The sequence below is a fragment of the Spirosoma flavus genome, assembly GCF_054778555.1.
In genome coordinates this window covers 922743-980413 of the sequence record NZ_BAAGZL010000003.1, presented here as the reverse complement: position 1 = coordinate 980413, position 57671 = coordinate 922743, and the positions used below count along the sequence as shown (strand labels likewise).

Here is a 57671-nt window from a genome sequence, read left to right as displayed (position 1 = left end):
GATGGATTCGTTCATGGAGTAACAGCCGCGCTGAAAAAAGAGAATATCGCGCTTATGTACATGCAGTTCCTGCTTGGGTGAACTGAATTTCTTCTCACCTTCGAGCACTACGATAACGGCGTGTTCTTCAAAAAAAACTTCGTTACGTTCGGGATATACGTCACTACGGTAGGCTACAAACGTCATCTCCGAGCCATCGCCCCGCTGAATATTTAGCGACTGAAACTGATTATCCTGAATGGAAGATGGGACACGTAGCATCGAAGATAAAAAGCCATTGATTAAACCAAAAACTGAAACAAATCAGGTTGGTCGTTGAGGTATTCGAAGACGATGTTCTGATCCTGCATACGCTGAATGAGTGGTTCAAAATCCTCACGATTCTTTAGTTCGATACCTACGACAGCCGGGCCGGTTTCGCGATTGGTTTTCTTTACGTATTCGAAACGGGCAATGTCGTCGTTAGGGCCTAGTACGTTCAGGAAGTCGCGGAAGGCACCGGCTCGCTGCGGAAACCGGATGATGAAGTAGTGTTTTAGCCCTTCATACAATAGGGAACGCTCTTTGATTTCTTCGGTGCGCGTAATGTCGTTATTGCCGCCACTGACCAGACATACTACGTTCTTGCCACGAATTTTAGCGCCCAGGAAATCGAGGGCAGCAATGGTTAGGGCGCCAGCCGGTTCAGCCACGATGGCGTCTTCGTTGTATAGCTGGAGAATGGTGGTGCAGACTTTTCCTTCAGGGATTAATAGTACGTCGTCGAGGTTTTGGCGGCATACCTCAAACGTTACGTCGCCGGGGCGTTTCACGGCTGCACCGTCCACGAATTTGTCAATCTTATCGAGAGCTACTACGTGGCCTTCGTCAATGGATATCTTCATGGATGGCGAGCCAAGCGGCTCTACACCAATGAGTTTGGTTCTTGGGCTGAGTTGCTTGAAAACCGTCGATACGCCAGCGGCTAGTCCACCTCCGCCAATAGCTAACAGCAGGTAATCAATTTGAACGTTCGAATCTCTGAAGATTTCTAACCCAACCGTTCCCTGACCTTCCATCACCTGCAAATCATCGAACGGATGAACGAACGTGCAGTCGTGCGTTTGCACAAATTCCATGGCTGCATAGAATGCATCGTCATACGTATCACCGACCAAAACGACCTCTACATAATCCTTTCCAAAAAGTTTTACCTGTTTTATTTTCTGATTGGGCGTCGTGGTGGGCATGAAAATAGTGCCACGTACCGCCATTTTTCGACAGGCATAAGCCAGCCCCTGCGCGTGATTTCCGGCACTGGCACATACGACACCTTTGGCCAGGGCCTCGGGGGAAAGGTTCGCCATTTTGTTGTAGGCTCCCCGAATTTTGTATGAGCGAACTACCTGTAAATCTTCGCGTTTAAGGAAAATTGTAGCCCCGTATCGGTCCGATAGATTGAGGTTTTCCTGTAACGGCGTATGCGTAGCGATGCCCTGCAACCTTTTAGCCGCCAGATAGATGTTGTCGAGGGTGGGGATATTCGTGTCGGGCGCTACCATTTATTAGTACACAGCGGTTTACGGACATAACGCAGAGATCCACAAAGAAAATTTCTCTGCGGATCTCTTTCCTCACTAGATCTCTGCGTAATAATTATTTTTAGCTCCGCTCTGGACGTAGTGAACGAACGGCTGCACCAGCCTGCCACATCTCTGACTCGCGAAGTTCGGACAGTTCGACTTCCAGCTTCTCGCGGTAATCAGGCTGCGAGTTACGCGTGATGCTGATTTCGGCCTGCTCCTGGTCTTTCACCGAGTTATAAAGTTTTTCAAACACGGGCTTGGTTGCGTCGCGGAAAGGCTTCCACCAATCCAGAGCACCGCGCTGAGCTGTAGTCGAACAGTTCGCGTACATCCAGTCCATACCGTTTTCAGCTACCAGCGGCATCAGCGACTGGGTCAGCTCTTCAACCGTCTCGTTGAAGGCCTCCGAAGGGCTGTGGCCGTTGGCACGTAGCACTTCATATTGAGCGGCAAAAATACCCTGGATAGCGCCCATCAACGTACCACGTTCGCCGGTGAGGTCAGACGTTACTTCTTTGTAAAAATCTGTCTCGAACAAGTAACCAGAACCAACGCCGATACCCATAGCAATGGCTTTGGTACGTGCATTACCCGACGCGTCCTGATACACCGCAAATGACGAGTTCAGACCCTTGCCTTCTACAAAAAGGCGACGTAGCGACGTACCAGAACCTTTTGGAGCAACCAGGAATACATCAACATCAGCTGGGGGAACGATACCCGTTTTTTCTTTATACGTAACACCGAATCCGTGCGAGAAATACAGCGATTTACCTGGTTTCAAAGCAGCTTTTACGGTTGGCCAGAGTTCAATCTGAGCAGCATCGGAGAGCAGGAAGCAGATAATCGTGCCTTTTTCCAGTGCTTCTTCAATTTCAAATAGCGTTTCGCCCGGAACCCAGCCGTCAGCGACAGCTTTATCGTAAGTTTTGCCTTTACGTTGTCCGACGATTACATTGAAACCATTGTCGCGCATGTTCAGCGACTGACCGGGGCCCTGTACGCCATAGCCAATCACGGCGATGGTTTCGTTGGCCAGCACCTCACGGGCTTTTTCCAGCGGGAATTCTTCCCGAGTTACGACTTGCTCTTCTACTCCTCCGAAATTAATCGTTGCCATTGTTAAATTGGTTTGGTACTCTTTATGTGGGGTTACTAATTGGTACTTATTAGGGTAATTGCTACAAATAATACGCCCATTCGGCTTCGGGCAGGTACTCGACTAAGCCCTTTTCTGTCTTACCGACAGCTACCCGGCCTGAGCGAACAAATTCCAGAATCTCGTACTGTTTGAGGTAATTGAAAAAGTCGAAAATCTCCGTGTCATTGCCTGTTTTCTCAATTACTACGTAGTCAAGCCCCCAGTATACAACCCAGGCTTTATACTGCTGGTTGATGGTTTCAACATCCAGCGACTTGCTTTTCAGGGGCGTAGAAATCTTAAAAAGAGCGATTTCATTAAATACAATCTCGTCGTTGAGATAACCAAAAACAGCCAGAACTTCCACGATTTTACGTATCTGACGGACGAGTTTCTCCACTTCATCCCGAGACTCATGCTTAATGACAATCGTGAAACGGGATACACCTTTACGTTCGGTTTCCGATACAGTCAAACTCTCGATGTTGATACGTCGGCGCGTGAAAATAATCGTGATGCGATTGAGCAATCCGATGGTATTTTCAGTGAATATGCAGATAGTGTAGGTGGTCATAACTTTGCTGTCTTCTGCTGGTTTTGTTGAGAGGTACTACGTTTAGCTAAAGTATTTTAGCTTAATCTGATTTGTGATACGCTGGTACCGGCGGGTACCATTGGGAACACATTTTCTTCTTTCTCAACAACCACTTCAAGCAGGTAAGGACCATCATGATTGAGCATAGTATCGAGCGCTTCGGATAATTTCTCACGTTCGTCACAGGTCTGTCCATCCATTCCAAAGCCTCTGGCAATAGTAATGAAGTCTGGGTTTTGTAACTCAACAAATGAGTACCGGCGCTGGTGAAACAGTTGCTGCCACTGACGTACCATTCCTAAGAAGTTGTTATTCAGAATGATCGCTTTAACGGGCTGCTTATTTTGCACAATAGTTCCCAATTCCTGCAACGTCATCTGGAAACACCCATCACCAATAATTGCTACTACCTGCCGATCAGGCGCCCCCACTTGGGCTCCAAAAGCTGCCGGTAATGCAAAACCCATCGTGCCCATCCCCCCTGACGTAACAAGGCTGTTTGGGCGACGGAACTGGTAATAGCGAGATGCCATCATCTGATGCTGCCCTACGTCGGTAACCAGAACTGCTTCGCCGTTTGTTTTCTTCGACAGCATGTCGATAACTTCCGGCATTCTGATTTTACCTTCTGGATTATTTAGAGCAGGTTCCGTAATGACTTCGTTTTCAACGGCATCGTACTTGCGGAATTCGTTGCGCCAGACGGTATGGTCATTTTTATTAACCAGCGGCAAAAGCGCGGAAAGTGCTTCTTTCGCATCGCCTACAACCGGCGCATCGGCCCGAATAATTTTATCAATTTCCGATGGGTCAATTTCGATGTGGACGACCTTTGCCTGCGTGATAAATTTGCTGGCATCACCCGTTACGCGGTCGTCGAAACGCATACCAATAGCAATGATTACGTCAGCATGGTCGGTCATTACGTTAGGCCCGTAGTTACCATGCATACCTAACCAGCCAACGTAAAGCGGATGGCTCGTTGAGATGGTTGACTGTCCCAGCAACGTAGTAGCAACCGGTATACCTGTTTTTTCAGCGAACGCCTGAAGTTCATCTTCCGCTTTGGCAATCTGAACACCGTGCCCAACCAAAATGTAGGGTTTCTTGGCTGAATTAATTAATTGAGCAGCTAGTTCGAGCTGATCTTGCTTTGGTACCAGGCGCGGGCGGTAACTAACGATGGTCTGGCACTTCTCATACGCAAACGGTTTCGTCATCAACTCTAACTGTGCACTCTTGGTAATATCAATCAAAACCGGCCCAGGCCGACCAGACTGGGCGATGTAGAAGGCTTTCGAAATAACGTCGGCTACTTCATCGGCGTTAGTAATCTGATAGTTCCATTTTGTAATCGGCATGGTAACGCCCATTACGTCGGCTTCCTGAAATGCATCGGTGCCCAACAGCTTTTTAGCAACCTGCCCCACGATGCAAACCATTGGGGTAGAATCGATGAGGGCATCGGCAATGGACGTAACGAGGTTTGTAGCGCCTGGTCCCGACGTAACGAGGCACACGCCAGCTCGTCCCTGCATGCGGGCGTATCCTTGCGCGGCATGACCAGCCCCCTGTTCGTGACGTACCAGAATGTGGTTGATTTGCTCCTGATAATCGTATAGCGCGTCATAGACGGGCATAATGGCCCCGCCGGGATAGCCAAAAATCGTGTCGACCCCCTCGGCTAGAAGCGACATCATGAGAGCTTGTGAACCATTGATGTAAGTAGGAGCCGGTTTGGTTTCGATCGCTTCCGGCATGATGCTGGCAATTGCTTCCATGACACGTATACAGTTTAAAGATTGTATTCAGTTTGTTGTATTAGGACTTAGTAAGGCTTAGTCTTCATCTGTAACGCAGCCTTCGCTCGCCGACTTCACGCTGCGAATGTATTTGCCCAGAACGCCTTTGGTAAAGAGCGGAGCCGGTTGCTGCCACTCGCTTTTGCGGTATGCCAGTTCTTCGTCTGATACGTGTAAAGTCAGTTCACGAGTAGTCGCGTCGATTGTAATGCGGTCGCCGTTTTTAACGAGGGCAATCGGGCCGCCTTCGAAAGCTTCGGGTGTTACGTGTCCGACGACGAATCCATGGGTACCACCCGAAAAACGTCCGTCAGTAATCAGCGCAACTTTATCACCAAAGCCAGCGCCCATAATAGCTGAGGTTGGTTTCAGCATCTCACTCATCCCAGGACCGCCTTTTGGCCCAGCGTTACGTATCACAATGACTTGTCCTGGCAAAATCTCACCTTTTGACAAGGCATCAATAATCTCGCTTTCGTGTTCGCACACCTTAGCAACTCCCTCAAATTTCAGGCCTTCCTTTCCTGTGATCTTGGCAACTGATCCCGTTGGGGCGAGATTACCGCGTAGAATCTGAATATGACCGGTCGGTTTGATCGGCTTATCAAGCGGGAAAACAATTTTCTGCGTCTCGAAATTGAGGTCAGATGCTTCTTCCAGATTTTCAGCTACTGTTTTGCCAGTTACGGTCAGGCAGTCACCGTGGATAAAGCCGTTTTGATACAGATATTTTGTCACGGCAGGAACACCGCCAATGGCCAACATATCCTCCATGTAATATTTACCACTCGGTTTTAAATCGGCGAGTAGTGGAGTTCTGTCGCTGATTTCCTGAATGTCATCAATAGTCAATTGGATACCGGCTGCCCGGGCAATGGCCAGATAATGCAAAACCGCATTGGTCGAACCACCGAGCGCCATTACAATAGTTAGCGCATTTTCGAGCGATTTCCGCGTAATAATCTCTTTAGGTGTAATGTTACGTTCCAATAGCAACCGCATAGCGGCACCAATTTTCTTGCATTCTTCCTGCTTGCCTTCGTGCGTAGCTGGATACGTACTGCTAAAGGGTAGGCTTAATCCCATCGCTTCAATACTACTAGCCATGGTATTGGCGGTATACATACCACCGCAAGCACCGGCACCTGGAATCGCATTTTGAACGACGCCTTTAAAATCTTCGTCAGAAATATTGTTGGCGTATTTTTTGCCCAGCGCTTCGAAAGCCGAAACGATATCTAACTTCTGACCTTTATAATGTCCCGAACGTATCGTTCCGCCATACACCATAATGCCCGGACGTTCGAGTCGAGCCATTGCCATCACGGCACCCGGCATATTTTTGTCGCAACCAACAACTGTCACTACACCGTCGTACCATTGCGCGGCAACTACCGATTCAATAGAGTCAGCAATGAGGTCACGGCTGGGGAGCGAATAGCGCATACCGTCGTTGCCGTTGGTCATGCCGTCGGAAACGCCGATTGTATTAAAAATCAGCCCAACCAATCCACTCGCCTGAATACCCTGTTTTACATAAACTGACAAGCCGTTAAGATGCATATTGCACGTATTGCCCTCATAACCCGTACTGGCAATACCGATTTGAGGCTTTTGCATGTCCTCTTCCGTAAGCCCGACGCCATATAGCATGGCTTGAGCAGCAGGATTACTAACTTCTTGAGTTAAGACGCGACTAAAACGGTTCAGGGCAATTGTTGATTGGTCGGTAGTCATGTTTTGCAATTAGCGAAATTTCGCTGATGGTGTAATAACGCTGTAAATAAACAGTGAGTTTTTGGGAAAGGCAAGAAAATTTCAATTATTTATTCACTAAAACAGGCACATACCTACTTTTGAGGCATGACTACAGAAACCGCATCCCATTATGACCATCTAGAGCAAATGTCAGTCCATGATTTGCTCGTAAATATTAACAAGGAAGATAAGACTGTACCACTAGCCGTTGAGCGGGCTATTCCGCAAATCGAAGCACTGGTCACGGAAATAGTTAAGCGTATGAAACAGGGCGGGCGTCTTATATATATAGGTGCCGGAACTAGTGGGCGACTTGGCGTAGTCGATGCATCGGAGTGTCCGCCAACTTATGGCGTTCCGCACGATCTGGTAATTGGTTTAATGGCTGGTGGCGATGGCGCCATTCGGAAAGCTGTCGAATTTGCGGAGGATGATGCCGAACAAGCCTGGAAAGATATTGCACCTTATCAACCGGACGAACACGATACCGTAATTGGAATCGCTGCTTCTGGTCGAACGCCTTACGTAATAGGGGGCTTGGAAGAGGCTCGAAAAGCGGGTTTGCTAACAGGTTGTATTGTTTGTAATGAAGGTTCGGCGGTGGCAAAAGCGGCTGAATTTCCGGTGGAAGTTGTAGTTGGTCCCGAATTCGTAACGGGTAGCACGCGTATGAAAGCCGGAACCGCTCAGAAACTGGTTCTGAATATGGTTTCGACCTCGGTTATGATTCAGCTAGGTCGCGTAAAAGGCAATAAAATGGTTGATATGCAACTGACAAACATCAAATTGCAGGACCGGGCGGCTAAAATGGTTATGAGTGAAATTGGCGTTGGCCGGGAAGAAGCTGAAGCATTACTCAAGCAATTTGGCAACGTACGTGGAGCCATCGAGGGCTACAAAAAACAATAGCTGTAAAGTATTTTATCTGAGATACGCGTCTACTACGTATCAACCATTCCTTATAGCCTCCTGAAGTTTGTTACGTTCGGGAGGCTATCACATAGAAATATGAGCAGTAACGTATTACTTATCGGACGCAACCCTAACGTATTAACTAACCTATCTTCAGCACTTACCGAAGCAGGATTTAACATAACGACTACAAACTTTGTCGAGCAAGCTGATCAAGATTTTGACGGAGCCAACTTTGACTTAGTCGCTTTTGGTCGTGGCATTGATGAGGCCACCAATCATCGACTCAGAACCAATCTTGGAACCCAGAATCCAAACCTGATTTTTGTCGACGGGCTGGCTCCAGTAATTCCGCTATTGGTGAAGCAGATTAAGCTAGCCATATCTGGTGAACAAGCTGGGAAAATTTTGACGGAGTTCGTCCGTGTAACGGAACAAAGAGCCCGCGTTAACGTACTGGCTTCCTGCGAATTAACTATAGATCTGTATGAGTTAGACGCTATTCACCAAACAACACAGAAAAGGCTTGTTTCTGAATCCGTTTCGGCGGGAGTGCACGAGTATTCGCTGATGATGGATCAAAACGCTACGCCAACTATTAGGTTTTTAGCCGCTGAGGTTTACGACCGGGATTTGCTGGTTTTGCCATTATAAGTAACGCTGCCGGATTAACGTTTTATTGGAAAGCCGTACTTAGAGTTACTATTGCGGCTTTCCAACTACCTTACTTGCCAAAGATGCTCTAGTTTGCCCTAACCGGGATGGTCTTGGTGATTGAAATTCCTCGCATTTGGGCAACAATTGGATGACTTCAGTCAAGCAGCGGATAAGTGAAAAACAACCCACGGTTGGAATCGCTTTAGCATGTACAAGCGGTTGGCCGTACGAATCTATAGCCAGATGCCAGCCTGAATGTTCATCGTCAGGAAAGTACTGAAACGTATAATCGTGAATCCGCTTAAACCACTTCAGGCATTCGGGATGACGAGTAAGAACGTAGCATTTTAACAGAACAGCACAAGCTTCTACGTGTATCCAAGCCCATTTCTGCTGCCATTCAGGAAAAATAAATGGCTGGCCTTTCATATCAATGTATTGATTCAGCCCCACTTTAGACTCACTTGTAGGTTCGTCATCCCAGGCTTGTTCGCAGGTTTTTAGGCACCAGTCAACGGCCTGAGTCACCAATTTGCGATTGACCACTGATGAGTTGCCTTTCTGCTGCAAACTTTCTGTGTATAGATCCAGCGATAAACTGGCGGTTTGAAACGTTAGGCCAACGTTCAACCGGCGACCTTCGGGCGTATTCACAAAACCCCCGTCAGGCAATACGTACTCACGCAAGGTATCGCTACGTCGGTCGACAAACTCAGCCAGAATTTCTGTTAAAATCTCATCAGTATGTTGTTTCCAGACAGCCTCATCGAACAGCTGGCGCATATCTAGCAGGGATTTTAAGAGTGCTACGGGTTCGCTGAGGTGCTTTGTTTGTCGAAACAGACCTGGCTCATTGGCAGCGGATAAGCGTTTCTTTTCCCGGCGCTGTACCGCATTTGAAATGGTTTGCTTGGCTAACATCGCCCATTCGTCCTCACCAGTGGCCTGATTAAATTGCGTATAGGCCATCGCTGAAAAACTAGCTGAAACAAGGTTGCCAGAGTAAGCCACCGGTCTACCTCGACGGTCGATTTGGACGTAGCAGTTCAGGCGTTCGTCGTGGGCGAACTGGCTAAGGAACGTAACACCGTGCCGGGCGTGCTCGAGCCAGTCGGCTTGCTTATCATACGTATTATAAAGCCAGGAAAAAGCCCAAGCCTGCTGGGCCTGCATAGCTACGTACTTATCGCCCTCAATTGCTTCGCCGGTATCTGTTAGCATATCAAAATACCCTCCACACAACGTATCTTGGCTATTTTTAAGCCAAAACGGTATCACCTGACGTAGCAACGCCTGCTGATACTGGCTGGAAAGTTTTTGAAAATCAAGCAACGTAGCTTAAGCTTTAAATTTGAAAGCGTGAATGATAGAACAGGCTAACAGCTCATTCTATCATTCACGCTTTCAAATTTAAAGCTTAACTCAATATACTTTTTCTACTTCGCGATGTTCTTTTTCTTCGGGTAGAATAAACTTCATTGGTTTACCCACCTGGCCGGGTAATAAAGCAATTGATAATACCTGATCAACTGTATCGACGTAATGGAACGTTAGATCTTTGATGTACGTCTGGTTGATTTCTTCGATGTCTTTCCGGTTTTTGGAGCAAAGAATGATTTCTTTAACGCCTGCCCGGTTAGCCGCCAGAATTTTTTCCTTAATACCACCCACGGGCAGCACTTTACCACGTAGCGTTATCTCGCCAGTCATAGCTACGTACGGTTTCACTTTCCGTTGGGTATAAATCGACGTCATCGACGTCAACATGGTAATACCCGCCGATGGACCATCTTTAGGAACAGCACCCGCCGGAATATGAATGTGCAAATCGTAGTGATTGAATATCCGGTAATCAATGCCTAACTCATCGGAATGGGCTTTCAGGTACGACAAAGCGGTAATAGCCGATTCTTTCATTACATCGCCCAACTGCCCGGATAGCGTCAGCACACCTTTACCACGACTTAAACTGGATTCAATAAGCAGAATTTCACCGCCCACCTGCGTCCAGGCCAGACCCGTCACTACACCGGCAATATCATCGTCGGCGTAGAGTTCTTTGTCGAAGACCTCAGCACCAAGCAGTTTCGGAATATCTGTCGCTTTAATCGTGTGATTGTATTCCTCTTCCATCGCAATGGATTTGGCGATCTTACGTACCAATGCCCCGATTTTCTGTTCCAAGTTCCGAACCCCCGATTCGCGAGTATAGCCCTCAATGATACGTAGGATAGCCTTGTCCTCAATAACCAAATCTTTGGGTTTGAGTCCGTGGTCCTTACGTTGCTTCGGAATCAGGTATTTCTTGGCAATCTGGACTTTTTCTTCAACCGTATAACCCGCAATGTCGATGATTTCCATCCGGTCGCGCAGGGCAGGATGAATGGTATCGAGTGAGTTGGCTGTGGCAATAAACAACACCCGCGAGAGGTCGAACTCGGTTTCGAGGTAGTTGTCCATGAACGTTGAATTCTGTTCAGGATCAAGTACTTCAAGTAAAGCCGACGACGGATCTCCGCGGAAATCAGAGCTTACTTTATCTATCTCGTCCAGAATGAACACTGGGTTCGCGGTGCCGCATTTGCGAATATTCTGGATAATTTTGCCGGGCATGGCACCAATATACGTCTTCCGGTGACCGCGAATTTCGGCTTCGTCATGTACGCCACCTAAAGCCATCCGACTGTATTTCCGTCCCAACGCTTTTGCTACCGATTTTCCCAGCGAGGTTTTACCTACACCCGGAGGACCGTATAGGCACAGAATCGGAGCCTTCATGTCGTTTTTAAGTTTCAGAACGGCCAGGTACTCAATAATCCGCTCTTTCACTTTTTCGAGCCCAAAATGGTCAGAATCAAGGATTTTCTGCGCCCGTTTCAGGTCGAAATTGTCTTTCGTATACTCACTCCAGGGAAGATCGACCATCAACTCAACGTAGTTCATCGTGACCGGGTACTCCGGAGCCATCGGGTTGATACGTTGTAGTTTGTTGAGTTCTTTGTCGAAATGCGAACGTACTTCGGTCGGCCATTTTTTGCGGTCGGCCTTCATACGAATTTCGTCAATTTCGCGGTCGGGGTTGTCCATGCCCAGCTCGTCCTGCAACACTTTCATTTGCTGCCGCAGGTAGTAGTCGCGCTGTTGCTGGTCAAGATCTGACGAAGCTTTCGACTGAATTTCGCGTTTCAGCTCCAGCAACTGTACTTCCCGAAGCATAAATTCGAGCAGCATATTAGCTTGCTGACTGCCTTCAAGGCTTTCCAGCAGTCGTTGCTTATCTGCTACGTCGGCGTTGACGTTCGATGATAAAAAGTGCAGCAAAAACGTCGGACTTTCAATATTATCAAGGGCGATACGTGCCTCCTGCGGAATCTCAGGATTCAGACGTAGCATCTTATACGCTGTATCTTTCAAGGATTGCAGCATAGCCTTCCCTTCCTTTTTATTGACGCTCATGAACGTATCGTCTATCTGACGTACCTGAGCGGTCATGAAAGGTTCTTCCTGGGTAATCTGCTGAATTTCAAAACGTTTCTTGCCCTGAATGATAATGGTAATATTACCATCGGGCAGCGTAATCATTTTGATAATATAGGCAACCGTACCAAACCGATACAGATCATCGGCCGTCGGTTCGTCTTTTTGCTGATTGAGTTGAGCTACTACGCCAATGATGCGATTGCCTTTATAGGCGCGTTTAACCAGGCGGATTGACTTGGCACGGCCAACCGTTACGGGAATAACCATGCCCGGAAACAAAACCGTATTGCGGACTGGTAAAATGGGTAAGTTAGCGGGTAATTCGTAATCGTCATCTAACCCTTCTGGCGATCCGAGCGGAACAATTTCCAGATTATCCGAATCGAAATCGGATAATAATAAACGGGTAGCTAATTCTTTTTCTGAAATCATGGGTACACTGCCAAGCTGACAGCTTTCATTACGTGGTACTTGACCGAATCTGCCGAAAGATAAGGGTATGAAGTAGTTGCAAGGGACGTGCCATTCTTTAGAGTTATGACCAGATGGCAGGTCACCATGTAATCTGCAAAATTAACTAAATAGACGGGTGAGTGTCCTAATAAATTTATTATTCGAGTGAAAGTGCTTGAACGGGCTGATTTTTGCGGAAGACAAACGTTTTTTTCTGGCCCTGATATTGAAGATTTACCATGTTAACCTGATCATCAAACATCTCCATCAATACGTTTTGTTTTAACAAACCTCCTCGAAAAGGTTCATTATAAGGCATTTCCAGATAAAGCCAGTTGGCATCAGCTTCGGTCTCGTGCCCAACGTACTTGATCGGCTTAGGTTGCTTTTGCGAAGTAACGTAACCAAAATGCGCCAGGATGTACTTTTCAATGAGTTCATCATTTTTATTATCCGGTCCCAGATTGACTTTCGTTTTCGATACTTCTGAAAGAGCTTTCTCAAAATCGTCGGTAAATATCCGAATGCTGATTTCAAATGTGTGCTCTTTGGGATTAAACTGCATTTGGGTTACGCTTGCGTGGAAGTCATGCGCCGGACGGCTGCTATTGAACAGCAACGTAACGCTTAGCCCGCACAGCAACAACGAACCGAACCGAAACGTCACGTTCCAGTTCGGTAATGCTACGTTACTACGTTCGATTATTTTAGAAAAAAGCCTTGAAAACATCGTTGAAAATAGCGAAGGCCATCAGACCCAGCAAAACAACCATACCAACCCGTTGCGCACCTTCCAGAAATTTATCAGAAGGTTTACGCCCAGAAATAATTTCGTAACCCAAAATGGTGGCATGACCTCCGTCTAGAGCTGGAATTGGCAATATGTTAAAGAAGGCGAGTGCCATTGAAAGAAGGCCCGTTACAGTCCAGAAGCGATCCCAGCGCCAGATACCACCAAATAAATTCTGGGCAATACCAATCGGGCCGCTGATCGCTTTCGAAGCCGAAACCTCGCCCCGGAAAATTTTACCAAATCCTTTAATGTTGTCATACACCACCTGAAACGCCCGTTGCGTACCAACCGACAACGCTTCTCCAAAGGTATATTCCTGTGTGGTCATCGGCAGTAGCATTTCAGGGTAAAAGCCAATAGTTCCGTCTGACGTAGTGGTCATCTTCAACGTATCAACTTTACCGTTTCGGTTCACTGAAAGCGTTAATGGCTTGCTTTTGAGGGGCTTTACGGCCTGAGTAAATTCGTGGTAAAACTGAATCGGCTTACCATTGGCACTAGTGATCACGTCGCCAGCCTTTAAGCCTGCTTTTGCCGCCGGCTGTCCGGGTGCCAGCTCACCAACCTTAAACGGCTCGATTGGCTCAATGAATTGTGCAGCCGATTTTTTATCGGCAATCTTATCGATGAAATTATTCGGGATTTCAATGTCCAGGACCTGTCCATTACGTTCTACTGTATAATAGCTATTGTCGCCCAGAAATACGTCTGAACTACGAACATCACTGAAATCGACAAGGGGTTTGCCATTCACTTTCAGGATTTTATCGCCTGTTTTCAGGCCAATACCCTGAGCAAGTTCATAAGCGACGATGCCATATTTAGCATCTTTAGCGGCCAAGTACGTATTGCCATTTTTGTAAGCCAGCACCACGAAAATCAGGATGCCGACTATTACGTTGACAATAATACCACCGAGCATTACGATCAATCGTTGCCAGGCTGGTTTCGATCTGAATTCGTAAGGTTGAGGTTCAGTTTCGGTATGGGTTGTATCGAGTGATTCATCGATCATACCCGAAATTTTAACGAATCCACCGAGTGGAATCGCGCCCACACCATATTCGGTTTCACCCCGTTTGATGCTCCAGATTTTAGGTGGGAATCCAATAAAATATTGCTCTACCCGCATGCCAAAGGCTTTGGCTGCCAGCAAGTGGCCCAACTCGTGTAATCCAACTAAAATAGACAGACCCAGAATGAGCTGTCCAACCATCACTAAAATTTCCATGTATTCAGAACAGGGGTAAACTCAAATTTAAGATTAATTAACGAAAGCATCTCCGCGCAAACGTACCATTTAAGCCAGATTTTACTTTAAGGCCGATTGCATTTTTAGGCATTTTGATGCTAAAAACGCTACGTTAGGGTTATATAATGCAAACAGCTAAACAAAACTTTTAATTCGTTCGGTAGCCAGCTGACGAGTGGTCTCATCGGTACGTACGTAATCATCGTAGGTTGGATGCTGAACGAAAGCCGTTTTTGACAGGCAGGCTTCAATAATTTCCGAGATCTCCAGGAACGTAATGCGGTCGTGCAGGAAGGCATCGACGGCAACTTCATTGGCCGCGTTGATGATGCAAGGCGCATTGCCGCCACGCTCCAGCGCATCGAACGCCAGTTGCAGGTTGCGGAACGTATCAAGGTCAGGCTTCTCAAACGTAAGCGACGGATAATCCATGAAGTTGAATCGCGGGAAATCCGATTTCAGCCGGTTTGGATAGCCAAGTGCAAATTGAATCGGCAGCCGCATATCGGGCAAACCCATCTGCGCTTTCAAACTGCCGTCTTCAAACTGAACTAAAGAGTGGATAATGCTCTGCGGATGAACCACTACGTCGATCTGGTCGGGACGAAGGCCGAATAACCACTTGGCTTCGATAACTTCCAGCCCTTTATTCATCAACGTAGCAGAATCAATTGTGATTTTTGCGCCCATCGTCCAGTTGGGGTGTTTGAGCGCCTGCGCTTTCGTTACGTTCGCCAAAAACTCCCGCGATTTCCCCCGGAAAGGCCCACCCGACGCCGTGAGAATAATTTTCTCAATCGGGTTATGAAACTCACCAACCAGACACTGAAAAATGGCAGAGTGTTCAGAATCAACCGGATAAATGTTGACACCTTTCTGAGCGGCCAGTTGTGTAATCAGCTCACCCGCCACAACCAGCGTTTCTTTGTTAGCCAGCGCAATGGATTTCCCGGCTTCGATGGCTTTGATGGTAGGTAGCAGACCGGCATAACCAACCATAGCAGTCAAGACCATATCAATCGTATCCATCTGTACGACGGAAGCTATAGCTTTTGCGCCTGCATACACTTTAATGCCGAGTGGGTCGAGGGCCGAGAAAACCTGAACGTAGCGGTCTTCATTGCAGATAACCACTACGTTCGGTTTGAGATCAACAGCCTGCTGAATAAGTAATTCAGCATTGTTGTTGGTTGTAAGCACTTCGACCTGAAACTGGTCGGGATGCGCCTTCACCACCTCAACGGCCTGCGTACCAATGGAGCCCGTAGAGCCAAGAATGGCGATATGGCGTTTTTTATGTTCTGTCATTTAATTTTTTGCGGAGGTACTGAATGTGTTTATAATAAGGAGAATTTAGAGCTCTAATTAACATCTCACTAACATAAACTATTCTATCAATCATCGAAATAAGGACATCTTTCAAACCAGGAAGTCCATCTTTGATCACTTCCCATACTTAGCTCATGATCGATTCCACGATAATCATGAGCTAAGTAATTTCTCATGCCTGCTATATTATGCCAAGGAATCTGCGAAAATTCTTTCTTTAGATCCGCTTCTATTTTTTTAGATTCTTCACCAATGACCAGTAAAAGTGCCCATATGGTATTAAAATCTCTTTGGTCTGCTCCCCAATTTAATTCTTCTGCATTTGGATAGTCTTGTGCATAGATAAAAATCTTCTCAGTGCATTCCAGCATAGTGAAAATATATACTAAGTTATTGTCACTATACATAGATTACATCCTTTTCCATTTTATACTCAATGAACGGATTCATAAACCGACTGTCTACTAAATCCATTCTCCTGTGGAGTTTCCGTCGAAGAATGCGATATAGGCGTTCTTTCTCGGCCCAGGGTAACTTAAAGTCTGGTTTTAATTCATATACCAAATCAATATCACTTTTCTCCGTCTGTTCATTTCGGGCGAAGCTACCGTAAAGGCCGATACGTTCGATACCGAATTCGCTACGTAAACGCTCCCGGCTCGCTCTCAGTGTTTCCAGAATAAACTCCTGAGTGACAGCTACTGCTTCCATACCCTAAACCGTTTTATCTCCTTGCAATAACCCCTCGGCAATCTTCCGATCATTACTTAATCGGGGCACTTTATTCTGACCGCCCAACTTCCCTTGAGACTTCATGTACCGCTGAAAGGCACCACGTGGCAAACTCGTCAGACGTAGCGGTTGCAGGATGGAGCCGGTAATGAGGTCGTCGTAATAAACGTTCAACTCGGTCAGTCGCGCATCTACGTCGTGGGCGAAGGCTGCTACGTTGTGCGGGGGCGTAGCGAACTCAACGAGCCACTCGTGATACGGCAAGCCTTCTTTGGGGCTCACCATCGGCGCTACGGTAAATTCAACCACTTCGGTTTCGGGGTGTTTCTGCATAGCATCTTTGAGCGCCTTTTCCACTTCTTCGCCAATAACGTGTTCGCCGAAAGCCGAAATGAAGTGTTTGATACGTCCCGTTACCAGCAGCCGATATGGTTCGCGAGATACGAATTTGACCGTATCACCTAGAGAATAGCCCCACAACCCCGCGTTGTTGTTGATGATCACAGCATAGTTTTTGCCTAACTCAACTTCGCCAATGGTCAATCGTCGTGGGTTTTCGGTGAAAAATTCATCGGCGGGAATGAATTCGTAAAATATGCCGCTATTTAAGAGTAACAACAAACCTTCTTCCGTCTGCGAATCTTGGAACGCGATGAAGCCTTCCGAAGCCGGATACGTTTCGATGGAGTCGATACGTTTGCCGATGGTTTCGTAGAGTTTGGCGCGGTACGGCTCGAAGTTGACACCGCCGTAGACAAACAGCGAAAAATCGGGGAATACGTCTTTGATGAGCTTTCCAGTACGTTCCTTAATCCGGTCGAAATACATCTGCACCCAGGGCGGAATTCCCGAAATCAGCGACATCGGTTGCGGCAACGTTTCGTCGATGATACGTTCCAGTTTTGCTTCCCAGTCTTCTATCGTATTCGTTTCGTAACTGGGTAACTGATTGGTACGTAGGTAAGCCGGTACGTGGTGATTGACAATGCCCGACAGTCGACCGATGTTGATTCCTGCTTTTTGCGTGAGTTCGGGGCTGCCCGACAGAAAAATCAGCTTCTTGTCTAGAAAGTCGCTCTTGCCCGTTTCGTTGACGTAGTTCAGTAAGGCGTCGCGGGCTGAGTTGATATGATTAGGAATCGACTCCTGCGAAATCGGAATGTATTTCGTACCCGACGTAGTGCCCGACGTTTTGGCAAAATATAGCGGCTTTCCTTTCCACAACACGTCGGTTCCGCCGTTCAGAATTTGTTCGACATACGGTTTCAGATCTTCGTAATCACGTACCGGAACAGCCTGACGGAATTCTTCGATAGTTTGCACATCGTTCAGCCGATGGTCGCGCCCGAAAACCGTATTACGTCCTCCTTCGAGCAACTTCTGAAAACAGCGTTGCTGCGCCTGAGTCGGCTGGTACATCCACTCTTTCTGGCGTTCTACAACCCATTTGGCCAAAGGCTTACTCACAACCGAACGAATTCCCATAGTTATACAAAGGTAATGGAGAATACACTTTGTATACTACGTTCTTAACTGGATCAGGCCGACGGGCTTCTTAAACGGTTTGTCTGATTTGGCTACGTACTACTGTTAAATAGAGTTCTTTTTGCAGAAGGAAACGGCAATTACCAGCGTTATGAGCTCTGCTTTCGCCGAGCTGACGGGAGAATTTCTACTGTTGTTGCAACAGGATTGTCGGGAGTTTGTGAAGTTGTTTGATAAGCTTCGCACCGAAATGAAGAAAGCACAATCGCCGTTAGTCCTCCGTATAACTTATTTAATGGGCTGATGTAAAAACTATTTACTTAGACGTACGACTGAAACGGGAATTTTATCAGATTCTCCCTATTTTTGCACACTTTTTAAAAAATCAGTACTCGTAATAAGGCGTTCTGCGTCAACCTATAATGGGACTTTTTAATTTTCTAACCAGCGACATTGCGATTGACCTGGGCACAGCGAATACCTTGATTATTCACAAGGACAGGATTGTGGTGGATGAGCCTTCGATTATTGCAATGGACAAGGTCAGCGGAAAAGTGCTGGCTATTGGTCATAAGGCCATGCAGATGCATGAAAAGACCAACGAAAATATCAAGACCATTCGCCCCCTGAAAGACGGTGTAATTGCCGACTTTACGGCCGCCGAACTCATGATTCGGGGCATGATAAAAATGATTGATACAGGCAGCAAGCTCTTTTCTCCCTCGCACCGGATGGTTATTTGTATTCCATCGGGTATTACAGAGGTGGAAAAGCGGGCCGTTAAAGACTCGGCCGAACACGCTGGCGCTAAAGAAGTATACATGGTACACGAGCCGATTGCTGCTGCGATTGGTATTGGTATCGATATTACCCAACCTAACGGGACCATGATCGTCGATATCGGTGGCGGAACTACCGAAATTGCCGTAATTGCCCTGTCGGGGATCGTTTGCGAACAGTCGATACGTATCGCTGGTGATGTATTTACCCGCGACATTGTGGATTACATGCGTCGCGAACACAACCTGCTCATCGGCGAACGGTCGGCGGAGCAGATCAAAATGGAAGTTGGCTCGGCTCTGCCTGAACTCGACAACCCACCAGCCGATTACGAAATCCGGGGTCGTGACTTGATGACGGGTATTCCGAAAGAAATTAAAGTGACCTATAGCGAAATCGCCTACTCGCTCGACAAGTCGATTTCGAAGATTGAAGAAGCCACGATGAAGGCGCTCGAAATTTCGCCACCAGAGTTGTCGGCGGATATTTATACAAATGGTATTCACCTGACAGGCGGTGGCGCGTTGCTGCACGGTCTCGACAAGCGGCTGGGCGCAAAAACCAAACTGCCAATTCACGTAGCAGACGACCCGCTCAAGGCCGTTGTGAAAGGAACGGGCGAGGTGATTAAGAATCTGGATTTATACAAATCTGTTCTGATTAGCTAGGTTTTGTAGCCTGGACGCTACGTTCGGGTGTCTGTTTTGAAGTAACATCGAACGGATACCCGGACGTAGCGTCCAGGCTACTTCTTTACTCACCATGAGTGAATTAGTTGATTTTTTTCTTCGAAGTCGGAACTTCATTTTGTTTGTGTTGCTGGAAGTACTTTGCTTTTACTTCATCATCAACACCAGCAATTATTGGGGCGTAACGTACTTCAATACGTCGAATCGGTACGCGGCTCAATTGCTGGCGTGGTCGAATGCGGCAAATCAGTATGCAAGCCTACGTCAGGTAAACGCTGATTTAGCTCTGGAAAACCAACGACTTCACCAGCGACTCACCCAACTCATCCAAAGTAAGCCAGCCTCCCCAGTCGAATATCAGGCCGATTCTGCTTTTGCGGATCGATTTAAGTTCACGGTTGCGAAAGTGGTCAATAACACGACCCAGTTCGCCAACAATTACATTACCATCGATAAAGGCTCCGATGATGGCATCCGGCCGGGGATGGGCGTGATTTCGCCAACAGGAGTTGTAGGGAAAGTGAAAGTTTGTAATCAGCATTTCTCAGTTATTACGTCTATTCTGCACTCTGAATTTCTTGTGTCCTCAAAATTGGTGAAAGCCGGTGAAATTGGTTCGGCGAAGTGGGATGGGGTAGACCCTCACGTGATCGAACTGGATGCCATTCCTCGTTACAAACCGGTTAGCAAAGGCGATTCAGTAGTGACGTCGGAATTTAACTCAACGTTTCCCCCTGGTATACTGGTCGGACGAGTGCGCACGGTGGGTGTTCAACCTAACCAGACATTCCACGCCCTTACACTGGATCTGGCTACCAACTTCAGTAACCTGTCATTCGTCTATGTTGTTGAAAACCAATTGCGCGAATCTCAGGATCAGTTAGAAAAACAAATTGAAACGGAAAAATAAGTGGTCAGTCGCTAGTCATCAGTCATTAGATTAAAGTAATTTATTCAGACTACTGACCAGTGACTGACGACTGATAATTATATAAAATGACCCTTCGCGAAATCGTAACGACTTCACTATTGTTTTTGCTGTACCTCGTGCTGCAAATTCTGCTCATGCGGAATATAGTCCTGTTCGATTACGCCTTCTGTTTTGTTTACATTGCCTGCATCCTGCTGCTGCCTAACGAAACCAGTCTGACCTGGTTGTTGCTTATCGCTTTTGTGACGGGAATCATCATCGATACGTTCTATAATACGTTGGGAATGCATGCAGCCGCTACGGTGCTGATGGCGTATGTTAGGCCGTTGGTGGTACGTTCGCAAATTGACGTACCAGGTCTGGAAACACGTATTGAATTCTCTTTGAGTGAATTAGGGACAGGCGCTTTTTTTAGATACGTATTGATTTTGGCGCTCATCCATCATCTTACGTTGTTTTTCATCGAAGCCAGCAGTCTGACGCTCATCATCCCAACGCTCATCCGAGTCGGTGCCAGCACGCTTTTTACCACAGTGAGCATTGTTTTGATTCAATTCTTCACTAGAAACTGAATTAATGTATAAAGTATGATGTATGATAGGTGTCTAATGCTGGCAACATATCATACTTTATACATCATACTTCATACATTACAAACGTGGCAGAAACGCTCATTCTTCCCCAAACATCAGATCGTCAGACGGTTTATGAAAGTCTGATTCCTCAAATTGCTGCTCTAATTGAGGGAGAGTCTGATTTAGTGGCCAATCTGGCGAACGTAGCAGCAGCGCTGAAAGAAGCATTCGGATTTTTTTGGATTGGCTTTTACATCAGGAAAGGAGATCAACTCGTACTTGGACCGTTTCAGGGACCTATTGCCTGCACACGTATTGCTTTCAACAAGGGCGTTTGTGGTGCTGCTTATTCGCGTCGGGAAACCATTTTGGTGCCTGACGTAGAGCAGTTTCCGGGGCATATTGCCTGTAGCTCAGCGTCAAAATCGGAAGTCGTTGTCCCTGTGTTTGATCAGGATGGTAACGTAACGATGGTGCTTGATGTAGACAGCGATAAACTGGACGATTTTAGTGAAATTGACGTAGCAGGGATTGAGAAAATCGCCCAATTGATTACGAATTTGCCTGTTTCGTAGGCGGCTGACGCTACTTTGGGAAATTAAGTAACGATTAATTGTCGCGTGAACTATTAAACCATTGGCTGTTTAGGCCGTCTTAGGACCGAATTAAACAACCAATGAACCATGTTAAAGAAATTCATCGTCGGCGGATTTTTTCTTTCGCTGCTCTCTCTACCGCTGTTCAATCAGCGGGCAAATGCACAGGATGCTACTACTCAGAACCGTACGGAGCGTAGAGGACGTACCATGCAGAACGTTGACCCGGCTACCCGCGCGCAACGCATGACCGACCGGATGACCAAAGAGTTGGCATTGGACGACGCTACGTCAAAAAAAGTATACGGATTAGTGCTGGCCCGTGCCGAAAAAATGGACGCTATCCAGAAAAGTTCAGACGACCGGCAAACGAAAATGCAGGCAATGAAAGCGGGTACTGAATCATTCAGAAGTGATATGAAAAAAGTATTGACAGCCGACCAGTTTGCCAAATTTGAGTCGATGCGAAGCAAAATGGGGCGAGGTCGTGGTGGATTTAACCGCGAAAAATCCGACGATAACGGATCGAAATAAGTTTGCTTACTACATAAAAAAGTCAGCCCGAACAGTTCGACAACTGTTCGGGCTGACTTTTTTATGTAGTAACCACCTGTGAGGTCACATGCAGTAAAGTTTGTTGACTTAAGCCTTTTCCCCAAAACAGTCAAAACGCTATGTCATCATTCTTATCGCGCCGGTCGTTTGTGCGGCAGGCTTCTCTTGCGACGGCGGCCGGTATGGCAGCACCAACCATATTATCTGCAAAGTCGCACAATCGCCATGCCGAGCAAGTGATGCTGGGCCACAATGGCTTCCGGTATCGTGTGGTGCCAGGTTGGGGTGTTTTGGATGCGTCGAAAAATCCTGTGAACGACTGTCACGAAATGGTACAGGACGCTAAAGGACGCATTTTGCTGCTGACCAACGAGACTAAAAATAACGTATTGATTTACGATAAATCGGGTAAACTGCTGGAATCCTGGGGGCATGATTATCCCGGCGCTCACGGCTTCTCTATTGGTGGAGAGGGTAACGATCAGTACCTTCTCATTGCCGATACGGATCGCCATCAGGTTATCAAAACCGATCTGAAAGGGCAGGAGTTGATGAAAATCGAATATCCCAGAGAAACGGGTAAATACGCTTACCCAACGCAGTTTAAACCAACCGAAACCGCCATTAACCCGGCCAACGGCGATATCTACGTAGTAGATGGCTATGGTCTGAACTACGTCATGCAATACGATAAAAGTGGCAAACTCATTCGGTATTGGGGCGGCAAAGGCGAAACCAACGATACGTTCGACTGCTGCCACGGTATTGCTGTAGACCGACGTAACGCAGCAAATCCAACCCTGCTGATTACCGACCGTAGACATAATGCTCTGAAACGCTTTTCGTTAGACGGTAAATACGTATCAACAATCTCATTGCCAGGTTCTTATATTTGCCGTCCGGTTATTCATAAGGATAATATTTACGGGGCCGTTTTCCGCAGTACGTCCGACTCCTATCCTGATTCTGGCTACGTTCAGATTCTGGATAAAAACGACCGAGTTATTTCAACGCCGGGCGGAACAACGCCAACGTATCAGGACGGTAAACTGGGCGAGCAACGTAAAGATTTTACTCAAAGTGCATTTCTTCACCCACACGACGTACTGGTTGATGAGGACGACAGTATCTACGTAGCGCAGTGGGCTTCAAAAAAAACATATCCGGTTAAGCTGGAACGGATAGCCTGAGTTTAATCCCTGATTATGATAAGTTTAATTCTATTGCAGGCGGCCACTTCGCCAGCGGATTGGGTGTTATTCTGGGGGCATTTTCACCCGTTAATCGTACACCTGCCGATTGGCTTTTTATTAATTGCCGGTCTTCTCGAAATTGACCGGTTAACCCGACGAAATTCGGTTAGTCAGCATACCATTACGCTTATTTTATTCTGGTCAGCGGTCAGTGCTACGATGGCTTGTGTGTTCGGCTATATGCTGTCGCTGGGCGGTGGGTATGAAGCTGATACGTTGAATTCGCACATGTGGCAGGGCATTGGCGTTGCCGTTTTTGCCTGGATTGCCTGGGGAGTTAAATCGGAGAATCTTGGTCGAATTTTACCGGCCGCTTCTGTCTTATATCTTCCGGTTTTAGGAATAGCACTAATTCTGATTTTGTCGGCTGGCCATTTGGGTGGAAATCTTACCCATGGTTCGGATTATCTGACGCAATACATGCCCGGACCAATGCGGTCAGTGGCAGGATTGCCACCAAAACTTCCTGCTTTGAAAGTTGAACCGATCACCGACGTAAATCAGGCGATGGTCTACCAGCAGATTGTCAATCCAATTCTGCATACCCGTTGTATTCAGTGCCATAACGCCGACAAATCGAAGGGCGGACTTCGTCTTGACACGCCCGATTTGATCAAAAAAGGCTCTAAGGAAGGGCCAGTGCTGGTGGCTGGCAAGGGCGTACAAAGTAAGTTAGTAAAAGTATGCCTGCTGCCCGAAGAAGATGACCACCATATGCCCCCAAAAGGCAAACCACAGCTTGAGGAAAGTCAGATTGCGCTACTGACCTGGTGGATTGATCAAGGGGCGCCGTTCAACAAAAAAGTATCGGAATTGGCCGTTAACGACGCGATACGTCCCGTGTTGGCATCTTTAGGCGGTGGCGGACCCGTTGAAGCAGGTGGAAATGCTGTTGCAACCAAAGGGCCAGCGCCTGAATCGCCTGTGTTGACAATGAAAGTGCCAGCCGCCGATCCGAAAGTTATGGAGGAAGTAAAGAAAACCGGACTGCTGGTGCTTCCTATTTCGAAGGAGCAGAATCAATTGGAAGTGAGCGCTGTCAATGCCCGTTCGTTCAGCGACGCACAGGCTGCCGTTTTGCCCAAGTTGAGTAATCAGATTGTTTGGCTAAAGCTTAGCGATACGCAAATCTCCGACGCTACGTTGGCGCAGATTGCTAAGTTGAAAAACCTTCAGAAACTTCATCTGGAACAAACAAAAATTACAGATGCCGGCCTTAAGCAACTAAAAGGTTTATCAAATCTGGAATATTTAAATCTCTACGGTACGTCTGTATCTGACGCTGGACTTGCTGAATTGGCAAGCATGAAAAGCCTGAAAACCGTATATCTCTGGCAGACGAAAGTGACCGAAAGTGGCCTGGCTATGCTTAAAAAAGCGCTACCAAATCTGGAGATTGTAGGTGGTGTTACAGAACAGGCCGTAGCCGAATTTGCCAAAGCCGGTCAGGAAGCTAAAACGGGTGAGGAAAAGAAAAATTAAGTTTATATAACGTAGCAGTTCGTATGAACGCCTACCTTCAAAAAATACTACGTTAGCAGGATATTATACCGGCGAAGTGAACCAGAGTAGCCTGATACGTTGTTACAAGTAAACTAACGTAGTGAAAATGATTTACTACGTTGAGTGGAGACTTCTCGCTTGCCCTTCCTCTACGTTCAGCATAAGCACTTAAAATAGTTTCAGCAGGCTGCCCGATAAGGTATTTTTCTGTACCTGATTGATTGTTATTTTTGTAGAACAAGTAGTATTATTTCAAATACAACGTACTCGTAAGAATGGCTTTTTGGTCCGACATACGATTCCGATTCGGTTTACTCTGCGCAACGGCAGGTTTATTTGTCGCTACAATCTGGCTGACGGCTTGCAATCGTTCCGTGGAAAAACCAGCCGATGTAGTGGCGGCTGAAATCAATCTGCCCGAAAAGGTCGATTATAATCTGCACGTAAAGCCTATCTTATCCGACCGTTGTTTTGCCTGCCACGGGCCCGATAAAGCTAAGCAACAAGCAGGGCTACGTCTCGACACCCCCGAAGGCGCTTATGAAGCTCTTTCGAAAAGTGGTCATACGGCCATCGTTCCAAGTAATCTCGCCAAGAGTGAACTGGTGAACCGTATTCTCAGCACTGACCCTGACGTAATGATGCCCACGCCGAAGTCGAATCTGACGTTGACTGCCGACGAGAAAGCCTTGCTGCTACGTTGGGTGGAACAGGGTGCTGAATACAAAGAACATTGGTCGCTCATTGCGCCGACAATGCCCGAAGTGCCGAAGGTTAAGGACGACAAATGGATTGTGAATGATATTGACCGCTTTATCCTGACCAAGCAACAAGACAAAAAATTGAGCCATACGCCAGAAGCGGATAAAACTACGTTGCTACGTCGTGTTACGTTAGACCTCACTGGCTTGCCGCCAACCCCGGCCGAAGTGGATGCTTTTCTAGCCGACAAATCGCCCAACGCTTACGAGAACGTAGTAAATAGATTGCTGGCGAATCCGCATTTTGGAGAACGTCAGGCTGTTGAATGGCTCGACGTAGCACGTTACGCCGATACGCATGGGTATCAGGATGATGGCTTACGAACGATGTGGCCGTATCGGGATTGGGTCATCCGGGCTTTTAACCGAAACCTATCTTTTGATCGCTTCATTACGTGGCAACTGGCTGGTGATTTATTGCCGCATCCTAATCGGGATCAGTTGATTGCAACGGCTTTCAACCGGAATCACCAGCAGAGTCAGGAAGGTGGTATTGTCGACGAAGAATACCGGACGGAATACGTAGCAGACCGTACCAATACGTTTGGGAAAGCCATGCTTGGTCTGACGGTCGAATGCGCCCGCTGTCACGACCACAAATACGATCCCATCAGCCAAAAAGATTATTATTCACTATACGCCTTTTTCAACAGCAACAATGAGCGTGGTCAGATTCCGTACAACGGCGAAGCGGCCCCAACCGTTACGTTAACCAAGCCCGAAACTGACGCCAAGCTCAAATTTATTCGGAATCAACTGACGCCTGTTCAACAAAAATTGAACCCCAATCGCCCTGACTATCAGAAGCGATTTAGTCAGTGGCTGGCTCAGGCTGGTTCTTACGCTATCTCATCAACTGATTCGGGTTTGCTGGCCCATTACACATTCGACGAAGCAGACCGGACTGATATCAGCGCGTATGTGAAGGAGCAAAATGAGAAGAAAAAGCTGGAAGCTGAGCAGAAAAAGAAACTGGAAGAGGCTGAAAAGAAAAAAGAATTGCTAACGGGCAAAAAGAACGTAGTAACGAAAAAGGATGAGAAGAAAGAGCCGCCAAAGCGCAAAACGAAAGAAGAACTTTGGAAAGATCCCCGTAACGCTTTTGCCAATTCGGTAAATGATACGATTCCGGCGCGGCTTGGTGGCGACCCAGACAAAGTTCCGTACTCGGTGCCGGGGCGTTTCGGCAAGGCGCGTTTCTTGCCGGGTGACAGCTTTATTCAGCTTCCGGGCGAATTTGGTGCTTTTGAACAAAATGAACCGTTTTCGATAAGTAGCTGGTTCAATCTGGCCAAGCCAAATATGGCCTTAACCCTTCTGGGACGTACCACTGGTCCGATGGATGGTCAACGTGGTTATCAACTTGATTTACTGGCCGATGGACGATTAAAGCTGACGTTCAGCCACGTTTGGCCGTCCAACGCCATTGACATAGAGACGGTTGATAAAGTGCCGGTACGGCAGTGGTTTCAGGTTGCTTTTACCTATGATGGAACGGGCCGGGCAAAAGGCTTTTCGCTTTACCTGAATGGAAATCCACTACGTACTAAAGTTGTTAATGATCATCTGATTCACAGCACTGTATGGGGTAAGGATAAGACTCATTGGGCTCAGCATTCGTTCTATGTGGGTCGGATGCACGATTATTTTTATAAAGATTTTGCAGTCGATGAGCTACGTATCTATAACCGTTGTCTTACTCCGCTTGAATTGCCCAAGTTGGCTGGAAAATCTGATGAACTTCAGGCTGCGCTACGTACACCCGTAGCTAGCCGGACGCCCGCCCAACGTAGTGGCCTATATACATACTACGTAACGACGCAGGACCCTATTTACCGGGCCGATTTTGCCAAAGCCATGAAATTGCGGGGAGAGCAAATTATGCTTTACACCAACTCTGATCAGGTTATGGTTATGGAGGAACGAAAGACCCCGCGCGAAACTCATCTGCTTAAAAGAGGTGCTTACGACGCACCTGGGGAAATCGTTAAGCCAGCCGTACTGCACAGTCTGAATAAGATGGATGAGTCGATGCCTAAAAACAGGCTTGGCTTAGCTAAGTGGCTGTTGTCGCCTGAAAATCCGCTGTTTAGTCGGGTGATGGTCAATCGGTTCTGGCAGCAGTATTTTGGGCAGGGATTAGCGAAAAATTCCGACGATTTTGGGAATCAGGGCGCATTGCCAAGTCATCCCGAATTATTGGATTATCTGGCTGTGAAGTTCCGGGAAACGGGCTGGAACGCTAAGGCAATGCATAAATTGATTGTCATGTCGGCAACGTACCGGCAGGCATCTAACGTATCGAATGAAGCACGCGAGACCGATCCTGACAATATTTTCCTGACGCGTGGACCGAGCTTCCGGATGTCGGCGGAGCAAGTACGTGATAACGCATTAGCCGCTAGCGGGCTTCTAAACCAACGTATCGGCGGACCAAGCGTGTTGCCCTATCAGCCGGATGGTATCTGGGAGGCATTAGCGACACGTAACGCGGTTAAATATGTTCAGGATCATGGTGATAGCTTGTATCGTCGTTCGATGTATACAATCTGGAAACGGTCGTCGCCACCGCCGATGATGCTTAATTTCGACGCGGCCGAACGCCATACCTGTATTGTGAAGCGACAGAAAACCAGTACGCCTTTACAAGCTTTGGTGACGCTGAATGACCCGCAGTTTGTAGAAGCCGCCCGTGTATTGGCACAACGAATAGCTGTAAGAAAGAAGACTGATAGTGAGGGTGTTTCGACAATATTCAAAACGGTGGTAAGTCGCCCCGCGCGGCCTCAGGAAGTTGCGCTAATGAAACAACTTTATGACGAAGAGCTGGCTGACTTTAAAAAGAATCCGAAGCGAGCTAGTGAGTTGCTATCTGTAGGCGAATATCCTGTAGATAAAACAATGAATCCCGCCGAATTAGCTGCCTGGACGGTAGTGACGAGTACGATTATGAATTTCGATGAAGCGATAATAAAAAGGTAAGAGCGTAGGGTAAATAGTAACCCCATGCCCTATGTTCCATGCAATTATGGATATTCAGGATCAAATACATGACCAACTTAGCCGCCGGAATTTTCTGGGGCAGGCGGGCGCCGGACTAGGAACGATAGCGTTGGCTTCGTTGCTCAATCCGACCGGCTTGTTTGCGGGTCCATCCACACCGGGGGAGAATCCGGCTGTTGGCAAACCGCATTTTTCGCCGAAAGTAAAGCGAGTTATTTACCTGTTCCAGAGTGGGGCTCCCTCGCAGTTGGAACTGTTCGATTATAAGCCGAAACTCGAAGCTATGTGGGGTCAGGATTTACCTGAGTCGGTACGTAAAGGTCAACGACTTACGGGTATGACGGCGGGGCAAAGCCGCTTTCCACTGGCGGCTTCGAAGTATAAGTTCGCTCAATACGGTCCCGGTCGGATGTGGATTAGCGAATTGCTGCCTCATACGTCACGCATCGCACCTGATTTAACCTTTATTCGGTCGTTGCATACTGAGGCCATTAACCACGATCCCGCCGTTACGTTCTTTCAAACGGGTAGTCAGCAAGCGGGGCGGCCTTCGTTTGGTTCCTGGGTTAGTTACGGATTAGGCTCTGACAATCAAAATCTTCCAGCTTTTGTCGTACTCCTTTCCAAAGGGCGAGATGGCGATCAGCCGCTCTATGCTAAACTCTGGAGCAATGGATTCCTGCCATCGGTGCATCAGGGCGTCGTATTTCGGTCAGGGCCCGATCCGGTTTACTATCTGAATAATCCACCGGGCATTGATAAAACCAGTCGCCGGCGGATGCTCGATTATCTGGGAAAACTGCATCAGGAGCAATTTAAACAAGTGCTTGACCCGGAAATCAACAATCGGATGCAGCAGTACGAAATGGCATACCGGATGCAAACTTCCGTACCAGAAACGCTCGATATTTCGAAGGAGCCGGAATACATTTTCGATATGTATGGACCCGACAGCCGCAAGCCCGGTACGTTCGCAGCGAACTGTTTGCTTGCTCGTAAGTTGATCGAGAAAGACGTCAAGTTTGTGCAATTGTACCATCAGGGATGGGACCAGCATGGTAATCTACCAAACGACATTAAAATTCAGACGAAGAGCGTCGACCAGCCTTCTGCAGCCCTGATCATGGATTTAAAGCAACGCGGTCTGCTCGACGATACGCTCGTTATCTGGGGTGGCGAATTTGGGCGAGGTGCTTATTCACAAGGAAAACTTACCCGCGATAATTACGGTCGCGATCACCACCCACGCGCTTTTACGGTCTGGATGGCGGGTGCTGGTGTGAAAAAAGGTGTGGTGTACGGCGAAACGGATGATTTTGGCTACAATGTGATTAAAGAGCCTGTTCACGTTCACGATTTTCAGGCAACGGTATTACACCTGCTCGGCGTCGACCACGAAAAATTGACTTTTAAAAGCCAAGGGCGCCGTTATCGCTTAACAGATGTGCACGGGAAAGTTGTGAAACCCCTTTTGGCATAGTTAATAAATTTAGTTTTATAGCAGCAGGCGATTCGATTTGGATTGCCTGCTTTTTGTTTTCGTAAAAGTGTTACCTTGTCTATGTGAACCCGTCCAAGAAACATGGAAGCCGTTATGTTAAATCTGCCTGATACGTTGGAAGAGGATGAGTTGCTACGTATGCCAGCAACTTGGGAAGAATACGTGGGTGTAGTTGACAGTGTTCCGTACACCGTACAATTCTTAAATAGTGAAATTATAATGAGTCAGGCCAGCCGCCGTCATGAGTCTTTAGTGATTATTTTGGGAATGCTGTTATCTAACCACTTTTTCAATAAAGATGGGTATGATGTCTTGGGGAGTAATATTAAGATTGTCATTCCTAACCAGGACGGCGACGTAAATGCTGATATTTCTGTGGTGAAGGTGCCTGTTGACTATGGGACAACTCTTGGCGGTCGAATAACCGAAATGCGCATTAAAAATCCCGAAATTGTTGTCGAGGTTCTCTCAAAAAGTACCCGGAAGTTTGACATGGAAGAGAAACTAAGCTACTACAAATTGATTCCTTCGTTACAACACATTTTGTTTGTAGACCAGTATCGCCCGTTTGCATCTGTTTATACGCGGACGAACGTACCAGATGAATGGCTGAACCATGATTACCGCACACTTGAATCGGTAGTGCACTTGGGCGATTTAGCTTTGCCAATGGAGACTATTTATCGCAAAACGAAGTTTAACTCTTGACTAGTAACGTGTTAGAAATTATGTGAAGCAGAGCCGGAAGGAAATCCTTCCGGCTCTGCTTATTTTTACGCCATGCAACAGCAACTGGATATCTGGATACGAAGCATAGTTCGCTGGTTTGGCTTCGTCCCAAACCGCGATTTATCAGGGTGGATTCTGCTCGTTACGGCCGTCGTATTAGGCTTTGCCGTTGATCTTTTCATAACCCAGATCCTCCGATTTATTGTCCGTCGGCGCCCTTTTCAGACACTGGCTCTTCTCAAAGTGTATGCGCGCTGGGCATTCTGGATTTTTGTGCCTTCGGTATTTTTTCTGCTGGCAACCAATATGCAGTCGGAGCGATTTCTGCGTCGGCATCCAGTGGCGGATAAAACGGCTGAGATCACCTTTTTAATCGCTACTACGTGGTTGATTATTCAACTTTTGAAAGTTGGCGAGCTACGGCTGATTGGCCAGTATGATACCGCTCAGGACATCAATTTGTCGCACCGGAAATTCGTTACGCAGGTGCGATTTTTTCGGCGAATGGTAGCAATTATTATCATCATATTAAGTGCTTCATTGCTGCTGATTACGTTTCAGGGAAGCCGGAAAGTCGGTTTAAGCGTATTAACATCGGCGGGGGTAGTATCAGTCGTACTTGGCTTTGCTGCCCAGAAAACCCTTGCGAACCTACTGGCGGGCATTCAGATTGCGTTTAATCAGCAAATCCGGTTAGACGATGCTGTTGTGGTTGAAAAAGAGTGGGGTAGGGTTGAGGAAATCAACCTGACCAGCGTAATCGTTCGGCTGTGGGACCGTCGTCGGCTGATTTTACCAATTACGTATTTTGTAGAAACTCCATTCGAAAACTGGACTCGCTCCGACGCATCCATCACCGGTGCCGTTTTCCTATATCTCGATTATAATACGCCCATCGATAAAGTAAGGGCTCAGGCACGGAAATTTGCGGAAGAAGATCCCCTCTGGAATCAGGACGTATTTGTTGTACAAGTGACTGATACACAGCCTACCTGTATCGTAGTACGTGTACTGGTGTCGGCACGGGACGCGCCATCAGCGTTCGACTTACGTTGCCATGTTCGTGAAAAACTTATTGCTTTCCTCCGCGACGAATATCCCGAAAGCTTACCTCAAACGCGGATTAGATTGGCGGAGGAACTAAAACCAAGCGAAAAAAATGTATGATATATGATGTATTACCTCTATAATAGTCATATATCATACATCCTGCTTCATATATCAATTGTCCTCCCAACCGAACGATCGTTCGATGGCTTTTTGCCAGCCGCGCATTAGTTTGTTACGTTGGTTTTCTTCCATTGCCGGCTGATACGTCTGCGCAACGCCCCAATTCTGACGTAAATCATCCAGGTTTTGCCAATATCCAACCGCTAATCCGGCGGCATACGCAGCTCCAAGCGCAGTTGTTTCGGTCATGCGCGGACAAATAACGGGTTGGTTCAGTACGTCGGCCTGAAATTGCATCAGCAACGAATTGACCACCATGCCGCCATCGACACGTAGCGAACTGAGCGACACACCAGCATCCTGTTCCATGGCTCGTACTACGTCGACAGTCTGGTATGCCGTAGCTTCTAAAACGGCTCTGGCAATATGGCCTTTAGTCACAAAACGGGTCAGACCGGCGATCACACCACGAGCGTCGGATTTCCAGTGGGGAGCAAACAGACCCGAGAATGCTGGCACAAAATAAGCACCGCCATTATCATCGACCGAACGGGCAAGGCTCTCAATATCCGTGCTTTTTTTGATAATACCGAGGTTGTCACGTAGCCACTGTACGAGTGCCCCCGTAATGGCAACGCTACCCTCTAAAGCGTAGTGAACTGGTTGATCCTTAAATTGATACGCTACAGTTGTCAGCAGGCCGCAAGTGGAAGCGCGTAGTTCGGTGCCCGTATTCATTAACAGAAAGCAGCCAGTACCGTATGTATTTTTGGCTTGCCCCGGTTCGTAACACGTTTGACCGACCAAGGCCGCTTGTTGGTCTCCCAAAATTCCCGCCACTGGAACGCCCGGCAAGACTTCTGATACTACGTTGCCGTAAACCTCACTACTTGGGCGAATGGCTGGGAGCATGGCGCGTGGTACGTCGAAATCACGGAGCAACGTATCGTCCCAAGCCAGCGTTTCCAGGTTCATTAATTGGGTTCGGCTGGCATTCGTTACGTCGGTGATATGCAAACCGCCCTGCGGTCCACCTGTTAGATTCCAGACGACAAACGTATCCATATTGCCAAAGAGTGCGTCGCCCCGTTCGGCGTCTTCGCGGAGACCTGCTACGTTATCCAGTAACCATTTGAGTTTTAATCCACTGAAATACGTAGCAAGTGGTAATCCCGTCTTTGGTCGGAAGCGATCTTGTCCTCCATTAGCCGCAAATTGATTAACTAAATCAGCAGTACGCATGTCCTGCCACACAATTGCGTTGTAATACGGTTTGCCCGTTCGGCGATTCCAGACAACGGTCGTTTCGCGCTGATTGGTGATACCGACGGCGGCAATGTCCTGCACCGACAGTTTGGCTTTGATACGTGCCAGAGCAACCACTTCGAGGGTATTCCGCCAGATTTCTTCGGCGTCGTGCTCAACCCAACCGGGTTGCGGATAAATCTGTTTATGTTCTTTCTGCGCCAGCGAAACAATCTGACCCTGTCGGTCGAATACAATGCAGCGAGTACTGGTGGTTCCCTGGTCGATAGCGGCTACGTATGAGGGCATGAGGTGTTTAGGGGATATTCGTTTGGGTGTGTAAATTGTCAAATTATCCAATTAGTTTAGCGAAAAACCCTATAATCATGCAAAAAAGAACATTTATAAAGCTATACTCATCACTTTTGGCAGCACCTGTACTAGCTCCATTAGTAAGCTGGATACCAGACGATAAGATCAAAAACTGGGCGGGTAATTTAGCGTACAGTACCAATAAAATAGCTTCTGCCAAATCCATTCAACAGGCCCAGGAACTCGTAAAAAAATATAGCAAATTGAAGGTGCTGGGTACTCGTCATTGCTTCAACAGTATTGCCGACAGCAAAAATCAATTCCTCTCGCTAAGAGAGATGGACGATGTAATATCGCTGGACCCGAAGGCACGTACCGTTACCGTCGACGCCAGCATGAAATACGGGCAATTGGCCCCCTATCTTGATAAAAAGGGATTTGCGCTACACAATCTGGCGTCTCTACCGCACATTTCCATTGCCGGGGCCTGTGCTACAGCCACACATGGATCGGGTGTGAAAAATGGTAACCTCTCGACGGCTGTGGCCGCTATGGAATTCGTGACGGCGAAAGGCGAGATACGTACTCTGTCGCGGGAAAAAGACGGAGAAGCGTTTAAAGCTGCCGTGGTGCATCTGGGCGGTTTAGGGGTGGTTACCAAAGTGACGTTAGACATCCAGCCAACGTTTACGATGGGCCAGCACGTTTATGTGGATTTGCCAAATGCCCAACTTCAGGAACATTTCGACGCGATTATGTCGAGCGGATACAGCGTTAGTTTGTTCACCGACTGGCAGAAAAAGCGCGTGAACGAAGTGTGGATAAAACGCAAAATTGAGAAGGGCAAAACGCTGGAAGCCAAACCCGAATTTTACGGTGCCAAACTCGCCACAAAAAACCTGCACCCCATTGCCGAACTATCCGCCATTCACTGTACCGACCAGATGGGCGTACCGGGTCCGTGGTATGAGCGAATGCCTCACTTTAAAATGGGTTTTACGCCAAGTAGTGGAAAAGAATTGCAATCTGAATATTTTGTTCCCCGCAAAAATGCAATGGAAGCTATTTTAGCGGTCGAAAAGCTTCGCGATCATATCAGTCCACACCTGCAAATCTCGGAGATACGTACTATTGACGCCGATACGTTCTGGATGAGTCCTTGTTACAAACAACCCAGCGTAGCGATTCACTTCACCTGGAAACAGGATTGGGCGTCAGTCCGGAAAGTGCTGCCGATGATTGAAAAAGAACTAGCTCCGTTTAAAGTACGTCCGCACTGGGGAAAACTGTTTACCATTGCTCCAGCACAGTTGCAGTCGCGTTACGAAAAACTGCCGGAGTTCAGAAAGATGCTTCAGGAATACGACCCGCAGGGTAAATTCAGGAATGCGTTTCTGGATACGAATATTTTTGGAAGCTTAACGTAGAGTTATAAAGTTGAAGGGTTATCTGGTTGTAAAGTTGGCTCCGCAAAGGAAAACTTAACAACTATATAACCCTTCAACTTTATAACTCCTCTTTGAAGCTACAGTGCGTACAGACGTATCAGAAAACCACCAATAGCAGCGCCGACTAAAGGTGCTGCTACAGGTATCCAGGCGTAACTCCAATCCGATGAGCCCTTACCAGGAATGGGTAAAAGAGCGTGAGCCAATCGGGGACTGAAATCACGAGCGGGGCTCATGGCATAACCAGTTGTACCACCAAGGGAAAGGCCAATACTCCAAACTAAAATACCGACTAGATATGGGCCTACGCCAATAGCTAATTCACCTAGATTCTTTGATGAAATACCGGCCAGCCCTAAAATTAGAACAAGCGTAGCCAGCATTTCGCTTAGAAAATTAGCGCCAGTGTTACGTATGGCGGGACCAGTGGCAAAACAGGCAAGTTTAGAACCTGGATCTGGCGTGGCAGACCAATGAGGAAGATAAAATAACCAGACTAACGTAGCGCCCAGAAAACCGCCAATCATTTGGGCCGTGATATACGGTACTACGTGGCTAAAATCGTTAGTGGCTACAGCAAAAGCTACCGTTACGGCCGGATTCAAGTGTGCGTCGACACTGCCAAAGGCTTTCGAAACAAAGACGCCCATGGTTACCGCAAACGCCCATCCCGCCGTTATGACAATCCATCCGCCGGATTCGCCTTTCGTTTGTTTTAAAACAACGTTTGCTACAACGCCGTTACCCAATAATAATAATACTGTTGTGCCAATTAATTCACCCAGAAACGGAGAGGTTTGCATAAATCAGGAAATAGGCTTTAGTCGATAGGAGTCAGTTAATAGCTTCGTTACTATCAACCGACTCTGGTTACGTATCGACTGTATTCATGGTTTAGGAATAGTTTGTGCGAATTAAGTCATATTTTTGGCACCACGCTAAACAATATCTCAGAAACTCATCAAAGCGATAATTTTTCAATCATCAGCTAATGAAAAGCGTCATTTTTGATCAAATTGGCAAACCTGTCGATATTCTTGACGTAACAGATAGAGCGGTTCCCGAACCAGGACCGAACGAGGTACGTATCAAAGTAATTGCCGCACCGATCAATCCGGCCGACCTTATGTTTGTGCAGAATCTGTATGGAATTCGGCCTAAGCTGCCATCAGGTGCAGGTTTCGAAGGCATGGGCGTAGTGGATGCCGTTGGCGAAGGCGTACAGATGCAGACGGGTACACGAGTGAGTTTTACGAGTATTGGTACGTGGTCGCAATACGCCATTGCGCACCACCGCGCTCTGATTCCGGTACCCGATGCGATGTCAGACGATGTAGCGGCTCAACTGTTCGTAAATCCCTTTACGGCTTACGCGATGGTGCAGGAGTCGGGCGTGCAGGAAGGCGGCTGGCTGATGCTGACGGCGGCTGGGTCGGCGTTTGGTAAAATGGTGATTCAACTCTGTAAGCAGCGAGGTATAAAAACCATCGGTACAGTTCGCCGTAACGACCTGAACGATGAACTGAAATCGCTGGGCTTAACGGAAGTCATTAACGTAGAAACCGAACAACTGGCGGCCCGCGTTAAAGAGATTACCGACGGCAAAGGTGTTTCCTGCATACTCGACGCCGTAGGTGGACATACGGCCACCGAAGCGCAGAAATGCCTGAGCAAAGGAGGCACTATGCTGATTTATGGCTTATTAAGTTTGCAGGATCCCGAGATAAACGTAGGGCTCATGATCTTTAGAGAACTAACGATCAAGGGGTTCTGGCTGTCGGACTGGATGCAACGTGTGGATAGTCAGACGCGGCAGGACGTAGCACAAAACGTAATAAACTTGCTGGCATCTGGAGAAATACAATTGCCCGTAGAAGCTTCGTACTCACTCGACCAGATAAAAGAGGCTGTAAAACATGCCGAAAATACCGGCCGATGGGGGAAAATATTGATAAAGCCGTAAACAGCGTAAAAGCCGTTACCTGAACGTATTGGACCCAATTTGCCATTTACGGACAGGATGTCGACGTTACTTCTTATCTTTGAAACAATATCCGAGGAAATCAGCGCGTTTGTTCCTGTAATGACGTTGGTTTAACCTCATACACTTACCCGACTCGTTTGTATGCTCTTGCTCCAGGTTCCGGCTGTTGATACTACGGCCACATCGTTGTCGGCCACGACGGCTACGCAACCCCAAACCTTGCAACTGTTTGATTTAGTGGCCAAAGGTGGCTGGGTAATGGTCCCCATTGCGTTTCTGTTCTTTGCTACGTTGTACCTGATTTTTGAACGATACTTCGTCATCCGCTCGCAAACAAAGACGGATGCCGCTCTTATCGACAATATTCGGGACATGATCGCGCAGGGAAATATAAAATCGGCTGAGTCCTTTGCCAAGAATCAACGTACCGCGCTGGGACGTGTATTCGAAAAGGCTATCGGACGTATCGGTTCACCCATCCGCGACATCGAAAGTACCATCGAAACCGTCGGTCAGATCGAACTCTCGCGGCTGGAACGTAACATGGGTTATCTGGGAATCATTGCCGGTATTGCGCCCATGTTGGGCTTTATCGGAACCATTTCCGGTATCATCCGGATTTTCTACGATATCTCGCTGTCCGATAATATCAGCGTCGGCATTATTGCCGGCGGTCTGTACGAGAAGATGATTACGTCGGGTGCCGGTCTGATTGTGGGGGTTATCGCCTACTCGGGCTATCACCTGCTCAATATGATGATTGAGCGCTTTACGCTGGCTCTCGAAATGAACGCTTTCGAATTCATTGAAGTGCTTCAGAAACCAACCAACGAACCCGCAAGGATGAGGTAATTTAAGTGATGAACGGTAACCGGGCCGCCGGGGTGGTGATAAGTTGGCTGACGCCACCATTACCTAATTCTAATCGTTCATCTCTTATCGTCCATCACTCCAATATGAAACTCCGCCGAAAAAATAAGTTTGCCGCCGAAGTTGCTACGTCCTCGCTGAACGACATCATGTTTTTTCTGCTGTTGTTCTTCCTGATTATCTCAACGGTTGCCAATCCGAACGTAATAAAGTTGATGCTGCCTAAAGCATCGGCTTCGCAGCAACTAAGTAAGAAACAGGTAACCTTATCAGTCGATGATAAGAAGCAGTATTTTATTGATAAACAACCAGTTGATCCGGCGAATCTGGAAACCGAATTGAAAACCATTATGGCCGGTATTGCTGAGCCAACAGTGGTAGTACGTTTCGATAAATCGCTGACGGTTCAGGATCTGGTAGATGTATTACAGACGGGTGCCAAGTTAAATATTAAGATGGTGATGGCTACGTCTAAATAAACCGCTCCGGCTGCCGGGTGTGAATTAACAGATTTAAGGATTAACACGATTTTGTTTGGCCGATGCAACATAGTGCATCGGCTTTTCTTTTGGAAATTGTGGCTAATTGAATAAAAACAAAAATCAATAGTTGGCGCTACGTGGTTTATAGTTTAAAACAGAACCACGTATGATAGCTGAATATACGGAATCGCCCGTTTGCCGAGTTGATGAAATGGCTGACGGCGAACTTAAACTGGTGCGCGTTGGCGATACCGACGTACTATTGGCGCGCGCCAATGGACAGTTTTATGCGCTTTACCCTAAATGTTCTCATTATCAGGGGCCTTTGGTGAAAGGTGTTCTTCATGGTAACCGACTTATTTGCCCCTGGCATAATGCCTGTTTCGATATACGTGATGGCCACCGGCTCGAATCACCTGCGTTAAGTGGGCTGCCCACACACGAGGTACGTATTGAAAATGAACAGGTTGTTGTCCGGCTGACGACTACTAAAGAAAGCCTGGAAAATCCCATGGTTTCCCCGGAAGATGCAAACCTTGACACCTTCGTAATTATTGGGGGCGGAGGAGCCGGTGCGTTTGCCGCTGAAGCTTTACGTGAAGGTGGTTTTACGGGGAAAATCATAGTACTGACCGAAAGCGGAGAAGCGCCTTACGACCGGCCTAATTGCTCAAAAGATTACCTACAGGGGAAAGCGCCCGATGAATGGATGCCGCTACGTACCGATGAATTCTATGCCGATTATGGCATCGAGATACGTACTGGCCAACACGTAACGTCGCTCGATCCGGCAGCCAAACGTATCGAGCTGGCTTCAGGTGATACGTTAACGTATACCAAAGCACTCATATGTTCGGGCGGTAAACCGAACGTACTGCCAGTTCCCGGCGCTGATCTCGAAGGGGTTTATCCGCTCCGGACGCTGCACGACAGTCAGAAGATACGTGAGTTAGGCAAACAAGGTAAGCGTGTTGTTATCATCGGTAGTTCATTTATTGGTCTGGAAGGGGCCATGAGTTTGCGGAAACTTGGTAGCGAAGTCGACGTAGTGGGGCTTGAAAAAGTGCCTTTCGAGAAAATACTGGGCGAAAAAATTGGTCGGGTAATGCAGGGTTGGCATGAGAAAGAAGGGATCCGCTTCCATCTGGGCCGAAAAGTTGATCGACTCGAAGGCGAGGGAACTGTAAATGCTGTTGTGCTTGATCATGGCGAAAAACTGCCCGCCGATTTCGTGCTGGTTGGATTAGGCGTTAAACCACGTACTGATTTTCTGAAAGACATACCTCTGGAAAAAGACGGTGGCGTTAAAACCGACGAGTTCCTGCAAATCGCTGAGGGATTGTATGCGGCTGGTGATATTGCTCACTACCCAACTGATGATGGTTCGCAACGTATTGAACACTGGAAAGTAGCTGGCTTACAGGGATACGTAGCGGGAATGAATATGGCTGGTAATGAAGAGCCATATCGCTCTGTTCCATTTTTCTGGACTAACCAGCAGGGGCAACGTATCAATTACGTGGGTCATGCAACGAAAATTGATGACATTATTTACGATGGCGAACCTGAAAAAGATGATAATTTCCTGGCTTTATACGTTCAGGATAACCAGATTAAAGCTGCTGCCGGGCTAAAACGTGATCAGGAGATTATCGCGATACGTGAATTGATGCAGGAAGGTCGGATGCCATCGGTGGAGGAGGTCCGGAAAGGTGTGGATTGGTTGAAGAAGTTATTCTGAACCAGGATTTAGCAGATTTAGGGATTTGCAGGATTGGCTTATATGACGGGCAATAGTGCAGTAAGTAAAACCTGGACATCTTCACGATCTTGTTGAAATCCTCGTTCAGACAATCCTGCAAATCCTTAATTCAGCTAAATCCCGGTTCTGACAAAATTGATTACACGGAAACCTGTTTACCTTTGCGTCTAACCGTGCGAAAATCGGTTTGGTTATGACGCATCAACTTTTCCTCAAAAAGCCGCTCGCCTTTTTCGACCTCGAAACAACGGGGATCAATACGGCTAAAGACCGTATCATTGATATCTGCATCATGAAAGCCATGCCCGGTGGCGATGTTGTTACTAAGAATCAGCGTGTTAATCCGGGTATACCCATTCCGATTGAGTCGAGTTTGATTCATGGTATTTATGATGATGATGTAAAAGATGCACCCCCATTTAAGGCTGTCGCCCGGACATTGGCTCAATTTCTGGAAGGTTGCGATCTGGCTGGTTTTAACAGCAATCGGTTTGACGTACCGCTGCTGGTTGAAGAGTTTCTGCGGGCTAACGTTGATTTTGATCTGAAAAATCGTCGCCAGGTAGACGCCCAGCGGATTTTTCATCTGATGGAACCACGTAATTTGTCAGCAGCCTATAAATTCTATTGTAACAAAGAATTAATTGGCGCGCACAGTGCCGAAGTTGATACGTTGGCAACCCTCGAAGTGCTCAACGCACAGGTGCAACGCTACGTTGGCATGATGGGACGTACCGACAGTGGGCAGGACGTAGTATTTGAGAACGATATTGATATGCTCCACAGCCTGACTGCCAATACGAACGTCGATCTGGCGGGACGCATGATTCTCAACGACAAAGGCGAAGAAATCTTCAATTTTGGCAAACACAAAGGCATTCCGGTGCTGGATGTACTGAAAAAAGAGCCTTCTTTTTACGATTGGATACTCAAAGGAGATTTCCCGCTTGATACCAAACGCCGACTCACCGAAATCCGATTACGTATGTTCAGCAATAGCCTGAACGGAGCCATTAAGCGATAGCAGTTATTTGAACGCCGACGTCAGCTCGAAAACGACCGGTATATTCGAAGTATTCTTTCCGGCAATATAAAGTTTCTGACCGTCGGAAAACAAGTTCCCATAGCTGGGTAGACCATCAATTTTAATGGGTTCGGTAGACCATGCATCTTTCGCGATGTCATAAACATAAACCGCGCCGTTTTGCAGTAAGTACAGATAGTCGCCCAATACGGCCGCAAAATTACTTTCGTAGCTACTGGATACGTCGAATTTAGTGTCCTGTAACGTTGTCCAGGTGTTTGTGGCAGTTGAGAAATAAGCTACTTTTCGTTGAGCATTTTCGCCCCCGATTGCGTAGATACGGTCCTTATAAACGGCTACCTGACTTCTATTTGTAGCAAATGGATAGTTCGGTGCCGTGAACCACTTATCCTGACCGATGGAGTAATATTTGAAAAGTGTGCTTGGTGTACGTCCTCCTATGAAATAAATATTGCCGTTATAATAACCCACGCCAGCCTCGCCATTGTTGTCTTTGGCCGTAGTTGGGTAATTTATAGCCGACCAGGCGTTAGAGGAGGCTGTGTATTTGGTGGCATCGTTGGCAATGAAGAAAATATTGGTGCCATCCGACACCAACTTACTGCTATAGCCACAACCGCACACATTGCTCGATTTAGCTAGAGATGATGAGAAGGAGTTTGAAGCAATGCTGTAGCGTACAAAAAACTGTGCTTTAGCGGTATTGGAGTAGTTTCCGAAATAGATGCTGTTCCCGACCAGCACCGATTGAAGTGGATAAGGGCCCGTATCAAAAGTGCTTAATGGAACACCAAGCTGTTTGGCCGTCACAGTAACATCGTTGACCGTTTTTTCAGGGGTAGTCGCTGTATCTTCTCCTTTTTTACAACTGATAATCAGGGCTAGTAGCAGTACAAAACAAAGTGCCTTCATAATGGAGAGTGGTTAGTCTGTAAGTTGGATTTTGGTAACTTATCATGACAAAATTCAGTGAAATTGTCTAAGTCTTTTAGCGTAAAACTACTGGTAGTATAAACCGTAGAAATCCCGTTTTTTCAACGTATCGTTTTTCGATTGGCCGAGTACATGTCAGCCACCGCTGAACGAAGAAGTATGAACGTGATCAGCCCAAAAACCAGCGGCATAAAAATTCGCACGTAATCGTGTGGAGCGTCGGCGGCCATAAGATCGTTCACCGATGGCGAATAAAGTGCCTGCAACGAATCCTTTGGTTTAAGGATATCGTAGTCATGTTCGCTAATAACAATAATCCATTCCTGTGTCTGGTAGCGAACGGTTGCTTCGTAATCATACCAGTCTATCGAATTTCTACTAGAGTGGCCCCCAACAACATGACGTCTGGTATCGATAACCTGAACAGAAACGGTTTGTCCCTGCTCTTTCAGACGCTGATAATACTTGAGATATTGCCAGGTATCGTAGGTTAAGAAAACTGTAGCAATTAACAGTTCGGCGACAAGAACGATACGTGCCATCGTTTGCAGAAACGGTACTGGAATGATCGTTACAATAAGACCTGACGCCAAGAAAAGGAACGCTGTTCCGAGAATAACACAGAGCAGAAGTAGAGCGGTTTCCTGGTTGAAATCACGTATGGTTGTCCAGCCGACCAGCCGGGATTTTCGTACCGACTGATTCTTCTGAGCCGGTCGGGCTGGTTGCCGAAAAGTATCGTACTTTGGAATATAGAGTAGTTGAACAGTGTCTCCTCTGCCTACAAAATGGTCATTTGCTACGTAGCGCGTAGTATAATCTTTCCCCTGATACGTAAAGGTTAAATAAACCGTATTGCCCAGCCAGTCACGCCAGGATCGATGCTTCATATCCGCTTTGCCAACCTGCACAATCTGCCGCTGACCCTCTTTTACGAATAAATTATCTAAATGTGCTTCCTGATAAAGCTGCCAGCATCCCCAGGTCACAACGCCCAGCAGGCTGGTCACAAGCAACGATATCACAAAGTTGTACAGGTGACCAATCCACGTGAATACTTCTTTCATAGGCGTTTTTTTATAGTATCTAGCCTGAGTACAGTCAATACGTTGCTCTAAAAGTAGTTGCTTGGAAAGGCCGTCTGTTAAACCTCTTCGTAAACGGTACGAAAAAGAAGTTAGTAACTGATAAAGTGGCTCTGATGAATTAATAAATGGTTAATGAGTGCGTATGTCGTGAGTGTTTCGGAAATCGTTTTGCAAATGATAAAGTGAAGATTATGAACAAAAAGTGTTGATAACGATGGTTTTTTCTAGTTTTTTACCCCGATAGGATTCAGGACTTAAGCGAACGTATTAGAACAAGGATGATAGGCTGTAAATACGATGCTAAAAATCACCTTTCCTCCAATCCCGAATAATCTTTACCTTTGCGCTACTTTTTATTAACTGGCAAGCCATGCAACCCACGCAGGACGTCCTCATTCCGGAAGTCATTCAGCAAATACCGCTCACGTATTATCTGATTCTCAGTACCGCACTGTTCGTTATCGGCATTATTGGCGTACTGACCCGGCGCAATGCGATCATTATCTTCATGTCAATCGAGTTGATGCTGAATGCGGTGAACTTATTACTTATCGCTTTTTCCTCGTATCGTTCTGATTCGGCCGGGCAGGTATTCGTTTTTTTTATAATGGCCGTTGCCGCTGCCGAAGTATCGGTTGGGTTGGCTATAATTGTTATGATTTACCGCAACACCCGCTCCATCGATGTGGGATTGCTCAACAAACTGAAATGGTAAAATAGGTTACTGGTCGATGGTCAACAGTCGTTCGTGACTACTGTAATATAACTATCGACTACCCGCAACAGCGGACCGTGACTATTGACTACTGACTGTTGACTATCGACTTTAATGAAACTAGAATTACTCTGCGCTCTAATTCCTCTTTTACCCCTCATTGGCTTTCTTATCAATGGCCTGGGCTTCCGGCGACTACCAACAGGTTTAGCGGGCATCGTGGCAACTGGGGCTGTTATCGTTTCCTTCCTACTATCGATCTCTTTGTTTGGCACCTTCCAGTCTGGAAATAGCCAACCTATTATTGCCAACCTCTTCGACTGGATCAGCGTTGGCGATTTACACATTAATTTTTCGTTCCAGATTGATCAGCTATCATTGCTTATGTTGCTGGTTGTTACAGGCGTTGGTTCGCTGATTCACCTGTATAGTATCGGCTATATGAGCCACGACGAAGGTTTTGGAAAGTTTATGGCATTCCTGAACCTGTTCATTTTCTTCATGCTGCTGCTGGTGATGGGTTCCAACTACGTCATCATGTTTATTGGCTGGGAGGGTGTTGGCCTGTGTTCGTACTTGCTTATTGGTTTCTGGAATAAGAATACCAGCTACAATAATGCTGCTCGCAAGGCTTTCGTCATGAATCGCATCGGCGATTTAGGCTTTCTGCTGGGTATATTCATGCTGATTAATACGTTCGGTACGGTTGAATATCTGGACGTATTTAAACAGGCGACGAGTTTAGCGGTCGGCGATAAAACTGTACTAGCCATTACGTTACTGCTGTTTGTGGGCGCAATGGGTAAATCCGCTCAGATTCCGCTCTATACCTGGCTTCCCGATGCCATGGCCGGTCCTACGCCGGTTTCTGCCCTGATTCACGCAGCAACGATGGTAACGGCCGGTATTTACATGGTGGTACGTTCCAACGTACTATACACACTTTCGCCACTGACGCTTGAGATTATTGGCGGTGTAGCCATTGCCACTGCTCTGTTGGCTGCTTCGATCGGCCTGCTTCAGAACGATATTAAGAAAGTGCTGGCTTACTCAACCGTATCACAACTGGGTTATATGTTCCTTGGTTTGAGCGCTACGGCCTATACAGCGGGTATGTTCCACGTAATGACCCACGCTTTCTTCAAAGCGCTGTTGTTCCTTGGCGCTGGTAGCGTGATTCACGCCATGTCTGACGAGCAGGATATTCGAAAAATGGGCGGTTTGCGGAAAGCCTTACCTATTACGTTCGTTACGTTCCTGATTGGTACGATTGCCATTTCGGGTTTGCCGCCGTTCGCTGGTTTCTTCTCGAAAGATGAAATTCTGGCGCACGTGTTCGAACACAATAAACTACTCTGGGCACTTGGCGTACTCGGTTCAGGATTGACGTCCTTTTATATGTTCCGTCTGTTATTCCTGACTTTCTTCGGAGATTTCCGGGGTACAGAGGAGCAGAAACACCATTTGCATGAATCACCCCTTTCAATGACGTTACCCCTGATGGTACTTGCCGTTCTGTCTGCTTTGGGTGGTGGTTTAAATTTGCCGGGTGGCGGCTGGTTGAGTCACTTTATGGCACCCTTGTTTGAGGGCTCGCGTCAGGTGAATCCCGAAGCCTTTGGTGAATCACATTTGTCGCACAGCACCGAATACGTATTGATGGCGGTTTCGGCAGGCGTTGCGCTGGTGTCGATGATTATTGCCTACGTCATGTATGTAAGTCGGCAGGCAGTACCCGCGCCTGATGCCGCTGAGCGTTCTCTGCCTGAACAGGTTATCTACAACAAATACTACGTCGATGAACTGTACGAAAACATCATTGTTCGGCCAATACGTGGTCTGGGCGATGCGCTGTATAGTTTCGGCGAAGGTTTGATCGATGGAATCGTAAATGGCGTGGCCTGGCTGGTACGTCAAAGTTCGGCGCAACTGCGGTTGCTCCAGAACGGCTCCATTGGGTTTTACGTACTGGCAATGGTGGTCAGTATTGTACTCATTTTCGCCCTGCGATTCTTCGTTAGATTCTAAAAAATTTCCGTCGATTGGCAACGTAACGTCCATCGAACGAACCGGAGTACCGGAACGTAATTCGTAAATCATTGATATGCTTACACTATTTCTGATTTTATTTCCTGTTGTTGCCGCTACGTTGATTTTAATGGTAGGGGGCGAACGAACAAAGCAGATAGCCCTGGGCGCAGCTCTGGTTGAGTTGGCGGGAGCTGGCTATGCATTTGCCAAATTTATCCCCGATGCTACGTCGCAGTTTGCTTTCGATTACCCCTGGATTGGGCAGTTGGGCATCCGCTTCAGTGGTGGTATCGACGGAATCAGCGTGTTGCTGGTGCTGCTAACGGGGTTGTTGGTGCCGTTCATTGTACTTTCTACATTCGATCGGAATTATTCACGTCCTGCTACGTTCTACGCCCTGATGCTCTACATGCAGGCGGCTTTGATGGGTGTGTTCACCGCCCGCGACGGCTTTCTGTTTTATCTCTTTTTTGAAGCGGCCCTGATTCCTATTTACTTCCTGGCGGCTATGTGGGGTGGCGAAAATCGAATACCCGTTACGTTCAAATTCTTTGTCTATACGATTTTTGGGAGTTTGTTCATGCTGGTAGCCTTGGTTTATCTGTATTACCAAACTCCCGCTACAGCTAATGCCGCTCACTCGGCTGCCATTGCTGATTTTTATAAACTTAAACTAACTCCCGAAGCGCAGAACTGGATTTTCTGGGCCTTCTTTATCGCGTTTGCCATCAAGATGCCTGTGTTTCCCTTCCATACCTGGCAACCTGATACGTATGTCGAATCACCAACGCCAGCTACTATGCTATTAGCTGGTATCATGCTGAAAATGGGGGTGTATGGTTTGATCCGTTTTATTCTGCCCATAGTGCCGCTAGGAGTGGAAACCTGGGGAAAAACGGCCATCATTCTGTCGGTCATTGGGATTCTTTACGGAGCCATTATCGCCATTCGCCAGCGCGATATGAAGCGGCTCATTGCTTATTCGTCATTTTCGCACGTAGGGCTGATGGCAGCAGGTGTTTTCTCACAAACGGAAACGGGTATGCAGGGTGCGCTGGTACAGATGCTGGCACATGGTATCAACGTAGTAGGGCTGTTTTTTATCGCCGACGTAATTTTTTCGCGGGCTAACACGCGCCAGCTCGACCAACTTGGTGGAATTACCCAATCGACACCAAAATTGACTGTTTATTTCCTGATTATGCTGTTAGGTAGCGTGGCTCTGCCGCTTACGAATGGTTTCATTGGCGAGTTTTTATTACTGCATGGCGTTTACACCTATAATCATTATCTGGGTCTGGCAGCTGGCTGCACTATCATTTTCGGCGCGGTGTATATGCTACGTATGTTTCAGAAAAGTATGTTTGGTGCCACTACGTCACGAACGGAGTCTTTTGCCGACCTTACTACGTCTGAAAGCTGGGTGCTGATTCCACTGGTTTTCATGGTTTTCTGGATTGGGATTTACCCAAAATCATTTTTGCACGTAACCGAACCCGCCGTTGCCAGCCTTATGAAATATATTGGTACTACGGCTGTATCTATGAAGTAAGTCGACAGTCTTCAGCCGTTAGTCATAAGACTAGCGTAATTGAGAACTGTCGGTTAATGACTATCGACTAACGACTTAAAACATGCTTCCTATTGTTCTGTTATCGGTTTTTGGTGTTGGCCTGCTGTTTCTGGGCTTTCTGAAATCAAAAGCAATTCTGTTGCCCGCTACGTTGTTGTGCCTGCTGCTTACGCTGGTCGTCAACTTTATCGACTGGAATAAAAATTACATGTACTTCAACGGCATGTTGAAAACCAATAATCTGTCGATGGTTTTTACCGCCATTGTACTGGGGTCGGCATTTATGGTAGTCGCTTTGTCCAGTAGTTTTACGGAGAATGAAGAAGCGCAGCCAGCTGAATATTATGGTATTATTCTGTTCTCGCTGGTCGGAGCCATTATGATGGTGAGCTTCGAGAACCTGATTATGCTTTTTGTTGGAGTAGAAATTCTGTCAGTGGCAATGTATGTACTGACCGGAAGCGATAAACGAAACTTACGTTCTAATGAAGCGGCTTTAAAGTATTTCCTGATGGGGGCATTTGCTACAGGAATTATGCTGTTCGGGATGGCTTTGCTTTACGGTGCCACCGGCTCATTCACCCTCGCGGGCATTGGCACGTATGCGGCTAACCCACAAGTTGGTCTTTCGCTCCTGCTCTACGTTGGCTTGTTAATGTTGCTGATCGGCTTGCTCTTTAAAGTATCGGCAGCTCCCTTCCATTTCTGGACACCCGATGTTTACGACGGCGCACCAACTATTTTCACCGCGTTTATGTCGACGGTGGTTAAAACGGCTGGATTTGCGGCCCTGTTTCACCTTTTGTCGGCTTCGTTTACCGGCGTTTATGCATTTTGGTGGACGATTCTGGCCATTATCACGGCCCTTACTTTGGTTGCCGGTAACGTAACAGCCGTGTACCAGAATAGCTTTAAACGTATGATGGCTTATTCCAGCATCTCTCATGCGGGGTATCTCCTGATCGGGCTGGCTGCGTTAGGTTCGCAAACAAAACAAGCTATTGTATTTTATTCATTGGCTTATTCTATCGCTACGATTTCGGCTTTTGGTGTGCTACTGCTGGTTGCAAAACAACGTAGCACTCAAACCATCACTGGCGAAGGGACCGTTACCGAAAATTTTGATTCTTTCAATGGGTTGGCTCGCCAGAACCCGTTGTTAGGTTTTGCCATGACGGTTTCAATGCTGTCGTTGGCTGGAATTCCGCTAACAGCCGGTTTCTGGGGTAAATTCTATATGTTTTCTACCGCTGTTGAACGAGGGCAAATCTGGCTATTGGTGGTGGCTGTGCTGATGTCGGCGGTGGGTATTTATTACTATTTTCGAGTTATCATTGCCATGTACTTTCGTGATGGAGCTACTGAGCCGATTCAGGTTGCCCCTTTTTACCGATACGTTCTGTTGGCTGCCACGATACTAACATTAGGATTAGGTATTGCTCCGGGGGTTCTGCAGGGAATTTTCTAGTAAACGGTTAGCGTATTTTATATGATTTGACAGGATAGAGTACAAGCCTTTGGCGTCTATTTCGTACTTTTGGCAAATTATATAGATTCAATCCGGCTAACAACTTGTAATCAGTTTGTAATTCAGTGAATGTGAGCAGTATTCAACGGCCTAAGCATAGAGAATTTAGAGAATTTTTCACGTATTTTCTAACAGCTTTGTTGGGTGCTTCCATCAATTTTGTTAGCCGTATTTTCTATCGACACTATTTCGAGCTGGATTATGCGACCAGCGTACTGTGCGGTTATCTAACAGCAACTGTACTCACATTTATCCCTACTAAAAAATACGCTTTTTCAGCTGGTAAGACCGGAAATACGGCTCGCGAAGCCATTAAATTTCTGGGTATTGCGTTAGTAGCTCTGGTTGTGCAGGTCTACGTATCAAAATACACGCTTGAATGGGTTGCCACGCCTTTGTTGCCCTCTCCCAATTTAAAAATCTGGCGCGAAACCGGCTCACACGTAGTGGGTATGGGCGCTAGCTTTATGGCTAATTATTTCGGTCATAAACTTCTTACGTTCCGTAGCACAGGCTTCTATGACAAACTACGGGCCCGCTCATCAAAACAGGAAGAAAAACAACTTTAAAAAATCTTAGATAAATTAAATCTGAAATTGGATATTCTAAAGTAGAAATTCTCTTTTGGGCTATTTACCGCTGCTATTTATTGTATTTATTATTTAGAAATTATATTTGCTGCGTTAAACCTAAAATAGCAATTCAAGAATGAAAAAGGTATTCGCTTTACTATTTGTTGGTAGCATGCTGACCTTCGCTGCCTGCCAGAGCAAAACAAAAACTGAAGAAACCACTACTGATTCGACTGCAACTTCTACGATGTCGACCGACACCACTACGATGGCCACGGATTCCGCTTCGACGATGTCTGCTGATACAGCTGCGGCTGCCGACAGTGCCAAGTAATAGTTTACGACTTTATAATTTCGCAAAAAGCCCTATTTTTATAGGGCTTTTTGCGTTTTAGTACTACGTATCATACATTTTGTAGTAAAAATTGACTGATCCATTTATTCAATATCTTCCGTCCACGGCTGCTGGTTACTGCCGACAGCTTTGGCAACATTATGCGTTTATATTTCGTGTGGTAAGACCACGCCGGACTCGATTAGGCGATTTTAGAGTTATGCCGCAGGGGCAAACCCAAATTACTGTAAACGCTAATCTGAATCCGTATGCGTTTCTTATTACGTATGTGCATGAGGTGGCGCATGCAGCCGTGCATCAACACTATAAAAGCCAGTGGCGTATTGGTCGGAAACGGGTTGAACCACCACATGGCAAGCGATGGAAAGCAACCTTTCAGCAACTGATGCAACCGATACTTTCCGAAAGCGTATTTCCTGTTGATATTTTACTCCCGTTGACTCAATATATGGCCAATCCGGCCGCAACTACCTACGCACATCCCGCATTGGTAGTCGCATTAAGGCAGGCAGACGTACCAGCAACCGAAACCGGTTCGGTTCGCCGGATGATGTTGAAAGATTTACCGGAAGGAAAAGATTTTCAATTTGCAAAAAAGACTTTCAGACGCGGTACGCTACGACGGACCCGCGTCGTTTGTAAAGAAACGTCGTCGGGAAAATCCTATACAATTCTGGCACACGCCTTGGTAGAAGTAGAATTTGATGAATAATTTTATATGGATAGTGAGCAATGGGCTTCTCCGACGTAGTTGGACCAACTATTTATTGCTTCTCATTATTCATGTTACATTACTCAGTATTCATCCCAAGACCTCCGCTCAGTCGGTGCTTCGGGAGGGGAGCTGGATAAAAATTGGTGTTGTAACTTCCGGCGTTTATCGGCTCACTCAAAGCCAGTTGACACGTATCAATCCGGCTTTTGCCACCGCCGACCCTCGCAAACTGAGGCTCTTTGGAAATGGTGGGGCCATATTACCCCAATCAAACGCAATTCCTCGTATAAATGATTTGGCCGAAAATGCGATTCAGGTTTCAGGTGAAGCTGATGGCCGCTTCGACGCCGATGACGCGATTCTGTTTTTCGGACAAAGTCCGCACGTGATACGTTACGATTCGGCGGCCCGGCGATTTTCGCATCAAATCAACACGTACTCAGATACTACATTTTATTTTTTAACAATTGGTAGTACGTCGGGGCTGCGCATTCAGGAGCGGCCAGCCGGAACCGTATCGGATACGGCTACGAATACGGTTTTTGATGACTATCAATTTCACGAACTGGATATTACGAAAACATCTTCGGTACGTTCAGGTCGCGAGTGGTTGGGCGAATACCTGACTATCGATACGACTAAAACCGTTACGTTCGACGTGTCAGGTTTGGTTGCAAATGCGCCAATTCGAGTGGTTTCATCGGTGATGGCGGGTGCTACGTCGTCAACGGGCTACAGATTTGGGCTTAATGACGTAGCAGTCGGTTCCGTAAATATTCCGTCTATTTCGGGCTATGAATATGACTTTCAGGGTATTATACGGAGCATCGATACGTTGCTAGCTAAACCGACAGCGACCAATCCGCTACGTATCAGCGTTACGTTTCAGAAGCGTGGTCAAATTTCGGCGCAGGGTTATTTAAATTTTGTGGGTGTTCAGGCCCGCCGTGATCTTCGTCAATACGATTCCCAAACTTGGGTACGCCGGTTGGGGGCTGGTTCCTGTGCTGTGCGGCAGGCAACAAACGCACTACGTATCTGGGACGTAACGAATCCGTTTATTCCTACTGCGCAGACGTATTCACTTTCCGGAGCGCAGGAAGCCGCCTGGTCCTCGACTCGCCTGGCTGATTATTTACTGTTTACTGACAATCAATTGCTTACGCCAGCGTCGCTGGTTACGATAGCTAATCAGGATTTGCATAGCCAGCCAACTGCCAACCTCATTATTGTGACACCAGCCGCCTGGCGTGAACAGGCAGAACGGCTCGCTACGTTCCGGCGCGAACATGACCAGTTGTCGGTACTGGTAGTTACTACGTCGCAGGTTTATAACGAGTTTGGTTCGGGGCGCCCCGACGTAACGGCCATTCGGGATATGGTACGTTATTTTTACTTCAGACAACCTAATACGCTACGTTATCTGCTCCTGTTCGGTGACGCTACGTATGATTATCGGAACATTATGGGAATGACAAGCCCTACGCAGCAGGCAAACATGGTTCCTGTTTACGAAAGTCGCGAATCACAGCATCCGGTTCTGAGTTATTCATCCGATGATTATTACGGATTTATGGGCGTCGATGAGGGTGAGTGGCCCGAATCGGTAGCGGGCGATTACCAAATGGCGATAGGTGTCGGTCGGTTGCCGGTGAAATCGGTGTCTGAAGCGCAGACGGTTGTCGATAAATTAATTCGATACAGTTCTGATAAATCAGTTACTGGCGATTGGCAAACCAAAGTAATGATGGTGGCCGATGATGGTGATGGGAACATTCACCAGCAGGATGCCAATTCGCTGGCAACCATTGTTGAAACGCAGTCTCCAGCTTATCGTCCGGAGCGCGTTTTTCTGGATGCGTATCCACAGGAAAATACAGCTAACGGACAAAAAGCGCCGACGGTGAACCAACTAATTAATCAGGCAATGGTCGACGGGCGGCTGGTGATTAATTACAGCGGTCATGGGGGCGTGTTGGCGCTGGCCGATGAGCAGATTGTTACTCTTCAGGATATTCTTTCCTGGAAAAATCGTCGGCTTCCACTCATGGTAACTGCTACGTGTCAGTTTGGCCGCTATGACGACCCAAATGTTAATTCGGGGGCTGAGTTGGCATTATTGAGCCGTACAGGAGGCCCAATCGGTTTACTTACAACGACTCGACCTGTTTACGCCAACACCAATTTACTCCTGAACGAAGCCTTTTATCGATTTCTATTCAAGCCAATTAATGGGCAGATGCCGCGTCTGGGTGATGTAATCCGGCTTACCAAAAACAATAGTTTGGCCGGATCGCTTAACCGAAACTTTGCGCTGCTGGGCGATCCGTCCATGCGGCTGGCTTACCCTCAGGCGCAGGTACAGCTTACGCAGATAAACGGCAAACCGCTGGCAGGCGCTACGCGAATCGATACACTAAAAGCACTTCAAACGGTTGAATTAGCTGGCGAAATTCGACAGCAGGGCGCCCGGCTGGCCGATTTTTCTGGTATGTTGCGGTTAACGCTATACGACAAACCGATTACCCGTGCTACGTTAGGATCTGAGGCTGGTAGCTCCACAATGACGTATCAGGTTTACAACAGTCCGTTATTTACAGGGCAGGTACCGGTGCAGCAAGGCCGATTTGTGGTTCGTTTTACTATGCCGAAAGATATCAATTATACAGTTGGTCCCGGTAAAATTTACACGTATGCTATTCGAACTGATAGTACGCTGGAAGCCTTAGGCAACTACGATAGCCTGCGCGTTGGCGGCAGCGTTTTTGTCGATACGGTTGATAATCAACCTCCTGTTGTCAAACTTTCGGCCGTCGGTGGTATGGTCGACGGAGACGTAATACGTGTAACTGGGCCGGACGTAGCAATACGTATTGGCCTGACCGATAATCGAGGCATTAATATTGCTAGATCTGGAATAGGGCATGAACTAACGGTGCAGTTAAACAATCAAACACCGATTGTTGTGAACGATCTTTACGTAGCAACTGGAGTCGGTGGGCGAGAGGGTGAAGTCTTATATATGTTTCGAAATCTTGAACCTGGTACGTATACGATTCGCGCCAAAGCCTGGGACATTAACAATAATTCGGGAGAGGGGTCGTTGACCATAGTAGTTTCGGAGCGACCAGGCCTAACGTTACGTGCGTTCCGAGCCAGTCCGAATCCGGTAGCGACGCAGGCAACCCTGACGGCTGAACTGGACCGATCCGGTGAACCGCTCGACTGGACGTGGGGTGTTTACAATCTGAATGGGTTGTTAATAACTCAGCAAACTGGCCAGTGTACTGACTGTGACGCTTCGGTAGAACTCGGTACGTGGGATGGCCGGGCAGCTAACGGACAATCGATGCCCAATGGCCTGTATATTGTTCGATTACAAATTCATTCGGCAGCCGATGGCACAAGTACCAAGGGGGCCAGTCGATTAATTCTGTTGAAATGATTTGCCGGGTAATAAACAAATGTATAATGAAAAATGAGTGATTATTGGCTGATTGTCAATTAGATAACTATTCATCAGGCATTGGACATTATTCATTTAATTACTTTTAAACCCTTTTTTCTAATCCAACATTCGTCGTAATTTTGAGCCCTGACGATTGCCACACGCACATCAACCCGTTGTCGTCGTTGACCAACATTCTTTGTATGAAGCACAATATTTCCCGTGTTCTTCTCGGTATCAGTACGTTTCTCCCTCTTTTCGCATCGGCCCAAGGCAAAGTAGACCTTAATGGTCGACGGAATGTACCCACGTCGGCGGTGCCTTTTCTAAATTTCACTCCTGATGCGCGTTCTGGTGCGTTAGGCGATGCAGGGGTTGCGCTGGGTGATGCCGACGCAAATTCTATTTTCTGGAACCCATCCAAGCTGATTTTTGCCAAGCAGAGCAAAGGCGCTTCTATTTCGTATACGCCCTGGCTTCGGAATCTTATCGGCGATATGTACTACACGTATTTGAGTGGCTACTCAAAATTGGGTAAGAACTCGGTCGTTGGGGGCTCGCTGATGTACTTCGATCTGGGAACGGTTGATTTTACGACGAATACCGGCGTAGCGGCTGGTACGTTCAACTCTCGCGAATACGCCATCACCGCTTCGTTTGGGCAACGTTTATCGCAGAACTTTTCGCTGGCGGTCGACCTGAAATATTTAAACTCAAACCTGGCCGCTGGGGGTACATACGGGGGCTTGAAACCGGGTGGTACCGCAGCCGCTGACATCAGCGTTTACTACCAGAACGAAGCGCGCGATAATGCAACAGGCAAGGGTGTCGGCTGGGCATTTGGCGGGATGATTTCTAACCTCGGTGGTAGAATAAATTACGGCGGCACAGAACGTTACTTTATACCAGCAAATCTACGTATCGGTACAAGATTAACCTTGTTTGCCGATCAATATAACAAATTTAATATTGTTGTAGATGCTAATAAATTGATGGTCCCAACGCCTGATATTCAGGTGGTTAATAACGTTACTGTAGATCGGAACGCTGGTAAGAATTTCTTTAGTTCAGTATTCGGATCCTTCGCCGATGCGCCAGGAGGCTTTAGCGAAGAATTGAAAGAAGTTACACTATCGACCGGTATTGAATATTGGTACAACGATCAGTTTGCCGCCCGCGTTGGCTATTTTAATGAATCAGACGACAAGGGAGGCCGCAAATACGTAACAACCGGTATAGGTCTGCGATTGCAGCAGCGGTTCGGTGTTGATTTCTCTTACCTGATCCCAGTTAAGACAGGAAACCCACTGTCTGATACGTTCCGACTTTCGTTATTGCTGAATTTCAATGCTGGTGACGCCGTTGGCGAAGACGATTCCGCAACCGACGATTCTAATTAAAGAGCGAAAGAATGAATGAGTGAACGAGCGAAAGCACCGCTTAAACGGTCTGCTTTCGCTCGTTCACTCATTCATTCTTTCGCTCTTTTGTTTTTTTATGATACTAGACAGAACCCAAGCGCCCTCTTTTCAGGCTATACAGGACGTACGACTCCCTGATATTCAAAGACATTCGTTAGATAATGGCTTGCCATTGTACTTAATTTCGGTTGAGCAGCAGCCCGTTTTACGGATTGAATGTGTGTTTGACGCTGGAACATGGTACGAACAGAGTATTACGCCCGATCAGCCCGGTACCGCTTTCTTCGCTATGAAAATGCTGGCCGATGGAACCAAAACACGATCTTCGGCTCAAATCAGCGAATATTTCGATCGTTACGGCGCTTTTCTGGAATTAAACAGCGGTCCCGACCGGGCGAGTATTGTCGTCTATTGCCTGACCAAATTTCTGCCGAACGTATTGACTTTGTTGCGTGAGCTTATTACTGAGCCTGTTTTTCCCCAGAAAGAACTAGACGACCTTCGTAACATTACGCTACAGAACCTACGTATCAATTACGAAAAAAACGCCTATTTAGCGAGTGTTCTGTTTCGGGAGAAATTATTTGGTCTTAATCACCCATACGGACGTAGCCAGCGCCCCGATGTAGTAGCGCAACTCCCGCGCGAAGCTATCGTTCGTTTTTACGAACAGGCGATTCAACAACGATCCTTTCGGATTATCGTAGCGGGTGCGGCCACGGAAAATGAAGTATTACTGATCAACCGAGAGCTTGGGCAACTTCCGATACGTAGTGAAGAATTGCCTCCTGTTACTGGTTTATCATTGCCGGATGATGAACTGCCGGTGCTATCTGAAAAAGCGGAAAGTATTCAATCGTCGATTCGGTTAGGGCGTCGTTTGTTTACGCGGGCTCATCCCGACTTTTTTAAGATGCTGGTAACCAATGAAATATTAGGCGGTTATTTTGGCTCTCGACTTATGAAGAATATTCGGGAAGAAAAAGGTTTTACGTACGGAATTTCGTCGAATATGCCTTCGTTTCGGCATGAAGGTTATTTTCTCATCGGTACCGACGTTAACAAAGAAAACACACAGCAAACGTTAGACGAAATCCATAAGGAAATTCGCATATTGCAAACCAGCCCCGTTCCTGCCGACGAGCTGGAAGTAGTTAAGAACTATATGGCGGGCGAATTTGTAGGTTCGCTCAACACCCCGTTCGAGATTGCTGACCGCTATAAAGTTATTCTGCTCGATGGCATGCCAACCGATTTTCTAACGGCTTATATTCAGCGAATCCGAGCGGTTACACCCGAAGAAATTATGAATACGGCAAACCAGTATCTGGAAATTGAGCAATTACGCGAAGTGGTGGTTGGCGGCAAATGAGGAAAATCGGAGGCATTTTAGTACAAAAGCAAGGGAAGTAACAGCGTAAAGGGTTGGTCGTTTAGTAACAATCCCTTAATTTTGGGGTTACATTCTTTGAGTAAACGGTCTTTTTTTGTTCTCAGTCTCCAGTATCTAATACGTAGTTCGAAAAAGTTAATGAATATCTTTCTTATCATCATCGGAACGGTAGTAGCGTATTTGTTGGGCTCAATTCCCACGGCAGTTTGGTATGGACAAGGCTTTTTTGGGCTCGATATCCGCCAATTTGGTAGCGGAAACGCGGGGGCTACAAACACGTTTCGAGTGTTAGGAAAACGGGCTGGTACAATTGTAATGCTGGTCGACGTATTGAAAGGCTACACCGCATCCAGCCTATCGACGCTGCTATGGTATGGCGACGTTATTACTGAGAAAGAAATCCTGACGTTTAAGATTGTCTTTGGGTTAGTAGCCGTAATCGGTCATTTATATCCAATCTTCGCTGATTTTAAGGGTGGCAAAGGCGTTGCTACGTTGCTGGGAATGATGCTGGCAACTCATCCCGAAATGGCCGCTGTCTGCATCGGTATTTTTCTGCTGGTGGTTATTGCGTCCCAGTACGTATCGCTGGGCTCTATTCTGGCTGCACTGGCATTTCCGGTGCTGCTGCTGCTCCAGATTTTCGGACAGAAAGAAAATCCATTGCTGATTGTACTAGGGTTCGTTATTTTCGTGCTGGTGGTGGTAACACACCAAAAAAATATCAGCCGGTTGCTACGTGGGCAGGAAA

Annotated in this window: 48 protein-coding genes (2 of these 48 cut by a window edge); 30 read left to right on the top strand and 18 right to left on the bottom strand. The window is 47.1% G+C overall.

Annotated features, from left to right (window positions below):
* The 6 genes from ACYVF1_RS20455 to ilvD form a co-directional block, all read right to left on the bottom strand.
* Positions 1 to 261, bottom strand: the 5' end (the start) of a protein-coding gene (locus ACYVF1_RS20455) for a helix-turn-helix transcriptional regulator (protein WP_461082272.1). 600 nt of this gene lie to the left of the window's left edge; only the first 261 of its 861 coding nucleotides appear in the window; the start codon lies at positions 259 to 261; the stop codon falls past the left edge of the window.
* 20 nt (positions 262 to 281) lie between these two features.
* A complete protein-coding gene (gene ilvA, locus ACYVF1_RS20450; RefSeq protein WP_461082270.1) occupies positions 282 to 1541 on the bottom strand; it encodes a threonine ammonia-lyase in 1260 nt (419 codons plus the stop codon).
* 100 nt (positions 1542 to 1641) lie between these two features.
* On the bottom strand, positions 1642 to 2685 hold the full coding sequence (gene ilvC, locus ACYVF1_RS20445; protein WP_461082268.1) for a ketol-acid reductoisomerase: 1044 nt from the start codon (positions 2683 to 2685) through the stop codon (positions 1642 to 1644).
* A gap of 61 nt (positions 2686 to 2746) precedes the next feature.
* Positions 2747 to 3280 (bottom strand): acetolactate synthase small subunit, encoded by a 534-nt coding sequence (ilvN, locus tag ACYVF1_RS20440; protein ID WP_461082266.1) that lies wholly within the window; start codon positions 3278 to 3280, stop codon positions 2747 to 2749.
* 56 nt (positions 3281 to 3336) lie between these two features.
* Positions 3337 to 5082 (bottom strand): biosynthetic-type acetolactate synthase large subunit, encoded by a 1746-nt coding sequence (gene ilvB, locus ACYVF1_RS20435; RefSeq protein WP_461082264.1) that lies wholly within the window; start codon positions 5080 to 5082, stop codon positions 3337 to 3339.
* Between the two features lie 57 nt (positions 5083 to 5139).
* Entirely contained in the window at positions 5140 to 6840 is a 1701-nt protein-coding gene (gene ilvD, locus ACYVF1_RS20430; protein WP_461082262.1) for a dihydroxy-acid dehydratase, read from the bottom strand.
* Positions 6841 to 6966: 126 nt separating this feature from the next.
* Between ilvD and murQ the strand changes: the two genes are divergently transcribed.
* Together murQ and ACYVF1_RS20420 are read left to right on the top strand one after the other, a co-directional pair.
* Positions 6967 to 7770, top strand: coding sequence for an N-acetylmuramic acid 6-phosphate etherase (murQ, locus tag ACYVF1_RS20425; protein WP_461082260.1), 804 nt, complete (start codon positions 6967 to 6969; stop codon positions 7768 to 7770).
* 99 nt (positions 7771 to 7869) lie between these two features.
* Entirely contained in the window at positions 7870 to 8427 is a 558-nt protein-coding gene (locus tag ACYVF1_RS20420; RefSeq protein WP_461082258.1) for a hypothetical protein, read from the top strand.
* Between the two features lie 48 nt (positions 8428 to 8475).
* On the opposite strand, the gene ACYVF1_RS20415 is transcribed toward ACYVF1_RS20420, so the two are convergent.
* The 8 genes from ACYVF1_RS20415 to ACYVF1_RS20380 all read right to left on the bottom strand — a co-directional run bounded on the left by ACYVF1_RS20415 (position 8476) and on the right by ACYVF1_RS20380 (position 17954).
* Positions 8476 to 9762: an AGE family epimerase/isomerase gene (locus ACYVF1_RS20415; protein WP_461082256.1), complete on the bottom strand. Its 1287-nt coding sequence runs from the start codon at positions 9760 to 9762 to the stop codon at positions 8476 to 8478.
* A gap of 90 nt (positions 9763 to 9852) precedes the next feature.
* A complete protein-coding gene (lon, locus tag ACYVF1_RS20410) occupies positions 9853 to 12342 on the bottom strand; it encodes an endopeptidase La (protein WP_461082254.1) in 2490 nt (829 codons plus the stop codon).
* A gap of 178 nt (positions 12343 to 12520) precedes the next feature.
* Positions 12521 to 13093 (bottom strand): DUF6702 family protein, encoded by a 573-nt coding sequence (locus ACYVF1_RS20405; RefSeq protein ID WP_461082252.1) that lies wholly within the window; start codon positions 13091 to 13093, stop codon positions 12521 to 12523.
* The gene (rseP, locus tag ACYVF1_RS20400; RefSeq protein WP_461082250.1) at positions 13071 to 14387 is read right to left on the bottom strand and encodes an RIP metalloprotease RseP; all 1317 of its coding nucleotides are present in this window, start codon (positions 14385 to 14387) and stop codon (positions 13071 to 13073) included. Before rseP ends, ACYVF1_RS20405 begins: the two co-directional genes overlap by 23 nt.
* A 156-nt stretch (positions 14388 to 14543) precedes the next feature.
* A complete protein-coding gene (locus tag ACYVF1_RS20395; RefSeq protein WP_461082248.1) occupies positions 14544 to 15716 on the bottom strand; it encodes a 1-deoxy-D-xylulose-5-phosphate reductoisomerase in 1173 nt (390 codons plus the stop codon).
* Positions 15717 to 15802: 86 nt separating this feature from the next.
* Complete coding sequence (locus tag ACYVF1_RS20390) at positions 15803 to 16144, bottom strand: HepT-like ribonuclease domain-containing protein (protein ID WP_461082246.1); 342 nt, start codon at positions 16142 to 16144, stop codon at positions 15803 to 15805.
* A complete protein-coding gene (locus tag ACYVF1_RS20385; RefSeq protein ID WP_461082244.1) occupies positions 16137 to 16448 on the bottom strand; it encodes a nucleotidyltransferase family protein in 312 nt (103 codons plus the stop codon). The genes ACYVF1_RS20390 and ACYVF1_RS20385 overlap by 8 nt, the downstream gene beginning before the upstream one ends.
* A gap of 3 nt (positions 16449 to 16451) precedes the next feature.
* A complete protein-coding gene (locus tag ACYVF1_RS20380) occupies positions 16452 to 17954 on the bottom strand; it encodes a GH3 auxin-responsive promoter family protein (protein ID WP_461082242.1) in 1503 nt (500 codons plus the stop codon).
* A 422-nt stretch (positions 17955 to 18376) separates the two neighbouring features.
* Here ACYVF1_RS20380 and ACYVF1_RS20375 point away from each other — a divergent pair, with 422 nt between their 5' ends.
* From ACYVF1_RS20375 to ACYVF1_RS20325, 11 genes are all read left to right on the top strand, one after another.
* Positions 18377 to 19402, top strand: coding sequence for a rod shape-determining protein (locus tag ACYVF1_RS20375; RefSeq protein ID WP_020597389.1), 1026 nt, complete (start codon positions 18377 to 18379; stop codon positions 19400 to 19402).
* A 94-nt stretch (positions 19403 to 19496) separates the two neighbouring features.
* Entirely contained in the window at positions 19497 to 20333 is an 837-nt protein-coding gene (gene mreC, locus ACYVF1_RS20370; protein WP_461082240.1) for a rod shape-determining protein MreC, read from the top strand.
* An 86-nt stretch (positions 20334 to 20419) separates the two neighbouring features.
* Entirely contained in the window at positions 20420 to 20926 is a 507-nt protein-coding gene (locus ACYVF1_RS20365) for a hypothetical protein (protein ID WP_461082238.1), read from the top strand.
* A gap of 86 nt (positions 20927 to 21012) precedes the next feature.
* Entirely contained in the window at positions 21013 to 21504 is a 492-nt protein-coding gene (locus tag ACYVF1_RS20360) for a GAF domain-containing protein (protein ID WP_461082236.1), read from the top strand.
* Between the two features lie 108 nt (positions 21505 to 21612).
* On the top strand, positions 21613 to 22059 hold the full coding sequence (locus tag ACYVF1_RS20355; RefSeq protein ID WP_461082234.1) for a DUF4890 domain-containing protein: 447 nt from the start codon (positions 21613 to 21615) through the stop codon (positions 22057 to 22059).
* 140 nt (positions 22060 to 22199) lie between these two features.
* The gene (locus tag ACYVF1_RS20350) at positions 22200 to 23270 is read left to right on the top strand and encodes an NHL repeat-containing protein (RefSeq protein ID WP_461082232.1); all 1071 of its coding nucleotides are present in this window, start codon (positions 22200 to 22202) and stop codon (positions 23268 to 23270) included.
* Between the two features lie 15 nt (positions 23271 to 23285).
* On the top strand, positions 23286 to 24815 hold the full coding sequence (locus tag ACYVF1_RS20345) for a c-type cytochrome domain-containing protein (protein ID WP_461082230.1): 1530 nt from the start codon (positions 23286 to 23288) through the stop codon (positions 24813 to 24815).
* A gap of 296 nt (positions 24816 to 25111) precedes the next feature.
* Positions 25112 to 28579: a DUF1553 domain-containing protein gene (locus tag ACYVF1_RS20340; protein WP_461082228.1), complete on the top strand. Its 3468-nt coding sequence runs from the start codon at positions 25112 to 25114 to the stop codon at positions 28577 to 28579.
* A 46-nt stretch (positions 28580 to 28625) separates the two neighbouring features.
* Entirely contained in the window at positions 28626 to 30080 is a 1455-nt protein-coding gene (locus tag ACYVF1_RS20335; RefSeq protein ID WP_461082310.1) for a DUF1501 domain-containing protein, read from the top strand.
* Positions 30081 to 30182: 102 nt separating this feature from the next.
* Positions 30183 to 30809 (top strand): Uma2 family endonuclease, encoded by a 627-nt coding sequence (locus ACYVF1_RS20330; RefSeq protein ID WP_461082226.1) that lies wholly within the window; start codon positions 30183 to 30185, stop codon positions 30807 to 30809.
* A 72-nt stretch (positions 30810 to 30881) separates the two neighbouring features.
* Entirely contained in the window at positions 30882 to 31997 is a 1116-nt protein-coding gene (locus ACYVF1_RS20325) for a mechanosensitive ion channel family protein (RefSeq protein WP_461082224.1), read from the top strand.
* Between the two features lie 54 nt (positions 31998 to 32051).
* Here ACYVF1_RS20325 and glpK read toward each other — a convergent pair whose 3' ends face one another.
* Positions 32052 to 33554 carry a glycerol kinase GlpK gene (gene glpK, locus ACYVF1_RS20320; RefSeq protein WP_461082222.1) on the bottom strand — a complete coding sequence of 501 codons (1503 nt, stop codon included), beginning with the start codon at positions 33552 to 33554 and terminating at the stop codon, positions 32052 to 32054.
* A gap of 77 nt (positions 33555 to 33631) precedes the next feature.
* Between glpK and ACYVF1_RS20315 the strand changes: the two genes are divergently transcribed.
* Entirely contained in the window at positions 33632 to 34984 is a 1353-nt protein-coding gene (locus ACYVF1_RS20315) for a D-arabinono-1,4-lactone oxidase (protein WP_461082220.1), read from the top strand.
* A 98-nt stretch (positions 34985 to 35082) separates the two neighbouring features.
* Here ACYVF1_RS20315 and ACYVF1_RS20310 read toward each other — a convergent pair whose 3' ends face one another.
* A complete protein-coding gene (locus ACYVF1_RS20310; protein ID WP_461082218.1) occupies positions 35083 to 35808 on the bottom strand; it encodes an MIP/aquaporin family protein in 726 nt (241 codons plus the stop codon).
* Positions 35809 to 35996: 188 nt separating this feature from the next.
* On the opposite strand from ACYVF1_RS20310, the gene ACYVF1_RS20305 reads away from it, so the two are divergent.
* The 5 genes from ACYVF1_RS20305 (at position 35997) to ACYVF1_RS20285 (ending at position 41127) form a co-directional block, all read left to right on the top strand.
* Positions 35997 to 36968, top strand: a complete 972-nt coding sequence (locus ACYVF1_RS20305; protein WP_461082216.1) for a zinc-dependent alcohol dehydrogenase family protein — start codon at positions 35997 to 35999, stop codon at positions 36966 to 36968.
* Positions 36969 to 37130: 162 nt separating this feature from the next.
* The gene (locus ACYVF1_RS20300; RefSeq protein ID WP_461082214.1) at positions 37131 to 37841 is read left to right on the top strand and encodes a MotA/TolQ/ExbB proton channel family protein; all 711 of its coding nucleotides are present in this window, start codon (positions 37131 to 37133) and stop codon (positions 37839 to 37841) included.
* A gap of 104 nt (positions 37842 to 37945) precedes the next feature.
* Complete coding sequence (locus ACYVF1_RS20295) at positions 37946 to 38338, top strand: ExbD/TolR family protein (protein ID WP_461082212.1); 393 nt, start codon at positions 37946 to 37948, stop codon at positions 38336 to 38338.
* A 169-nt stretch (positions 38339 to 38507) separates the two neighbouring features.
* Entirely contained in the window at positions 38508 to 40082 is a 1575-nt protein-coding gene (locus tag ACYVF1_RS20290) for an FAD-dependent oxidoreductase (protein WP_461082210.1), read from the top strand.
* A gap of 214 nt (positions 40083 to 40296) precedes the next feature.
* Positions 40297 to 41127 carry an exonuclease domain-containing protein gene (locus ACYVF1_RS20285; protein ID WP_461082208.1) on the top strand — a complete coding sequence of 277 codons (831 nt, stop codon included), beginning with the start codon at positions 40297 to 40299 and terminating at the stop codon, positions 41125 to 41127.
* Between the two features lie 3 nt (positions 41128 to 41130).
* Here ACYVF1_RS20285 and ACYVF1_RS20280 read toward each other — a convergent pair whose 3' ends face one another.
* On the bottom strand, positions 41131 to 42060 hold the full coding sequence (locus ACYVF1_RS20280) for a Kelch repeat-containing protein (RefSeq protein WP_461082206.1): 930 nt from the start codon (positions 42058 to 42060) through the stop codon (positions 41131 to 41133).
* A 122-nt stretch (positions 42061 to 42182) separates the two neighbouring features.
* The gene (locus ACYVF1_RS20275) at positions 42183 to 43148 is read right to left on the bottom strand and encodes a hypothetical protein (protein WP_461082204.1); all 966 of its coding nucleotides are present in this window, start codon (positions 43146 to 43148) and stop codon (positions 42183 to 42185) included.
* Positions 43149 to 43539: 391 nt separating this feature from the next.
* On the opposite strand from ACYVF1_RS20275, the gene nuoK reads away from it, so the two are divergent.
* The 11 genes from nuoK to plsY form a co-directional block, all read left to right on the top strand.
* Complete coding sequence (nuoK, locus tag ACYVF1_RS20270; RefSeq protein WP_020597411.1) at positions 43540 to 43884, top strand: NADH-quinone oxidoreductase subunit NuoK; 345 nt, start codon at positions 43540 to 43542, stop codon at positions 43882 to 43884.
* 114 nt (positions 43885 to 43998) lie between these two features.
* Entirely contained in the window at positions 43999 to 45912 is a 1914-nt protein-coding gene (gene nuoL, locus ACYVF1_RS20265) for an NADH-quinone oxidoreductase subunit L (RefSeq protein WP_461082202.1), read from the top strand.
* Positions 45913 to 45988: 76 nt separating this feature from the next.
* Positions 45989 to 47467 (top strand): complex I subunit 4 family protein, encoded by a 1479-nt coding sequence (locus ACYVF1_RS20260; RefSeq protein ID WP_461082200.1) that lies wholly within the window; start codon positions 45989 to 45991, stop codon positions 47465 to 47467.
* Positions 47468 to 47549: 82 nt separating this feature from the next.
* Positions 47550 to 48956: an NADH-quinone oxidoreductase subunit N gene (locus tag ACYVF1_RS20255; protein ID WP_461082198.1), complete on the top strand. Its 1407-nt coding sequence runs from the start codon at positions 47550 to 47552 to the stop codon at positions 48954 to 48956.
* Between the two features lie 125 nt (positions 48957 to 49081).
* Positions 49082 to 49585: a GtrA family protein gene (locus tag ACYVF1_RS20250; protein ID WP_461082196.1), complete on the top strand. Its 504-nt coding sequence runs from the start codon at positions 49082 to 49084 to the stop codon at positions 49583 to 49585.
* Positions 49586 to 49724: 139 nt separating this feature from the next.
* On the top strand, positions 49725 to 49922 hold the full coding sequence (locus ACYVF1_RS20245; protein WP_461082194.1) for a hypothetical protein: 198 nt from the start codon (positions 49725 to 49727) through the stop codon (positions 49920 to 49922).
* Positions 49923 to 50013: 91 nt separating this feature from the next.
* Positions 50014 to 50655 carry a sprT domain-containing protein gene (locus ACYVF1_RS20240; RefSeq protein ID WP_461082192.1) on the top strand — a complete coding sequence of 214 codons (642 nt, stop codon included), beginning with the start codon at positions 50014 to 50016 and terminating at the stop codon, positions 50653 to 50655.
* The gene (gene porU / locus ACYVF1_RS20235) at positions 50648 to 54103 is read left to right on the top strand and encodes a type IX secretion system sortase PorU (RefSeq protein ID WP_461082190.1); all 3456 of its coding nucleotides are present in this window, start codon (positions 50648 to 50650) and stop codon (positions 54101 to 54103) included. Before ACYVF1_RS20240 ends, porU begins: the two co-directional genes overlap by 8 nt.
* Positions 54104 to 54309: 206 nt before the next feature.
* Positions 54310 to 55506, top strand: coding sequence for a type IX secretion system outer membrane channel protein PorV (gene porV, locus ACYVF1_RS20230; RefSeq protein ID WP_461082189.1), 1197 nt, complete (start codon positions 54310 to 54312; stop codon positions 55504 to 55506).
* 97 nt (positions 55507 to 55603) lie between these two features.
* Positions 55604 to 56899: a M16 family metallopeptidase gene (locus ACYVF1_RS20225; protein ID WP_461082187.1), complete on the top strand. Its 1296-nt coding sequence runs from the start codon at positions 55604 to 55606 to the stop codon at positions 56897 to 56899.
* 159 nt (positions 56900 to 57058) lie between these two features.
* Positions 57059 to 57671 carry the 5' portion of a glycerol-3-phosphate 1-O-acyltransferase PlsY gene (plsY, locus tag ACYVF1_RS20220; protein WP_461082185.1) on the top strand. It continues 38 nt past the right edge of the window, so only the first 613 of its 651 coding nucleotides appear in the window; it begins with the start codon at positions 57059 to 57061; the stop codon falls past the right edge of the window.

Bases quoted from the DNA above. Each gene is read 5' to 3' on its own strand.
- ACYVF1_RS20335 (WP_461082310.1), top strand. From the start codon at position 28,626: ATGGATATTCAGGATCAAATACATGACCAACTTAGCCGCCGGAATTTT.
- ACYVF1_RS20355 (WP_461082234.1), top strand. From the start codon at position 21,613: ATGTTAAAGAAATTCATCGTCGGCGGATTTTTTCTTTCGCTGCTCTCT.
- glpK (WP_461082222.1), bottom strand. From the start codon at position 33,554: ATGCCCTCATACGTAGCCGCTATCGACCAGGGAACCACCAGTACTCGC.
- porV (WP_461082189.1), top strand. From the start codon at position 54,310: ATGAAGCACAATATTTCCCGTGTTCTTCTCGGTATCAGTACGTTTCTC.
- ACYVF1_RS20275 (WP_461082204.1), bottom strand. From the start codon at position 43,148: ATGAAAGAAGTATTCACGTGGATTGGTCACCTGTACAACTTTGTGATA.
- mreC (WP_461082240.1), top strand. From the start codon at position 19,497: ATGAGTGAATTAGTTGATTTTTTTCTTCGAAGTCGGAACTTCATTTTG.
- ACYVF1_RS20365 (WP_461082238.1), top strand. From the start codon at position 20,420: ATGACCCTTCGCGAAATCGTAACGACTTCACTATTGTTTTTGCTGTAC.
- ilvA (WP_461082270.1), bottom strand. From the start codon at position 1,541: ATGGTAGCGCCCGACACGAATATCCCCACCCTCGACAACATCTATCTG.
- lon (WP_461082254.1), bottom strand. From the start codon at position 12,342: ATGATTTCAGAAAAAGAATTAGCTACCCGTTTATTATTATCCGATTTC.
- ACYVF1_RS20280 (WP_461082206.1), bottom strand. From the start codon at position 42,060: ATGAAGGCACTTTGTTTTGTACTGCTACTAGCCCTGATTATCAGTTGT.
- ACYVF1_RS20290 (WP_461082210.1), top strand. From the start codon at position 38,508: ATGATAGCTGAATATACGGAATCGCCCGTTTGCCGAGTTGATGAAATG.
- murQ (WP_461082260.1), top strand. From the start codon at position 6,967: ATGACTACAGAAACCGCATCCCATTATGACCATCTAGAGCAAATGTCA.
- ACYVF1_RS20255 (WP_461082198.1), top strand. From the start codon at position 47,550: ATGCTTCCTATTGTTCTGTTATCGGTTTTTGGTGTTGGCCTGCTGTTT.
- ACYVF1_RS20325 (WP_461082224.1), top strand. From the start codon at position 30,882: ATGCAACAGCAACTGGATATCTGGATACGAAGCATAGTTCGCTGGTTT.
- nuoK (WP_020597411.1), top strand. From the start codon at position 43,540: ATGCAACCCACGCAGGACGTCCTCATTCCGGAAGTCATTCAGCAAATA.
- ACYVF1_RS20405 (WP_461082252.1), bottom strand. From the start codon at position 13,093: ATGTTTTCAAGGCTTTTTTCTAAAATAATCGAACGTAGTAACGTAGCA.
- ACYVF1_RS20395 (WP_461082248.1), bottom strand. From the start codon at position 15,716: ATGACAGAACATAAAAAACGCCATATCGCCATTCTTGGCTCTACGGGC.
- ACYVF1_RS20295 (WP_461082212.1), top strand. From the start codon at position 37,946: ATGAAACTCCGCCGAAAAAATAAGTTTGCCGCCGAAGTTGCTACGTCC.
- ACYVF1_RS20390 (WP_461082246.1), bottom strand. From the start codon at position 16,144: ATGTATAGTGACAATAACTTAGTATATATTTTCACTATGCTGGAATGC.
- ACYVF1_RS20305 (WP_461082216.1), top strand. From the start codon at position 35,997: ATGAAAAGCGTCATTTTTGATCAAATTGGCAAACCTGTCGATATTCTT.
- ACYVF1_RS20315 (WP_461082220.1), top strand. From the start codon at position 33,632: ATGCAAAAAAGAACATTTATAAAGCTATACTCATCACTTTTGGCAGCA.
- ACYVF1_RS20260 (WP_461082200.1), top strand. From the start codon at position 45,989: ATGCTTACACTATTTCTGATTTTATTTCCTGTTGTTGCCGCTACGTTG.
- ilvN (WP_461082266.1), bottom strand. From the start codon at position 3,280: ATGACCACCTACACTATCTGCATATTCACTGAAAATACCATCGGATTG.
- rseP (WP_461082250.1), bottom strand. From the start codon at position 14,387: ATGGAAATTTTAGTGATGGTTGGACAGCTCATTCTGGGTCTGTCTATT.
- ACYVF1_RS20380 (WP_461082242.1), bottom strand. From the start codon at position 17,954: ATGGGAATTCGTTCGGTTGTGAGTAAGCCTTTGGCCAAATGGGTTGTA.
- porU (WP_461082190.1), top strand. From the start codon at position 50,648: ATGAATAATTTTATATGGATAGTGAGCAATGGGCTTCTCCGACGTAGT.
- ACYVF1_RS20310 (WP_461082218.1), bottom strand. From the start codon at position 35,808: ATGCAAACCTCTCCGTTTCTGGGTGAATTAATTGGCACAACAGTATTA.
- ilvC (WP_461082268.1), bottom strand. From the start codon at position 2,685: ATGGCAACGATTAATTTCGGAGGAGTAGAAGAGCAAGTCGTAACTCGG.
- ACYVF1_RS20330 (WP_461082226.1), top strand. From the start codon at position 30,183: ATGGAAGCCGTTATGTTAAATCTGCCTGATACGTTGGAAGAGGATGAG.
- ACYVF1_RS20245 (WP_461082194.1), top strand. From the start codon at position 49,725: ATGAAAAAGGTATTCGCTTTACTATTTGTTGGTAGCATGCTGACCTTC.
- ACYVF1_RS20345 (WP_461082230.1), top strand. From the start codon at position 23,286: ATGATAAGTTTAATTCTATTGCAGGCGGCCACTTCGCCAGCGGATTGG.
- ilvB (WP_461082264.1), bottom strand. From the start codon at position 5,082: ATGGAAGCAATTGCCAGCATCATGCCGGAAGCGATCGAAACCAAACCG.
- ACYVF1_RS20375 (WP_020597389.1), top strand. From the start codon at position 18,377: ATGGGACTTTTTAATTTTCTAACCAGCGACATTGCGATTGACCTGGGC.
- ACYVF1_RS20225 (WP_461082187.1), top strand. From the start codon at position 55,604: ATGATACTAGACAGAACCCAAGCGCCCTCTTTTCAGGCTATACAGGAC.
- nuoL (WP_461082202.1), top strand. From the start codon at position 43,999: ATGAAACTAGAATTACTCTGCGCTCTAATTCCTCTTTTACCCCTCATT.
- ilvD (WP_461082262.1), bottom strand. From the start codon at position 6,840: ATGACTACCGACCAATCAACAATTGCCCTGAACCGTTTTAGTCGCGTC.
- ACYVF1_RS20385 (WP_461082244.1), bottom strand. From the start codon at position 16,448: ATGGAAGCAGTAGCTGTCACTCAGGAGTTTATTCTGGAAACACTGAGA.
- ACYVF1_RS20420 (WP_461082258.1), top strand. From the start codon at position 7,870: ATGAGCAGTAACGTATTACTTATCGGACGCAACCCTAACGTATTAACT.
- ACYVF1_RS20285 (WP_461082208.1), top strand. From the start codon at position 40,297: ATGACGCATCAACTTTTCCTCAAAAAGCCGCTCGCCTTTTTCGACCTC.
- ACYVF1_RS20300 (WP_461082214.1), top strand. From the start codon at position 37,131: ATGCTCTTGCTCCAGGTTCCGGCTGTTGATACTACGGCCACATCGTTG.
- ACYVF1_RS20350 (WP_461082232.1), top strand. From the start codon at position 22,200: ATGTCATCATTCTTATCGCGCCGGTCGTTTGTGCGGCAGGCTTCTCTT.
- ACYVF1_RS20340 (WP_461082228.1), top strand. From the start codon at position 25,112: ATGGCTTTTTGGTCCGACATACGATTCCGATTCGGTTTACTCTGCGCA.